The following is a 57,671-nucleotide window of genomic DNA, read 5'->3' as shown; positions in this document are numbered from 1 at the left end:
AGCGAGAATAATGCCAACCGCCTCAATCAGGGACATCTCCAGGCTATCGCCGTGAGCGGTTACCGCCCGTTGCTGGAACTGGAAGGGAAGTTACTGCTGGCAGCCAAACTGCAGGAAGGTCTCCGTCAAGCTATCGTGGAAACGATGGACGAAGGATGCCCCGAAAGTTATCTCCATCTGTTCTCGGTGATCTGCGACAACGGCCTGCAACGATTTGCCTCCGTGAAACGCGGCATTGCAGTCTGTACGGGTATCGGAGAACAAGACAGCAGCGAGCGTATCACCAACAAATATGTGGAACTGATCCGCCGTTTTCTGAACGACCGGGAAGAAGCACGCAAAGCCCTCCAAAGCAAAGATACGGTCGAACTTTATCTGGCTCTATGGAGTATCGGATTCTATAATACGGAAGAAATCCAGGCACTCGTTCCGGGAATAATTAAAGACGGTGCCAAATATCAGGTGCAGACCTTACTTTACTTTTTACGCTGTACGCAATACTCCGGCATGAACCACCGTATCAGTAAAGATGCTTTTGAAAAATGGTATAACGAACCGTCGGTGGTGGCGGCTATCCTACCGTTGTATCTATCCGGGCTCTATCTTAGCCGGTACGGAGGACATAAGGACGCCCCGTCACTCCATGATTATTTTGATAGCAAAGAAGAAGCGATCCGTCATTATGACTATCTGAAGAACGTCTATCAGTCCATCTCTGCCAAAGAGATTTATTCTCCATACGTATTCCCCTGGGAAAGTGCAGAGCTCACCCGTTCGGAAATCGTTCTCAAGATGGCGTATATCACCTGGATGACCAACGACTCTGCATTGAAAGACGATCTTTGCACCTCTCTGCCTTCTTTGGATACCTATATGCGGGCAGGCTATATCGGTGTCGTATTAAATCCCCCGACCAGCCATTTACAGGAAGAATATGTGCTGCAATCACTGGGCGACCGTTCGCAGGACGTTCGTGACGAAGCCTACAAAGTCTTGTCCGAGATGACCTTGTCGCCCGAACAGAATCAGAAAGTAGAAGAGTTGCTGCGCTTCAAATATAGTGAGATGCGTATCAACGCCATCAATCTATTGATGAAACAGCCGAAAGAACAATTGTCCGGCAGTATCCGCCGCTTACTAACAGACAAGGTTGCTGAACGCCGCCTGGCCGGATTGGATATGATGAAGACTATTCACAATATAGAATTCCTGCAAGATACCTATCAGGAACTAATCCCTGCCGTCAAAGAAATTCAGAAACCGAACGCGAAAGAAAAAGTGTTGATAGAATCTCTGATCGGCGACGGAACGGAAAAGAACACCGCACAGCACTATACCAAAGATAACGGCTTCGGTCTGTACGACCCGGCTCTTGAAGTCAATCTGCCGGAGATTACCCAGGATAAAGGATTCAACGTGAAAAAAGCATTCGAATTCATTTGTTTCGGAAGGGCTAAACTTGTATTTAAAAAACTAAGCAAATACATCGAAATCTATAAGAATGAAGAGTTCAAGAATGGGTACGGAGAAGCACGCCTGGTAGGCAACAGTGTCCTGATAAACTGGAGTAACTACGGAGGATTGAGCGGACTCGGTTTCCCGGAACTGTGGAAGGCCTTCTACGAAGAAGAAATCGGAAGCTATGACAAATTACTGATGATGAGTTTCATGCTTGCATCGACAGGTGCCCCAAAAGACGATGACGACTACGATGAAGAGGATGAAGAAGACATCAAGGCAGACCAAAAATCAAGCAACACTTTCGAGCCGCTTGTTAACCGGATGTATGCCGGCATCACTTACCGCGGATTGCAGAAGGAACTCCGCAAGATGCCGTACTACGAACAGATGAGTGATATTATCGAAGCATTGTCATACGAGTATAAAGACGAAGCAGTCTACCAACGATTGGCTGTCAATATGCTGCTCCAACTGTTGCCTTTGCTGAATACTAAAAACATTTTCCGCCAGTACACCAACAAGCATGCATGGCTTCGGGACAAACTGGAATATGGAGAAAAGGAGATCGTTTACCCGATACACAACAACAAGTTCGTGAATTTCTGGCTTGAAATGCCTCAAAAGCCCATGAGTGATGATCTGTTTATCCGCTACTTCACGGTGCGCTATCAACTTTACAAGCTCACCAACTACATGGAACACACCCCCGAACTGGAAGAAACAGATTCTTACCTTCATGCCACGGACTTCGCCCGTGCATGGATGCTCGGAATCATCCCGACAGAAGAAGTATACCGCGAAATGATGGGACGCATCAGCTCGCCCGCCCAGATCAAGGCAATTACCACGGTATTGAACGACAACGTTCGTTTCAATAAGGAAAAAGAAAGATACGCCGACATCAAAAACGTCGATTTCTCTCTCTTCCGTTCTCTTGCACAGAAGATAGTAGACCGGATTCTTGAAATCGAACTGAAACGGGGAGACTCCGAGACACAAGTCACCAACCTTGCAGAGGAATTAAGTTATATTTATGGAGCGGACACATTTATCCACATTCTGCAAGCATTCGGCAAAGATACGTTCATACGCGACAGCTACAACTGGGGCAGTACCAAACGAGGTGTATTGAGTAGCTTGCTCCATGCTTGCCATCCCCTACCGACAGATACCAGCGAAAATCTGAAGAAACTGGCGAAGCAAGCCGAAATCAGTGACGAACGACTGGTAGAAGCCGCCATGTTCGCTCCGCAATGGATTGAACTGACCGAAAAGGCAATAGGCTGGAAAGGACTGACAAGTGCCGCCTATTATTTCCACGCCCATACCAATGAAACATGTGACGACAAGAAAAAAGCAATCATCGCCCGCTACACCCCTATCGACGTGGAAGACTTGCGGGAAGGTGCTTTTGATATCGACTGGTTCAGGGATGCATTTAAGACAATTGGCAAACGACGCTTCGAAGTGGTCTACAATGCCGCCAAATATATCTCATGCAGCAATAGCCATACCCGTGCCCGCAAGTTTGCCGATGCCACCAACGGTGCAGTGAAGGCGGCAGATGTAAAGAAAGAAATAGTTGCCAAACGCAACAAAGACTTATTGATGAGCTACGGCCTCATCCCATTGGGACGGAAACCGGACAAAGAACTGCTGGATCGTTATCAATACCTGCAAAAGTTCCTGAAAGAGAGTAAGGAGTTCGGTGCTCAAAGGCAGGAAAGCGAAAAGAAAGCGGTAAACATCGCCCTGCAAAATCTGGCGCGTAACTCCGGCTACGGAGACGTTACCCGTCTGACCTGGAGCATGGAAACGGAACTAATCAAAGAACTTCTCCCCTACCTGTCTCCCAAAGAGATAGACGGCGTAGAAGTGTATGTGCAAATCAATGAGGAAGGCAAATCGGAGATTAAACAAATCAAAGACGGCAAAGAGCTCAACAGTATGCCTGCCAAACTGAAAAAGCATCCGTATATAGAAGAACTGAAAGCGGTACACAAAAAGCTGAAAGACCAGTATACCCGCTCCCGCGTGATGCTGGAACAGGCGATGGAAGACTGTACCCGTTTTGAAGAAAACGAATTGCGCAAGTTGATGCAGAACCCTGTCATCTGGCCATTGTTGAGACATCTTGTCTTTATCTGTAACGGACAGACGGGCTTCTACACCGACGGATTGCTGGTGACTGTGAATGCCGTTTGCCTACCGTTAAAACCGAAAGACGAGTTACGCATCGCCCATCCCACAGACTTGTACGCAAGCGGTGACTGGCACGCTTATCAGAAATTCCTGTTCGACAAAGCAATCCGCCAGCCTTTCAAACAGGTGTTCCGTGAGCTCTATGTTCCGACTCCGGAAGAAGTGGAAGCCACTCAATCCCGCCGTTACGCCGGCAATCAGATCCAACCGCAGAAAACGGTTGCCGTACTGAAAGGCCGTCGCTGGGTAGCCGACTACGAAGACGGTCTCCAAAAGATCTATTACAAAGAGAACATCATCGCCACCATCTATGCGATGGCAGACTGGTTCTCTCCTGCCGACATCGAAGCTCCGACGTTAGAATATGTCTGCTTCCACAACCGCAAGGACTACAAGCTGATGAAAATCTCGGAGATTCCTCCTGTCATCTTCTCGGAAGTGATGAGAGACGTAGACTTGGCAGTAAGTATAGCCCATGCCGGAAGCGTCGATCCGGAAACCAGCCACTCTACCATCGAGATGCGCAGCGTGCTGGTGGAACTGACAATGCCGTTGTTCCATTTCAAGAACGTGACGATAAAAGGAAGTTTCGCTCACATCGAAGGCAAACTGGGTAAGTACAATATCCATCTGGGCAGCGGCGTGATCCATCAGGAAGGCGGCGCGCAGATTGCCGTTCTTCCGGTACATTCGCAAAATCGCGGACGCCTGTTCCTGCCTTTTGTAGATGAAGATCCGAAGACAGCCGAGATACTGACTAAGATTATCTTCTTTGCAGAAGACGATAAGATAAAAGACCCGAGCATCCTGAACCAAATTAAATAGAAAAGAGATGGCAGAGAATTTAATCATCGGCACAGGAAATAAGGAAGAGAAATACCGGGAGTTACTTCCGCAACTACACGCTCTGGTAAGTACGGAAACGGATCTCATAGCTAACCTTGCCAACGTTGCAGCGGCGCTCAAACAGACTTTCGGTTTCTTTTGGGTAGGCTTTTACCTTGTGAAAGAGGATGAACTCGTACTGGGTCCGTTTCAGGGTCCCATTGCCTGCACCCGCATCCGCCTCGGCAGAGGAGTTTGCGGCACAGCCTGGAAAGAGGCCCGGACACTGATTGTTCCTGACGTAGAACAGTTTCCCGGACACATTGCCTGTAGTTCGGACTCGAAATCGGAAATAGTAGTACCGATCCTCCAACAGGGTGAAGTCATTGGAGTGCTGGATATTGACAGTGATGAACTGGATAGTTTCGACACCATCGACGCACGCTATCTGGAAGAGATTTGTACGTATATTGGATAAGTTGACAACCATGCAAACGTCCTGAAAAAACAGAGGCTCTGATTGAGTGAATCAGAGCCTCTGTTTACTATAAATAGAGCCTCTGTTCGGATCAAACAGAGGCTCTATTTTTTTACCAGTCCATATCTTCTATTTCCCGTTCCCGGTACAGCAGAAGTTGTTTGCGAAGCGAACTCATTTCGCGTCTCATATCTTCCATCTTTTCCAGTAAATGATGAATGGCATCGATACCTTCCATATTGATGGATAAGTCGTAGTACATTCTGCTGTAACGCTCCACGTTCGGGAGTTCCGACAAAAGCAGATAATGTTCGCCGCCTTCGGTATGTACGTTAATCAAACCGCCCTCTTCCAACAGGTCGATGAATGAAGGCTCAATATGACATTTGTGACAGTATTCACTGACAATAATTAATTCGGTCTGCATAGTGCTCATTCATTTTAGTTCATACTCTGTAATTGACGGAACAACTCTTTCTGTTTGTCGGTCAAGTTCGTAGGAATCTTGACGGAATAGGTCACAATCAAGTCACCGAATTGTCCTTCCTTCTTATAAACCGGGAATCCTTTACCTTTCAGTCGGACTTTCGTACCGTTCTGCGTTTCCGGTTTTATCTTCAGTTTCACTTTACCGTCCAGCGTATCGATCACTTTCTCACCTCCCAATACAGCAGAGTAAAGGTCTACTTCCACATCTACGTACAGGTCGTCGCCCAGGCGTTTGAACACCGGGTCTTCGGCTATCACGAACGTAATGTACAAGTCGCCCGCAGGTCCTCCGTTGACACCTTCGGCTCCGTAGCCCTTCAGTTTGATTACCTGTCCGTCGGCTACACCGGCAGGGATGGTGATACGCACTTGTTTACCATTTACGGTCAATATCTGCTTATGCGTTTGAGCAGCATCACGAAGGGAAAGATGAAGTTCGGCATTAAAGTCCTGTCCGCGGAATCCCGCAGAGCCTTGTCCTCTTCCTCCCCGATGTCCGAACATGGATTCGAAGAAATCTGAAAATCCACTGGCATTGCCACCGGAAAATCCCTCTCCATCGGAACTATACCAATAACTTCCGTTACCGTCGGAGAAACCTTGACCTGCACCGCCGAATCCGCCGAAACCTCCCGCACCGCCATAGCCTCCGGCTTGCTGCTGTGCACGTTTCTGCGCTTCGAATTCATCGGCATGTTTCCAATGTTCTCCGTACTCATCATACTTTTTACGTTTCTCTGGATCACTTAGTACTTCATTGGCTTCATTGATTTCCTGAAACTTATCCTTTGCACTCGGGTCATTAGGATTCAAGTCAGGATGATACTTTCGGGCCAACTTACGAAAAGCCTTTTTGATATCATTCTGCGAAGCACTTTTGTCTACTCCAAGAATCTTGTAATAATCTATATAGGCCATGTTTTATGAATTTAATCGTTCATACATCATACGGCAAATAACACGCCAATCACGCTTTTGGATGCAAAAATTAACAAGGATTAATACCTAACACTTAATACTTGATATTCCTCTTTTCCAGCATCTGGAAGTCTTGCTTCTTCATACCCAAATCATCCAGCGGACGGGGTTCGTTGTGGTCGTTCAGATAAACTCTCGGTTTTAGGATGTAGTGCGGAGCCGTTACAGATTGCGAATCATCCCGGTAAGGAGTTTCTATTCCGGCCAAAGACAACATGGTCGGGAAGAAAGAGCTGCTGGAAGAAATATTCTTATCCTTATTATCCACAGCATTTTTCCAATGTTCGGGATAGGTTTCAAGGTAGTTGTCGGACATCCAGATGAGGAACGGCACGTGAAGTTGATAATAAGAAGGTACGGGAGAAGCGTGGAGGAACAAATGGCGGGAATCGTCGAAAATATCCTCACCATGATCGGAAGTGTAGAGCATGGCGGCATCTATCTGCTGTTTTTCCAACATGTGGATAAGGCGTGACAAGAAACCGTCCGTATAACGGATGGAGTTGTCATAGGCATTGACCAGGTTATCCCGGTATTTTCTTTCTGCTTCCATCGGATAATCGGGCGTAAAGAAAGCACTTTCCGACGGGTAACGTTCGCGGTAATTAAAGTGAGAACCGTAGGTGTGGAGCACAATAAATTGTTTCGTCGCACCTTTAGCCAGTTCCTGCTCCACCAATTTCAGAAGTTCGTCGTCAGAAGGATTATAGGAGGAACTGACAGAATCTTCTTTTATAAAATCGTACGTATCGGCTTCCATTCCGAAGAAGTCAATAAACGAATGGTTGTAACGTTGGTTGGAGAAAAAGGCTGTCCGGAAACCTGCCTCTTTGAAAGCGGTGACGATTCCTTTCTGATGATAGATAGAATCATAGTTGCAAGCGGTAGCGTCCGACATCAACATGGGGACACTTTTATGTGTCGTATTCGACTCTGTCAGTACTTTCGGGAAAGCAATCAGACCCGGTTGCCGGGATAAAAGAGGGTTCGTTTCACGTTCGTAACCATACAATTGCCAGTTCAGGGCACGGGAGGTTTCTCCTACGACCATTACGTATACTTCCCGTTTCTCTTTCGGATGCGTAGGCAGGGCATGGAAAGTAAAGTCCTTCGAAGTACGGTGATAATTCTGCGTCAAGGCGGTTCGTTGGAAGGCTAGACCTACGTTATAACACACGTTCAGCGGATATAAATCGGACTTCAACTCATATCCCGGATCCTGCATATATGCTCCGACAAGGCTAAGGAGGGAGATTCCAAAGACTATGGAGGCTCTCTTCCGTTCTCTGCGGATAAATTCTGCCGTGAGTTTCCGCTTGCGTACAATTGAAATGGTCCCTAATATCAAAGCAGGTACATAGAGTACGATGACAGCAATAATGGCAGGTGTGAGGTTATCAAGCAATTCGAGGGCTTCACTCGAATTGGTAGTCACCAAGTTCAAAAACATATCGACAGCGATAATGGACTGGCCGAACAAATAAAGCAATACAATCTGAAAGGCTCCGAAAAACAGGAACAGGAATAAAATCCAAAGCATCTTGCCACAGTTTCTCGACAAAGTCATCAACAGATAATAGCAGCCGAAAGGCAAAAGCACATTACACACCTTTGCCATCAACGGTAAAGGCTCTGTCAAACAGAGCACAAGGTTGGGTACTATCAAGATGAAGAGGAACAGATAAAACAAATGTTCCTGATTCTCTAACCAATTCTTTATATTCTTAAAAAGCTTCATTGATATTAAAAATAAATCCGGTCTGGTGTTTGCCAAACCCTAAATCCAAACGTACATTTACTCTCTTCTTAAACTCCCAACGATAACCGAAACCATAATTAGGCAGAATATGTTTCGGAGTAAACTCGGAGAGTCGTGGAAAAATCGTTCCCGCTCCTGCCCATACTGCCACTCCATTCCGTTTCCAGACGTGTTGCCGGAGTTCTATTTGCGCATCCATTGCTCCTTTGTCCCGATAGCGTCCTTCGTAATATCCGCGCATGGAGTAAGAGCTTCCCAACGTTGCCATCAATCCCCACGGGGTATCGCCATAGGTAAGCAATGTGTGGAATTGTCCTGCCAGCACTCCGCCTTTCCATACCGGCTGATAATAACTGGTAGTCAGTTCTGTACTGCTAAACGCATATTTATTGCCGAGAAAAGCCGGGCTGAATCGCTGGTCTATCCGCAAGTAATAGCCGTGAGATGCATTTGTCAGGAAATCACGTGAATCGTAAAGGAGGGAAAGTCCCAGGCTGGTATTGGTGGTCCGTGCCGCCATTCCTTCCCATAGTTCCGGTTTATCAAAGTTCCGCCCGTCGATATAATCGAATATGGCCATCGGGCCGATGTAGAAGTTCTTTGCCAGCCGGAACATAAAATCGACTTTCACCTGTGCTTGAAAACGTTTATAGTCGCTTTCATTATCAGAGTTGGCTCCATTGTCATATCCCCGTCCCCAATACAGGCTGGGGAAAGAATAGAAATAGAGATTGTAATTCAAGCGGTATTTGTCTTGCGGAAACAGATGGTTCCCACGGATTCCCAACAGATAGAAGCCGACCGTCGACACATCTCCGTAAAGAGAGACATTGGAGGGAGGAAGAAGCGAATCGTTCCGATCGGTGCGATATAATCCGGCTGCCACCAGTCCGAGTCCGAACTTGGTGTCACTGGAATAGTGGGGACCGCCTATCACACTGAAATCAAACTTTTTATTCTTTTTTTCCTTATTGGCGTCATTGAAGTAATCAAGAAACTTTTTAAAGAAGCTGCGCTTTGCCGGAACAGAATCTTCCATGGTTGCAGATACAGAATCCTCCGGCAGTTCAATTTTAGTAGAATGCAGCTGTGCGCCCAACGGGGTTTGTGTCAACAACAAAAGCGCGAATATGATTAGCCTGTTCTGTCTAGTATTCATAATCATAAGAAGTAGAAAACTTTGCGGACAAAGTTAGTTTCAAACTTCTTATTACAACAGAGTTTCAGAGGCTTTTGTTGTCCTGAATTTCCTTTTTAACGTTTCAAAAGTCCTATAAACTCGTCCACATCTTCTTCTGTCGTATCAAAAGAAGTTACCAAGCGGATTTCATCCTTCTCTTCGTTCCAGAAATAAAAGAAATAAGACTCCAGCATCCGGTCGATAACCGGGCGGGGCAGGATGAGGAATAGTTGGTTGCTCTCGGCTTTTTGAGTAAAAGTGACTTCGGGCAGTTTCTCTAATTCCGCACGAAGTTTGGCAGCCATCGCATTGGCGTGGCTGGCATTCTTCAGCCAAAGGTCGTCAGTGAGGTATGCCGTAAACTGGCAAGAGAGGTAACGCATCTTCGAAGCGAGCTGGGCGGATTGCTTACGGATGAAACGGGCTTCCGGTTGCAGGTCTTTATTAAATACAATCACGCACTCTCCCATCATCAGTCCGTTCTTCGTTCCGCCGAAACTAAGAATATCGACTCCACAATCCACCGTCAGTTCTTTAAGGGAAAGATTCAGGGCGGCACAGGCATTGGCTATTCTGGCTCCGTCCATGTGTACATACATACCATTCAGATGGGCAAAGTCAGTCAGGCGTTTCAACTCTTCGGGAGTGTAGATGGTGCCAAGTTCCGTACATTGGGAGATGTAGAGAGCTCTAGGTTGCGAATGGTGTTGGTCGCCGAAACCGTGCAGGTAAGGTTGCATCAATTCCGGGGTAAGTTTACCGTCAGGAGTAGCAATCGGGCGAATCTGACAACCTGTCATTTTCACAGGAGAGCCACACTCATCGACATAGATATGAGCAGTTTCCGCACAAAAGATAGAATGATACGGGCGGGTCATCAGTTGCAATGCTACCACATTGCTGCCTGTTCCGTTGAATACAAACAAAGGGACACAGTTCGGGGTGAAGGTTTCTTTAATCTTCTCTACGGCTTCTTCCGTCCATTTGTCATCGCCATATCCTAAAGAATGGTCTATATTGGCCCGGTTCAAGGCTTCCATTACCAACGGATGCACACCGGAATTATTGTCAGAGGCAAAACTTCTCATTGTTTCTTGCATTTTAATTCGTGGTGCAAAGTAACAGAATTATTTCCGGAAATCAATTGAAAGGAAGATACATTAAAAGGAAAAAGGATAAAAAACGGGAATCTCCGAAGGGCTGACCGGGCTGTCATCCCTCCGGAGATTCTGCTGTTTTCGTTAAAGTGCCAAATTCTTTTAGCCAATATAAACATTCACACAGAGATATACATAGAGTTCTTCATCACACTGATCGAACTCAATCTTGTTCTCTCTTGACAACCACCCTAAAGCGGCACCCAGCTCTTTATCTTTCAACCCGGATTTTCTCTTCAGAAGTCCGTAGCTCCACTTTTCGTTATTGCTAAGCAGTTGCCAAACCTTACCGGCATTTACACCGATTTCATTTCTATTCATTTTTCTAGAGTAATTAAGAGGTTTAATACATTAGGTTAAGATTTCGCCTATAAAGATAACAAAAGGATATTGCATTTGTTTATACGTCTTTACTAAAAAGTTGTTACAGAATTATTTTTAACATAAAAGCGGTGATGTGTCCCGACACAAAGGCGTTATTAGCATATGTTAAATTAGAACTTTTCCTTGCAGACATCTGTTATTACATAAAAATCAATCCTAAACCAATTACAGCTATGGCAAAAAAAATAGCAGAACAACTGATAGATACTTTGGTTAAATCCGGAGTTGAACGCATTTACGCCGTAACAGGCGACAGTCTGAATGAGGTAAACGAAGCAGTCAGAAAAAACGATCAAATAAAATGGATACATGTGCGCCATGAAGAGACAGGAGCGTATGCCGCTGCTGCAGAAGCACAACTGACCGGCCGTCCGGGATGCTGCGCGGGAAGTAGCGGACCGGGACACGTTCATCTTATCAACGGTTTGTATGACGCGCACCGTTCCGGGGCACCGGTAATCGCCATCGCTTCTACGATTCCTACCGGAGAATTCGGTACGGAATATTTTCAGGAGACGAATACAATCAAACTTTTTAACGATTGCAGTTATTATAATGAAGTAGCCACTACTCCCAAACAATTTCCACGTATGCTCCAATCGGCCATACAAACGGCTGTCACCCGTAAAGGGGTGTCCGTCATCGGGCTACCGGGAGACTTGGCAAAGGCTTCTGCCGTTGCTGTCGACTCGTCGGTCCGGAACTATCCTGCCCCACCGGAAGTTTGCCCGTCGGAAGAAGATTTGGCTCAATTAGCCGACTTGTTAAACAAACATACACGTATCACTCTTTTCTGTGGCATCGGTTGCCGGGGAGCTCACGAGGAAGTAATCGCGCTTTCCGAGAAACTGAATGCTCCGGTGGTATATACTTTCAAAGGAAAGATGGAGGTGCAATATGAGAATCCGTATGAAGTGGGTATGACGGGATTGTTGGGAATGCCTTCGGGATATTACAGTATGCATGAAGCTGAAGTGCTTCTCATGCTCGGCACTGACTTTCCATATTCTGCTTTCCTGCCGGATGACATCAAGATAGCCCAGATTGATATAAAGCCCGAACGTCTGGGACGTCGTGCAAAGGTGGATATCGGACTTTGTGGAGACGTCAAACTTAGCATCCAGTCTTTATTGCGTATGCTGAATCCGAAAACGGATGATTCTTTCTTACTGAAACAACTCAAAAGATACGAGGGAGTAAAGAAGGATTTGGCCGCTTACACAGAAGATAAAGGGGACGTAAATAAGATTCATCCCGAATATGTGATGTCTGAAATAGACAAACTAAGTTCGGACGATGCTGTGTTTACGGTAGATACGGGAATGACTTGTGTATGGGGAGCACGTTATCTGCAAGCAACGGGCAAACGCCACATGCTGGGTTCCTTCAATCATGGTTCGATGGCAAATGCGTTGCCGCAAGCTATCGGTGCCGCGTTGGCTTATCCCGATCGTCAGGTAGTTGCGCTTTGCGGAGATGGAGGATTATCGATGACTTTAGGAGACTTGGAAACCGTTGTACAATATAAGTTGCCGATTAAAATCATCGTATTCAACAACCGTTCATTGGGAATGGTGAAGTTGGAAATGGAAGTAGACGGACTGCCGGACTGGCAAACGAACATGTTGAATCCTGACTTCGCCCAAGTGGCCGAAGCAATGGGAATGACCGGATTTAATGTCAGCGATCCGGAAGAAGTGTTGACTACTTTATTGAATGCATTCGAACTGGACGGTCCGGTACTTGTTAATATCATGACCGATCCGAACGCACTGGCCATGCCTCCCAAAATAGAATTCGGGCAAATGGTGGGCTTCGCGCAGTCAATGTATAAGTTGTTAATCAACGGCCGTTCACAAGAAGTGATTGATACGATCAATTCTAACTTTAAACATATACGGGAGGTATTTTAAGTTATTCTATTTTTAATATTTTCATTACCTCTCTCAAAGTATGACTTGCTATTATTGTCTATTACAATAAGGTAAGTCATACCTTTTTATAGTCTATCTTGAGGTGATAATCATTTTATTTTCTTATGTTTGTAATCATCAAAAAGTAAAAACACATGGAAAAGACCGACTCTTCGCCTTTATCCCGACAAGCACTGTACGCTGATAAAAAACAATGGAATCAATTCCTTTCTGTTTTTTTATTGGCAGTGGGCGTTGGTTTTACAGTGGCAGGCATTATCTTCTTTTTTGCCTACAACTGGGATGAATTACCTAAATTTGCAAAGTTAGGAATAGTAGAGGTGTTATTAATAGCTTCTGTCCTGCTCGCTACATTCACCCGTTGGAATAAGCTCGTCAAACAGATTCTCCTGACTGGAGCTACCTTCCTGATAGGTACGCTTTTCGCTGTTTTCGGACAAATCTACCAAACGGGAGCCGATGCTTACGATCTTTTCCTGGGATGGACTCTTTTCATCATTCTCTGGGCGGTTGCTATCCGTTTCGCTCCGTTATGGCTGACGTTCATCGGATTACTTTGCACTACGATATGGTTGTACAATATACAGATAGCCAGTGCCAACTCTTGGGAAATGACTTTGTTGGCCAATGCAGTAACCTGGATATGTGCCTTGGCAACGATCATCACGGAAGGAATGAGCGTAAAAGGTCATTTGAACAGTAACAATCGTTGGTTTGTCAGTCTTCTTTCACTGGCTACCATCATACACACCAGTTTTCTGTTAATGATGGCAATTTGCGAAGAGAACGCTATATTGTCTGTTCCCCTCATAAGCACCGTCCTTCTATTTTCTGCGGGACTTTGGTATGGATGGAAAGTAAAAAGCCTGTTCTATCTGGCTATCATTCCGTTTGCCGCATTAATGATTCTATTGACTACATTCATATCACAAAGCAATCTTAGGGATGTTCAGATATTCTTCTACGGAGGAGTTATTGTCATCACCGGAACAACTTTGCTCATTTACATCATTCTTCATCTAAAAAAGCAATGGTATGGCACAGAAGCATAACCTCACTATTCAAGTCGTATCCATTATCGGAGGAATCCTGACGGCTATTTTCTTTTTGGGATTTCTGGCACTTGCCAGAATCCTCCGCTCCGATCTTTCTTGCCTGATTGCCGGAAGTATATTGATTCTCACTACGCTAACAATCAGCCGCATGGTGGTCCGGTCTTTTCTGGATGCAATGAATATCACTTTATACATAGCCGGATGTGTTTTGATTGGCTTCGGTATAAATGCCAGCATTAATCTCCTCTTCATTACACTTATAGGAATCAGTATTCTCACATTCTTGCTATCAAGAGGGTTTATCCTCCCCTTTCTTTCAGTCATTCTGTTTAATATATCTTTTTTCGGAGAAGCTGCCCATGTCTTTTCTTCATTTTATCCTTTGCAAATAGCCGTAGTCCCTATCCTTGGAGTGTTTCTATTTACCAACATCTTTGAAAACAAGTTGTTTGAGTGTATAGGAACAGAGAATTACCTTTCCAAATACAAACCATTTCATTTCGGATTATTCGTATCCGGTATCGTCTCACTGGGAGGATTATCAATCAATTACCTGATATCAGAAACAAATAGTTGGCTTGTGTCCTGCATACTGTCTGTTTGTATATGGATCGGAATTCTTATCATGGTTCAACGAATCATGCAGGTCATGAAAGTGGATCATCCGGTGAATCAGGTTGGTATCTACATTCTTTGCATTGTTATCTGTCTGCCCACCGTGTTTGCTCCTTATTTATCCGGTAGTTTGTTACTGATTTTAATATGTTTCCATTATGGTTACAAAGCGGAGTGTGCTGCCTCGCTCCTTCTCTTTATCTATGCTGTTTCCAAATACTATTATGATTTGAATTTGAGCCTGCTTACCAAATCCATAACGCTTTTCTTCATCGGAATTGCATGTATTGCAGCCTGGTATTTCTTCACTCAAAAAAGAACAAGACATGAAAAAGTATAGCCGAATATTGATTATCGCAAACCTGATACTGCTATTGGGGTATTTCAACTGGTCGGTTTATCAGAAAGAGCAAACCTTGAAAGACGGACAGTTGGTTTTGTTACAGCTAGCCCCCGTCGATCCTCGCTCTCTTATGCAAGGAGACTATATGAGACTTAACTACAAAGAAGCCTCATCAAATCTGCCAGATGAGCAAACCGACACACACGGTTATGCCATACTCCGAACGGACAGTAATCAGGTAGGAGAAATTGTACGATTACAAAATACGTTGGAACCTGTAAACGACAATGAGCTAGTCATCAAATATAAAATAATAAATAGACGCCTCTTCCTCGGCGCCGAATCTTTCTTCTTTGAAGAAGGACAGGATACTCTTTATCAAAAAGCTGTATATGGCGGACTGAAAGTAGATGATAAAGGACAAAGTTTACTCGTGGGATTGTATGATGAGGACTTTCATCTTATTCAATCCGATAAATAAAGACTAATAAGAAAACCCGGACTTTCGCAAGCCCGGGTTTTCTATATTCTCAAAACGTCTCCTTAATCTATAGGGAAATAAGGGACTAGCAAATTGGTTTCTAGTGCAAATAAGGAGACGTTATGAAATAAAGAAAAGGGATACCTGTGGGAAATAAGGGAGGTATCCCTTTCTATAAGAAGAACAGAATTGGAAGGATTGACTTTCACAAGCCAAATCCTTCACTCTGTTTCTTCTCGGCGTATTCTTCACACAAGGTGAAGAAGGGTTTTCTTTTTATAGTTACTTAGTTAGCTCCATCAGCTTTCATTACTATCGGACATTTAACTTCTGTAACAGCTCCCCATGTATCTGTAATCTTCACTAAGGCATAACCTTCAACTTTAGATGCAATGGATAGGGTAGTAGCTTTCAATTGTACAGTTAATTCACCTTCAAACGCAACGGGAGTAGAAGTTGCCCCGGCTATTTCAGCATATTTGGCAATCTCTGAACTTAGTTCTATAGTAACATCTGTAACTCTACTATCTCTACTTGTCTTAGCAATTGTTACGGCAACGTCTTTTACATCTTTAACAGTAAAATCAGCAGGTTTAATCTTGAATAATTTTTCAGATTCCTTTATTGACAATACTTTAGCTTTACTAGCAGCAATATCAGGATGTGAACCTTCTTTGATTGCAGATCTTACAGTTAAGTTAAACTCTTTAGAAATTGTAGCCAAACGTTTATTTCCAAACGGCTGGTATGCAATGGTCATACGACGCGTTGAATATACACCATCATTCTTAGTTGATTTGTACAACGGAACTGCAATTACAGAGTTTGTTTTGTTAACTAACCAATTTGCACCCATTTCCGGATTATCATCAGTACCAAAGTTAGGAGCTTTCTCATCAAAAGATATATGTCCCTTATCTTCAGCGCTCATTTCATCAAAGAGTGCATACAAGTCTTGATTTACAACTGCATTAGATTTATCAGGGGTACCATAAGCAATAGCAGTTTCAGAACTTGTGAAATAAGCACTTAACGGTGTAAATGCAAATATACCTGCATTCTTAACTTCCACTTTCACATTTACCTTCTTAATTACTTCATCTCCCAATGTTGGTTGATAGTCCGGATTAATAATTTCCAAAACAGCATTATGCATTACAGCTGCAACCATAGTCGGATTAAATTGGAAGGCAATCTTATATCCTGTAACTTTACCTTTATTATCTGTTATAGTAACAGGTTGCGCACCAACAAGATCAATAGAACCACTTTCATAAGCATACTCATTGCCATTAACAGAAATCTTATCTCCAGCGGCAAATCCAATGCTCTTCAATCTTACAGTAGGTTTCTTCTTGCCAGTAAACTCTTTGTTCAGAATAGCGAATAAATCATCGGTTGAGTTAACAACAAGATCAGAGGTATTATTTGAAGGATCTGTGGCATCTGCACCCTTAGTCAGATTCCAAACAACAGCATCAGCGATAGTAATATCAGCACCCGTGTCATAAGTAAAGTTCACTGTAAAGGTTTTAGCATTACCTCCTTCAACTTTTGTACCGTCTGTTTTCAAGTAATTAACTTTCACTTCAATAGTACCTTGTTTTGTAGGTGAGGAAATAGTATTTGTAGCTTCGTCAAATACAGCACCAATAGCTTCCAAATCAGCCTTTTCAATAGAATAATAATGAGCTGCAACTTTGGACAATTCAGCAGCAAACAATTCATCAAGTTTTGCAGATGATGTATAAACCACATCTACTTCTTTATTAGTAATATCCAAAGCCTCATTTTTAGCAATAACCTTCACATCATAATTTGATATGATGTTATTTCCCCAAGCATCTTTAGCACGTAAAGCATAAGCTATCGCTTTATTATTCAAGTTATTATCGGCTGCTTTATCAGCAATCAAAGAAACTGTAAGATCATAAATTCCCTGATTCCATTTCTTTTCGCCATCCGCACGGGTGGTTAAAGGATTTTCAGAAAGATTCTTTTCTTTTGATAGAACTGTATAACAAACCTCCCCATGAGAATTAATCAATTCAACAGGATATTCAGAGAAGTCAACACTAACCGGATTGATTAATGCATGCATTACAGAGCTATTTGCACCAACTAAAGTAGTAGCTTTTTCTGTAGAACCATAAGTTACATTATGGAACTTAACAGTAGTACCTTTAGCCAATATACCATAATACATTGTTACCTCACTCATACCTTCACTAATTTTTCCATCAGCAATTGACACAACAGTCATGCTTGACAATTTATCAGCTGTTGGCAATATAATAGTTTTATCAGTATAAGTTCCATCTTCATTGAGTGCACCGACATGAAGTTCCCATGCTGGTCTGTCCGCTGCTTCAACAACATATACACTTGTTTGGGCATAATCTCCACGTACTAATTTGCCCTTAGTTCCATCTTCATTTACAGCATTGATATCCCAATAACACCAATAACCATCTTCGTCAATGAAAGGAGATACTCCGTCTGTACCTGCAGCCTGAGAACCTTTTACAAATTTGCCGGCGGCATCATCATAATAATACCAGTATCCATCTTCAATATAAGGAGACTTGCCATTTGTTCCTTCCGTGACTTCGCCGCGGTCGCCTTGTGCTTTATCTCCTTTTACGAAACCGCCCTTTCCATCATTAGCCTTATCATCCCAAAAATACCAATAGCCTTTATCACCATTAGTTCCATCCGCGATGTAAGGTGAATGTCCGTCTGTGGCTTTTGCATACCATCCGGTACCTTTTTTATCAATCAACCATTCTCCGGTCTCCGGATCAATAGTCACTTTCGATCCCGGAGTTCCCTGTCCACCAGCTACTCCCGGAGCACCTGTATCACCCTTGTCACCCTTATCACCTTTAGCACCATTTATGATACTATAAGATTTTCCATCGTTAAATGTTACCTTGAATCCACCAGTAACAGGTTCTACACTCTTCACCCAATTACCAGCATCTACAAATTTCTGCAGATCAGCGATGCTAGCCTTATTAGCATCAATCTGTGTTTGCAGATTGTCAATGTCATCATCGTAGTCTTTACAGCCTACATAGGTGACAGTAGAAAGTGCCAGCGCCCCGAAGAACATCACTTTTACAAATTTTCTTTTCATAACTACTTAAAAATTACATTAATAATATATTATTAAACACTAAGTTTCAATAATAGCATGCCCGTTACTTTGTAGGTAACGGAAGAACCTTTGTCCTGCTCTTCGGGAGTAGTCAATACTGAAAAACGATACGATATGCTACGAAACATTTTTACCCCTGCTTTTGAAAGCAAGTAGCGGGGAGGGGAAATCTTGTGCAAAATTTAGAAGTTAACAAAGCCCTAATACAAAGAATCCGCGTGTTTTATCTGTCCTATTCCTTTTTTGAGTGGTTTATTAGAAAAAATGTATGATTTCGTTTGGTTGTTTTAAGAAATATGCTCATATTTGCACCGGTATTTATTCCCGTTACCTACAAAGTAACAGACTATTTATCAAGCGATTAATCCACTAATAGTACGCTTCACAAAATCAACTACCTGTCTATTAGCTTCATCAATTTTCTTATTCCTGAAAGGCTTCAGATACGTTTCAGTCACAGTGATGGAAGAATGTCCCATTGCTTCGGAAATAATACCCGGATGAATCTCACAATAATAAGGGCTCACCCGCAATTTCTTGGGGGTAACTATTTGTAGCTTTCTTTAAAGTGATTACTTTTGTAATATGACAGAAGCAGCATTAATATCTTTAGCTCAAATAGTACTACCAAGCGAAGTCCTTTCCTCGTTTGATATAACTAAGGTAGAAAGTACCGATACCGAGATTAACATTCATCTTGATGAAAAGATGTACGATACTTTACGTAATGATGTTCACTTTGAATCCAAAGGTTTTATTCCTGCGGTTTCCATCACCGATTTCCCCATCCGCGACCACAAAGTAATCCTTTTGCTCCGACGCCGTAAATGGGTTGATATTCGTACCGGCAAGAGTTTTATTCTACCTCTTAAAATAGCCGCCGAAGGCACCCGCTACTCCAAGGAGTTTGCGGCTTTTTTAAAAGAAACGTATGGACACATCCCCGGTGACCTGCCGTACGCTTGATGATTTCTATCATATTGACGCATCTACCTTTGAGAAGCAATACAAGGATGTGCTAAGCGGTTATCGTAATTGGGAAGAGTTGAGCCATGCGGAAGAGTGGCTTGTCTTTCCTGAGAACATTGGCCCTAATCTGGCTATTGACGAGACTTCCCTGTCGAATGGCGACCTTTATACAATAGTAACCAACAGGGACAGGCATGGTCGTGAGATGTGCCTTGTCGCCATTGTTGCAGGGACGAAGTCAGAGACGGTCATAGCGGCTTTACGCCATATTCCCGAACACCTGTTGGACAGTGTAGAAGAAGTGACACTTGATTTATCGGACTCAATGCGTAAAATAGTCCGCTCCTGTTTCCGCAAGGCATCTCGTGTAATAGACCGGTTCCACATCCAGAAATTAGCTTGCGATGCAGTGCAGGAAATGCGTATCAAACTCCGCTGGGACGCAATCCAGGAAGCCAATGATGAGATGGAAGAAGCAAAGCAGAAAGGGGAATCATATGTGCCTATGAGATATGAAAATGGAGATTCAAAGAAAGAACTGTTGGCAAGAAGCCGCTATCTGCTGTTTAAATCCTCCGAAAAATGGACCCCAGCACAAAAACAAAGAGCCAAAATTCTTTTTAAGGAATATCCGGAATTGGGACAGGCGTATGGATTATGTCATTCACTCAGAATGATTCTTGCCAAAAATACAATCAAAGATGCGGCAAGATTGAGTATGGCTAAATGGTATAATAAAGTGGAAGAGGCAGGCTTTCATGCTTTCAATGTAATTGCAGCAACCTTCTATGAACATTATGATGATATTCTTAACTTTTATAATAAAAGATCCTCTAATGCGGCGGCTGAATCCTTTAATGCGAAAATCAAACAATTCAGAACCGCATTAAGAGGAGTAGTGGATGAGAAATTCTTCCTCTTTAGACTGGCTAAGATTTATGCATACCCCCAATGATTATCGGGTGAGCCATAATAAGCTGTCGTAGCCCAGGTATGGCGGGCGGTATAAGAGCTCAATCTATCACCCAATCCCAATAATTCGCCCAGCAACATCAACTGACGATTGAATGTGCGCAATGCCAACTGATATTCACGATAAGCCTCTGGAGTCCCTTCACGACTCTTTAACAAAGAAAACAGATAAGGAGAAGAACTGTCACGGTTCATATATCTCTTTACCAGAATCATCGCTTCTGCAGTTAGAGTCACCGACAAGGTGCGGCCTGTCTTACGTCTGCGATATGTAATCACATTGTCACGTAAATCACTTTTACGCAAATAGGCGAGATCGACAAAAGGCAAACCGCGCAATAAAAACATAAGGATAAATAATTCCTGTGCCTTGCGTAATGACGGAGAACCGACAAAAGCCTGTGATAACCTGGCAAATACTTTCTTTATATCCTCCTCACCTAACGCACGTTTATGATCGGCACGAGTACCTGTATAAACAGAACGGAACAAGTGAGGAACATAAGGTGCCTTACGAAGATCGACAGCACGATTATAAACTGCACGAAACGTGCGCAAATAAGTGGAGACGGTATTCCAACTACATCCACGACTACGAAGATGCACTTCGAACCCTTTTAACCACTCCGGACTCACCTCATAGAAGGTGAAATCCTCTTTCCCACAATAAGCAATGATGGCATTGAGACTGCTACGGTATACATGGGCAGTACCAAAGTTTCCCTCCATCTGTAGCCCACGGGCTACTTGCTTCATAAATGTTACTACTTTCAACATCTCTCGATTTATTAATAAATTAGACAATAAATATAAGGGTATTCCAACAATCGAACAAATTGAAGGCAGAGATGTTGCAGGAATGCAAAAAAAGAACCACCTTCCCTTATTAGGGAAAGTGGTTCTTATCTTCTTTATATATTCTTAAGCGAAAGCTGGAATTACATCATTCCGCCCATGCCTCCCATTCCGGGAGCGCCCATCGGCATTTCGGGCTTATCTTCCTTCTTTTCTACAATTACACATTCAGTAGTCAGGAACATACCAGCGATAGAAGCTGCATTTTCCAAAGCTACACGAGCAACCTTAGCAGGGTCTACTACACCGGCAGCATGCAAATTTTCGTAAATGTCCAGACGAGCGTTGTAACCAAAGTCACCCTTGCCTTCACGTACTTTCTGAACAACTACCGCACCTTCTTTACCAGCGTTAGCAACGATCTGACGAAGTGGTTCTTCGATAGCACGTTTGATGATTTCAACACCGGTTGTTTCGTCAGCATTGTCACCCTTCATGCCGTCAATAGCATCAATTGCACGGATATAAGCTACGCCACCACCCGGGATGATACCTTCTTCAATTGCAGCACGAGTTGCACGCAAAGCATCATCTACACGGTCTTTCTTTTCTTTCATTTCCACTTCTGAAGCAGCACCTACATAGAGAACAGCTACACCACCTGACAATTTAGCCAGACGTTCCTGCAATTTCTCGCGGTCATAGTCAGACTTAGTTGCCACGATTTGTGCTTTGATCTGTTCGCAACGTTCTTTGATGCTGTCTTTGTTACCTGCACCGTTTACAACAGTTGTATAGTCTTTAGTAACTGTAACTTTGTCAGCAGTACCCAACATTTCGATAGTAGCTTGTTCCAGTTTCAAACCTTTTTCTTCGCTGATAACAACACCACCTGTCAGGATAGCGATATCTTCCAACATTTCTTTACGACGATCGCCGAAGCCCGGAGCCTTCACAGCACAGATCTTCAATTGAGAACGCAGACGGTTTACTACCAATGTAGTCAACGCTTCGCTATCTACATCTTCTGCAATTACCAACAAAGGACGACCTGTTTGTACAGCCGGTTCGAGGATAGGCAAGAAATCTTTCAGGTTAGAAATCTTCTTGTCATAGATCAGGATGTAAGGTTTCTCCATCTCACATTCCATTTTTTCTGTATTTGTCACGAAGTAAGCTGACAAATAACCACGGTCGAACTGCATACCTTCTACTACACCGATAGTAGTGTCTGTACCTTTTGCTTCTTCGATAGTGATTACACCGTCTTTAGAAACTTTACGCATAGCGTCAGCAATCAATTTACCGATTACCGGGTCGTTGTTTGCAGATACGGTTGCCACTTGTTCGATCTTGTCATAGTTGTCACCTACAGTTTCAGCCTGATCCTTGATTGATTCTACCACTTTGGCAACAGCCTTGTCGATACCACGTTTGATATCCATCGGGCTAGCACCGGCAGTTACGTTCTTCAAACCTTCAGCTACGATAGCTTGTGCAAGAACGGTTGCAGTAGTTGTACCGTCACCGGCATCGTCACCTGTCTTAGAAGCAACTTCTTTTACCAACTGTGCACCAGTGTTCTGGTAAGCATCTGCCAATTCGATTTCTTTTGCTACTGTCACACCGTCTTTTGTGATGTGCGGAGCACCGAATTTCTTCTCAATGATAACGTTACGTCCTTTCGGGCCCAGAGTTACTTTTACTGCATTTGCCAAAGCATCGACACCTTTTTTCAATTGGTCACGGGCATCGATATTGAATAATATTTCTTTTGCCATCTCTTTATTTACTATTTAAAGATTTACTATTTACTATTATTAATTAACCCAAAACAGCGAGAACATCGCTCTGACGCATAATCAGATATTTAGTACCTTCAACGTCAAGTTCTGTTCCGGCATATTTACCATAAAGAACTGTATCGCCTACTTTCAATACCATTTCTTCGTCTTTCGTACCGTGACCTACTGCCACAACTTCACCCTTCAAAGGTTTTTCTTTTGCTGTATCAGGAATAATGATACCACCAATTGTTTTTTCTTCTGCAGGTGCAGGGAGGATAAGCACTCTGTCTGCTAATGGTTTAATGTTCATAGTTACTTGTTATATTTTAGTTATACATTTAATTGTAGATGTTATCCACCGTCTTTCAGGCGGAACGCTAAAGTCATTGCGAAAAGCGTGCCAAAGTAAATAAATGATTCTTTGTCAGAAATAGACTGACAAAATGACTGACAACTTGCACTGTATGGCAAAAAAGTATATTTGTCACCTACTTTTTAAACAAAACAAAAGGATTATTCCTTATAATGATGTATATTCGTAAACGAACCATCAAATGCACTGTATAAATAATATGAATAGAATAGCATCCGGCCTCATCATTGCCTCTTGCGTCTTCTACTCCTGCACTTCGCGTACAGGGGAGATTTCTCCTGTACATGAACAACAACAGACAGATTCGCTGTCGCAAGATACAATAACTCAATCCGAGGTTAAACCTGTTGAAAAGAAACTCACAGCAGAGCAAATACAAATCACCAAAGATTTATTGTATGACCAATATACATTGGAGGACACCTATCCTTATAAAGACACTACCCGGCAGTTTCAATGGGACAAAATCAAAGAACGGCTGGCTTTGCTTGAAAATATACAATTGCAGCCTTCCACTTGGGCAATTCTCCAAAATTACAAAAATAGGAATGGAGAAGCACCGCTTGTGAAGAATTTCAAAAGAAACGCTTACGGACGGGTGGCGGATACTCTCGGCATAGAACGTTACCAATCCGTTCCGCTTTATTTGTTGACCGACACATTAGTGCCCGAACGCTACGGCCAGGATGGAGAACTAACCCGTTTTATCGAAGATGGGGAAAAATTCATAAAAGCAGAACCAATGTTTACCGGAGATGAATGGATGATTCCTAAAAAGTATGTCAAAGTAATCGGAGATACGATTGTTTTTAACAAAGCTGTTTTCGTAGACCGCCACAATCAGAATATCGCTGCTCTCGAACGTAGCGGAGAAGGGCAATGGGTGGTTCGCAGCATGAATCCTTCCACTACGGGACGCCACCTGCCGCCGTATGCACAGGAAACTCCTTTAGGAATGTTTGTATTACAGGAAAAGAAAGTGAAGATGGTATTTCTAAAAGATGGTTCGAAAGAGACAGGAGGTTATGCTCCTTATGCAAGTCGTTTCACGGATGGAGCCTATATTCACGGAGTACCGGTCAATGCTCCCCGCAAGACACAGATAGAATATAGTCCGTCGTTAGGAACGACACCGCGTTCGCACATGTGCGTACGAAATGCAACTTCCCATGCCAAATTCATTTATGATTGGGCGCCTGTAAATGAAACTATTATTTTTGTATTGGAATAAACGTTGAACAAACATACACCACTATTCCCGAATCGCTACTACCTATCGTCCAAAGTATAACTAGAAAAGTTCTTTTCTATAAGGTGAGAACTTGCTTTTCTCTTGGGGAAAAGTTACTTTCCCCTTACCTCAAACTATAACCGCAAGTTCCGGTTATAAAACTGAAAGCTTCAGTTATGTAATCAAAACTTCCAGTTATATAATCAGAACCTTCGGTTATAGTTTACCTTATGCCCTGAACTAGTTTTCTCCCTATGCAAAAGAAGTTTGCATAGGAGGGGAAAGAACTTTTCTATACGTACTTGAGGGGAAAGATAAAGAGGTCTGAACTTTTCAGTCCAGACCTCCCAGTATAGAAAAGGATTTCTCCATCCCGTATTACCTTAATCAATTATGTGTGAAACTCTCTTTTATTTATCTTCAGTCTTACCCAACCCATACCTTGCTCTTGTTATATTCTGAACAAGTTCTCTCTGCACACTTTCCAATGCGTTTATTTCTTTCTGCAACAACTCCAAAGCGGAACCTTTCTGCAATAAATAAGACCGTTCAGCATATTTTATATAAGAAGTCGGAATTTCCTGCTTTTTTTCTTTATAATGGGCAATCACATACCGCAAAGCTTCTGCCCGATATTTGCTGATCGCTTTCCGTTCGGCATAATACAAATCTTTATAAGGATTTTCTTCACTTCTCAATTTCTTCCAGAATGCAGAAAAAGCAGTCGATACAGCATCCTTCTCCTCTTTGGTTACTGCTTCTTTCTGCTTCTTTGTCAGATCCTTATATTCCTTATATGTATTTAGAAACTTATCCAATTCATCTTTACTGGCTTTGTGCGCCAGTCGGTAAGTTTCCAAAGAAGCAGGCCGTTCATATTCGACAACTGTTTGTAGATAAGGCAAGTCGTTCCAGCTTATATATTTATTGTTTGCTTCACAATAATCTGCATAAGCCGCCGCAAGCTGCCAACTATATTCTTTTGTCTTTTGATTCAAATCCTCATTGATAGCGGACAAGTTCTTTTCCATCTCTTGCAAGTCCTGCGCTGACACCGTTTGCATACTTCCCCATCCGGAAAGAAACAAACAAAGAATACTCCATAATATAGTTTTCATAATTAGATAATTTAAATTTTCTCCAAAGTTATTATTTCTCTACAGAATTCCAAACGATATTACAGATTTGCTATATATTTCCACAATGGAGCAGCATTCAGCGCTTGCATAATTTCGTTCTTATCAAGCAGGCTTCTCACCTCTTCCAATGTAAGCAGATGTACACTGATATCTTCAGTAGCTTCCAGATGCTGATGGTCTATCAGTTCCACGTCTGTAGCAAGAAAGCAATAAGTCAGATTGGTATGAGTGCTCGGATTAGCGGAAATCACCATATATTCCTGCCAGTTTCCTTTTCCGTAACCTGTTTCCTCCCACAATTCACGCTGGGCGGATACTAACGGTGAAGCGTCTTCCTTCTCACAGACACCGGCACAAAGTTCATAACAAGTTCGTTCAATTCCCGGACGGTACTGGCGGACAAAAACAAATTTACCATCTTTTGTAATGGCAATCGTATTTACCCAGTCGGGATACTCAAGGATATAATATTCGGGGATATGGTTACCGTTGGGAAGCAACATATCTTCGCAACGCACAGTCAGCCACGGACGACGAAATAGATATTTACTACTCACCGTTTTCCAGGCTCTATTCTTTTCTTCCATAAGGTCTGTTTTTTCTTCCGGCAAAAATACAAATTTCCCCCGGGTTATCCTACCTTTCGGTTGCTTGTTTTTATTCGTCTGTGTCGATACAAGTGATCTCTATCCCTTGTATCTGCTCCAGGTATTTTTTTGTAGAGCTTACCAAAGAACTTCCCATGTAGAATAAAAACAGCAGGCTGATAATAACCATCAATGCGCCAATCATGGCAAAACGACTACGTTGTTCGAAAATACTGCTATTCATAACTCTGCCTCCTCTTAGTTTTTTTGTCCACTACAAAGATAACACGCGAGGGCTACAAAAAAGTTACAAGAATGTTTCAAAAAACTTAAATATTGAAATTCTGTTCGTATCTTTGCACCAACTAACTAACAACCTTTTTATTGCAATATGGCATTTACGAATAATATTATGATTGTCCGGCATAAATTGCTGGCAGACCTCGTTAAACTCTGGAAAAACGACGAATTAGTGGAAAAGATAGATCGGCTCCCGATTGAATTGAGTCCACGAAAATCAAAACCCCTAGGACGGTGTTGCGTACATAAAGAACGCGCAGTGTGGAGGTACAAGACTTTTCCTCTGATGGGATTGGATATGACAGACGAACACGACGAAGTTACCCCGCTTTCCGAATATGCGCGATTGGCATTGAGCCGCCCCGAACCGGACAAGGAAAATATCATGTGCGTCATCGACGAGGCCTGTTCTTCCTGTGTACAGATCAATTATGAAATAACCAACCTTTGTCGCGGATGCGTGGCACGTAGCTGTTACATGAACTGCCCCAAAGATGCGATACGTTTCAAGAAAAACGGTCAGGCAATGATTGACCATGACACATGTGTCAGTTGCGGTATTTGTCACAAGAGTTGTCCTTATCACGCTATTGTATATATTCCCGTGCCTTGTGAAGAGGCTTGCCCGGTAAAAGCTATCAGCAAAGATGAACACGGCATAGAACACATTGATGAAAGCAAGTGTATCTACTGCGGAAAATGCATGAATGCATGTCCGTTCGGTGCTATCTTCGAAATCTCGCAAACATTCGATGTATTGCAACGCATCCGTAAAGGAGAAAAGATGGTTGCCATCGTTGCTCCGTCTATTCTGGGACAGTTTAAGACTTCTATCGGACAAGTGTACGGTGCTTTCAAAGAAATAGGATTTACGGATGTGATCGAAGTGGCCGAAGGTGCTATGGCAACCACCAGCAATGAAGCACACGAGTTACTGGAGAAATTGGAAGAGGGACAGAAGTTTATGACAACTTCCTGTTGCCCTTCTTATATCGAGCTGGTAGAGAAACATATTCCGGATATGAAACCATACGTTTCTACCACCGGATCACCGATGTACTACGCCGCACGGATTGCCAAAGAGAAGCATCCGGATGCTAAGGTTGTATTTGTCGGCCCTTGTGTGGCTAAACGCAAAGAAGTACGTCGCGACGAAGCAGTGGATTATATTCTGACGTTTGAAGAAATCGGTTCGATTCTCGACGGGTTGGGTATTGAACTGGAACAGGTACAGGAGTTCTCTGTATTACATACGTCTGTTCGCGAAGCACATGGATTTGCACAGGCAGGTGGTGTGATGGGAGCTGTCAAAGCTTATCTGAAAGAGGAAGCGGATAAAATCAATGCAATACAAGTGTCGGACATCAATAAAAAGAATATCGCTCTGTTGCGTGCCTGCGCCAAGACAGGAAAGGCTGCGGGGCAGTTTATTGAAGTAATGGCATGCGAAGGTGGATGTATCACCGGGCCAAGTACGCATAATGATATTGTTTCGGGACGTCGCCAATTGGCACAAGAGCTGCTCAAACGAAAAGAGAGCTATGAAACAATGGACCGATAAACTACGGCAGGAAAGAACACTTAGCCCGGAAGAGCTCCGGCAACTGTTGACCGAATGTGACGCAGAAACCCTGCGTTACATCAATAAACAGGCGCAGGAAGTCGCTCTCCGCCACTTCGGAAATAAGATTTATATCCGCGGACTGATTGAAATCAGTAACTGCTGCCGGAACAACTGTTATTACTGTGGTATCCGAAAAGGGAATCCGAATATCGAACGTTACCGGTTAAGCCGAGAGAGTATACTGAACTGTTGCAAACAGGGCTATGAACTGGGATTCCGCACCTTTGTATTACAAGGAGGAGAAGATCCTGCACTAACAAACGATCAGATAGAAATGACTGTTGCCCGTATCAGACAGGAGTATCCGGATTGTGCTATTACGCTGTCACTCGGTGAAAAATCACGTGAGGCATACGAACGTTTCTTCCGTGCCGGAGCCAACCGTTATCTGTTACGTCACGAAACTTATAATGAGTTGCATTACCGGCAACTGCATCCAGCGGAAATGTCCGGCAAACGACGCCTGCAATGTTTAGCGGATTTGAAAGAGATCGGTTATCAGACAGGAACCGGAATTATGGTCGGCAGTCCGGGACAAACAGTAGAGCATATCATTGAGGATCTATTGTTTATAGAAAAGCTACGCCCGGAAATGATTGGCATCGGGCCTTTCCTGCCCCATCATGATACACCTTTTGCCGAATATCCCAGCGGAACGGCGGAACAGACGATTCTTCTATTATCCATTTTCCGCCTGATGCATCCGTCCGCATTGATTCCGGCAACAACAGCCCTTGCCACTCTCATTCCTGATGGCAGGGAACGGGGTATTTTAGCAGGTGCGAATGTGGTTATGCCTAACTTGTCTCCTCGAGAGGAACGGAGAAAATATGAATTATATAATGACAAAGCTTCACTCGGAGCGGAATCTGCCGAAGGGCTGGCTGCCTTACAAAAGCAATTGAAGACCATCGGCTACGAGATTTCTACCGAAAGAGGCGACTTTAAGTACACTACAGAGAATATATGATATACCAAAAAGATTCATCAAAAGCAGAAGAGTTTATCCATCATGAGGAGATTCTGGATACGCTGGAATATGCGCAGAACAATAAGGATAACCGTGTCCTGATTGAACAACTGATTGAAAAAGCGGCTTTGTGCAAGGGACTGACGCACCGGGAAGCGGCTATTCTGCTGGAATGTAACCAACCTGACCTGATAGAACGTATCTTTCATCTCGCCAAAGAAATCAAACAGAAGTTTTATGGCAACCGTATCGTCATGTTCGCACCGCTTTATTTGTCGAACTATTGCGTAAATGGTTGCGTATATTGTCCGTATCATGCTAAAAACAAGACGATTGTACGCAAGAAACTGACGCAGGAGGAAATTCGCAGGGAAGTGATTGCTTTGCAGGACATGGGACATAAGCGGCTCGCTCTTGAAGCGGGTGAGCATCCGTCACTAAATCCGATAGAATACATTCTTGAATCTATTCAGACGATTTACAGTATCAAACATAAAAATGGAGCGATCCGCCGGGTAAACGTAAATATCGCAGCTACTACAGTAGAAAATTATCGCCAATTAAAAGAAGCAGGTATCGGTACGTATATCTTATTCCAGGAGACTTATCACAAGGACAACTACGAAGCACTTCATCCCACCGGTCCGAAAAGCAATTATGCCTATCACACCGAAGCGATGGACCGTGCCATGGAAGGGGGAATCGATGATGTAGGTATTGGTGTGCTTTTCGGTTTGAATACTTATCGGTATGATTTTATCGGATTGTTAATGCATGCCGAACATCTGGAAGCCAAATTCGGTGTAGGGCCGCATACAATCAGTGTGCCGCGTATCTGTTCGGCGGATGACATTAATGCGGGAGATTTTCCGAATTCAATTTCCGATGAGATATTCAGTAAGATTGTAGCTGTTATCCGAATTGCCGTTCCTTATACCGGAATGATTATTTCCACACGTGAATCACAAGAATCACGCAAGAAGGTACTCGAATTGGGTATCTCACAAATCAGCGGCGGCTCACGTACCAGTGTAGGCGGATATGCTGAAACGGAATTACCCGATCATAATTCCGCGCAATTTGACGTAAGCGATACCCGGACATTAGACGAAGTGGTCAACTGGTTGCTCGAACTCGGATATATCCCCAGCTTCTGTACTGCCTGTTACCGGGAAGGACGGACAGGCGACCGTTTCATGTCATTAGTGAAATCCGGTCAGATAGCAAACTGTTGCGGACCGAATGCCCTGATGACTCTGAAAGAGTATCTGGAAGATTATGCTTCAGAAGATACGCGACAGAAAGGATTGGAACTGATTCTAAAAGAAACGGAACGAATCCCCAATCCCAAAATCAGGGAAATAGCTATCCGGAATCTCAAAGCAATAGCTGCAGGACAAAGAGACTTTAGATTTTAATGATTAACAAGTTAGCAATTAGTGATTAAACAAATCATTAACTACTAACTGCCAATCGTTAATCACTAATCACTAATAAACTAATCACTAACAAACATGGGTTTAACAGATACTCCAAATGCTAACAGACTTCATATCACCCTTTTCGGTAGACGGAACAGCGGTAAATCTTCTCTTATCAATGCGTTGACAGGACAGGACACCGCGCTCGTTTCAAATACTCCTGGAACGACTACCGACCTTGTGTCTAAAGCAATGGAGATTCAAGGTATTGGTCCTTGTCTTTTTATAGATACTCCGGGGTTCGATGACGAAGGAGAGCTTGGTGAACTGCGTATCAGTCGGACTTTAAAGGCTATTGAGAAAACAGATATTGCATTGTTACTATGTGAAGATACTACCTTTTCTCATGAAAAAGAGATACTGGCGCTATTGAAAGAGAAGAATATCCCTGTCATTCCGGTATTGAATAAAATAGATATACGAGAGAATAGCGATCGTTCAGCTACATATATTGAGGAACAATGCAAAATACGTCCATTGCTTATCAGTGCCAAAGAAAAGATAGGAATCGAACTGATCCGGCAAGCCATCCTCGAAAAATTACCTTCGGACTTCGGTCAACAAAGTATCACCGGGGAACTTGTTACAGAAAATGACCTTGTACTTTTAGTAATGCCGCAGGATATCCAAGCTCCCAAGGGCAGACTGATCTTACCGCAAGTGCAGACTATCCGTGAATTGTTGGATAAAAAATGCCTCGTAATGACTTGCACCACTGATAAGTTTTCTGCAACCCTACAAGCCCTTGCCCGTCCTCCGAAGTTAATCATCACCGATTCACAAGTTTTCAAAGCGATTTATGAACAGAAACCAAAGGAAAGTGAACTGACTTCTTTTTCTGTACTTTTCGCAGGATATAAAGGTGATATTCACTATTATGTAGAAAGTGCAGCTGTCATCGAAAGACTGACGGAATCGTCACGTGTACTGATAGCGGAAGCTTGTACGCACGCTCCCCTTTCAGAAGATATAGGAAGAGTGAAACTTCCTCGTTTGTTACGGAAACGGATTGGAGAGAATCTGCAAATTGATATGGTAGCAGGAACCGACCTTCCACAAGATCTGACTCCTTACTCTTTAGTTATCCATTGCGGAGCATGTATGTTTAACCGTAAATACGTACTTAGTCGCATCGAACGTGCGCGGGAGCAGCACATTCCTATGACGAACTATGGAGTAGCAATTGCTTTCCTCAATGGAATACTAGATCAAATAAAATACTAAAAAGAAATCTTCTCTTTTTTATTTTGAAGCGCCCCCCAAAAAGTCCTTTATCTAACTTTTGGGGGGCACTTCATTTTTATGTTAAGACGAACTCTTTATATTAACTAATTATGATGACATACTTAGTTCTAATATCTCCGCTTATTTCTTCACAATAGCAATCAGTTCGTCTGCTGAAACAAGGTTCTGTTCTCCAGTCTCCATATTCTTCAACATCACTTTGCCTTCGTTCATTTCATTCTCACCGACAATAGCTACAAACGGAATATTCTTCGCATTGGCATAACTCATTTGTTTCTTCATCTTGGCTGCATCCGGGAAGATCTCGGCACGAATATTGGCAGCACGTACCTTAGCCAGAATTCCCATTGAGTATGCAGCTTCCTTTTCACCGAAGTTGATAAACAGAAGTTCTGTTCCGTTTACAGCTTCTTTCGGGTAAAGTTCGAGCTGGTTCAGGACATCAAAGATACGGTCTGCACCAAAAGAGATACCCACTCCGGACACTCCTGCCATACCGAATACTCCGGTCAGATTATCATAACGACCACCACCAGTGATACTGCCAATCTGTACATCCAGTGCTTTCACTTCAAAGATAGCTCCTGTATAATAGTTCAGTCCGCGAGCTAAAGTAAGATCAAGCTCTATTTCATTCTTCAAGCCCATTGTTTCCAATGTATTCAGAATAAATTCACTCTCTTCCACTCCCTTCAGCCCTACTTCACTGGCTGATAACACATTCTTCAATGTTGCCAATTTCTCCGCATTCGTACCACTAAGAAGGATGATCGGCTGCAACTTGGCAATAGCCCCATCACTGATTCCCTTCTCTTTCAGTTCGGCATTTACATTATCCAGACCAATTTTATCCAGTTTGTCAATTGCTACGGTAATATCTACAATCTTATCCGATTCGCCTATAATTTCAGCAATACCGGAAAGAATCTTACGGTTGTTAATCTTAATACATACACGAATATTGAAACGACTAAAAACGGTATCGACAATCTGCATCAATTCCACTTCGTTCAATAACGAATCGCTTCCTACAACATCGGCATCACATTGATAAAATTCGCGATAACGTCCTTTCTGCGGGCGGTCGGCACGCCATACCGGTTGAATCTGATAGCGTTTGAACGGAAAAGTGATCTCATCACGATGCATCACTACATAACGGGCAAAAGGCACTGTCAAGTCGTAACGCAAACCTTTCTCACAGAATTTGCTTGCCAGTTTGGCAGCATTACGGCTTAACAATTCTTCGTCAGTAATCCCGGAAAAGTAATCTCCAGAGTTCTGAATCTTAAAGAGTAGTTTATCTCCCTCATCGCCGTACTTTCCCATCAGTGTAGAAAGCATCTCCATCGAAGGAGTCTCTATCTGCTGGAAACCATACAGATGGTATACGTCACGAATCGTATTGAATATATAATTACGCTTCGCCATTTCTACCGGCGAAAAGTCACGAGTTCCTTTAGGAATACTTGGTTTTGCTGCCATAATATTACTGTTTATAATTTTAATTGCGCAAATTTACTGCAAATTTCCGAGCAATACTTACATATATTTGAAAAAATCACCCGTATTGTGTCCATCCCCTATCAATATCGTAAAGAAACACTCAAGTAAGACCCTAAACAATACAAAAAATCCTCCATAGTCTTCGAAAAGACTGCGGAGGATCTTTTTATATTCTATGGAGAGAAGTTAATAAACGTACTTTTCTCCCTTTTTCATTTCTTAGTCTCTTCTACCCATGAAGATCATGATGTAGTATACCAATGTAGCCAGTGAGCCTAATGCAGCAACTACATACGTATAAGCAGCAGAACGAAGAGCATCCTCAGCCTGTGCATGATTGTACGAATTAGTAATGCCGGATGAACTCAACCATACCAACGCACGTTTACTTGCATTGATTTCCACCGGCAGCGTGATAAAGCTGAACAGTGTAGTCATAGCAAACAGGATAATACCTGCCAGCAATAACTGCGGGAAACTCTCTATCAGCAAGATACCACCCAACAATACCCACGTCATAATGGAAGAGGCAAAGTTTACCACCGGAACCAGCGCACTACGCATTTTCAGCGGAGCATACATGCGTGCATGTTGTACAGCGTGTCCACATTCATGAGCTGCTACGGCAGCTGCCATTATACTGTTACTTTCATACACCCCTTCACTCAAATTCACCGTTTTGTTAGTAGGATTGTAGTGGTCGGTCAACCGTCCCGGCGTATGCGTAACCTGTACGTCATAAATTCCATTGTCATGCAACATTTTTAAAGCAACGTCGCGTCCTGTCATTCCGTTTCCTGTAGGAATCTTAGAGTACTTCTTGAATTTGTTTTGCAAATTCATCTGTACCAACCAACTTACAACAGCGATTCCTATAAATAATACCCAATAAGACATCATATACTTTTCAATTTTAATTATTACTCTATATCTTTATAAACAAATTGTTTGCCAAAAATAAGGGGAAACGTTCAATGTCAGAATAGTTTCCCCTTGCTTTTATGAAGAATTAGCTAAAAATTAGTCAATTGTCAGTTCTACCACATAGTCAATATCTTTCGGAACCTCGGCGAATTCGAGCAAAACACCGGCTTTCGTCTTTGCGAAACGAACCGGAGACTGGTCTTTAAACAAGACTGCCTTCTTGACCTTCTTATCTGTCAACGGCAGGAACAAAGCCGCATCTTTCAGGTCAAGAATATGCACATAGAGCTTATTTCCTTTTTGTGTTGTCACTCCCCAATCGTGTGGAGCAACTGCACCGCTTCGTGTTCCATAAATCGTTTCACCATATTGTTTCATCCACTCTCCCATCTCTGCCAAGCGTTGTACAGCTACCGCAGGAAGCTCTCCATCGGGTTGAGGACCGATATTCATCAAAAGATTGGCATTCTTACCGGCTGCCTTCACCAGATAGTGAATCAATGTCTTTGTAGATTTATAATTCTGGTCGGTAATTTTATATCCCCACATACCATTCATTGTTTCGCAAGTTTCCAACGGCAAGCGGCTCACCTCCTGTCCGGAAAGTCCCGAAGCATTTTCACCGGGCAGATCGCGTTCGAAAATCTGAATATCTTCCCCGTCAAAAGGCGTTTGATGATGATTGTTACCCACCAGACACCCCGGTTGGAGTTTGTGAATCAAAGCATACTGCTCCGGTAATTCCCAGTTAAAAGTTTTGGGCTGATCCCACCATCCGTCAAACCAAATAGCCCCTATCGGACCGTAATTCGTCAGCAATTCTGTCAACTGGTTATTCATGAATTGATAATAACTTTTCCAATCTCCTTTCGAGTTCAAGCGACCTGTGCCCTGTCCTGTACGTCCCCAAGGATAGTCCTCACGCGCCCAGTCAAGATGTGAATAATAAAAATGGAGCTTGATGCCCTGCTTGGCACAGGCTGCTGCCAATTCTTTCACAATATCTCTTTTAAAAGGAGTAGCTTTGACTACGTTATAATCCGAATACTTAGTGTCAAACATAGAAAAACCTTCGTGATGACGGGTAGTGAAACAGATATATTTCGCTCCTGAAGCTTTAATAGCTGCCACCCATTTGTCCGCATCAAACTTGGAAGGATAAAATCCGCCTGCCAGTTTGGCATACTCTTTATAATTCAGATTATTGTTTGTCATAGTCCACTCACCGGTAGCGAGCATAGCGTATAGCCCCCAATGAAGAAAAATACCAAACTTATTGTCCTGAAATTCCTGCCGTGCTTTCAAATTCTCTTCGGTAGGCTGATAGGAAGATTGCGCAAATACTCCCAAGTTCATTACGAACAACAAAAGGAAAGCTATAAAACGTGTTTTCATAAGGCATACATTATTTTTGTGTGTTTAGGATAGACTATACAAAGGATTGAACAAGAAAGGCGGAGTTTTTCTTCAATCTCCGCCTTTCCTCCATATAATAAATCAATTGTTATTCTTCAGTATAACGTTCGATGGTCTGTGCTCTGTCCGGTCCTACAGATACAATCTTGATTTCTACACCAAGCTGTTCTTCCAGGAAAGTCAGGTAAGCATTGAATTCTTCCGGGAATTCATCTTCGCTCTGCATCTTGGTCATATCTGTCTGCCAACCCGGAAGCTCTGCATATACAGGTTCTACGCCTTCTGTGATGTCATACGGGAAGTAGTCGATCTCTTCACCGTTCACTTTGTAAGCAACGCACGCTTTGATTGTTTCGAAAGTATCGAGTACATCGCTCTTCATCATAATCAATTTGGTAACTCCGTTTATCATAACGGAATACTTCAACGCTACCAGGTCGATCCATCCGCAACGACGTTTACGACCGGTTACAGAACCGAATTCATGTCCCAACGTACACATCTTGTCGCCTGTTTCGTCAAACAGTTCTGATGGGAACGGACCTGCTCCTACACGAGTACAGTATGCCTTGAAGATACCATATACTTCACCGATACGGTTAGGTGCCACTCCAAGTCCGGTGCAGGCTCCCGCACATACGGTATTGGAAGAAGTCACAAACGGATATGAACCGAAATCAATATCAAGCATAGTACCCTGCGCTCCTTCACAAAGCACGCTCTTACCATCCTTCAACAGGTTATTCACTTCATGTTCGCTATCTACGAAATGGAATTGTTTCAGGTATTCGATACCTTCCAACCATGCTTTTTCCAGTTCAGTAAGATCGTATTCATAATTCAAGCTCTTCAGAATTTGTTCGTGACGAGCTTTCGCAGCAGCATACTTCTGGTCGAAGTTATGAAGAATATCACCTACACGAACACCGTTACGGCTCACTTTATCCGTGTAAGTAGGGCCGATACCCTTACCAGTAGTTCCTACTTTAGCATCACCTTTGGCTGCTTCGTATGCAGCATCCAGAATACGGTGTGTCGGAAGAATAAGATGAGCTTTCTTTGAAATGTGCAAACGTTCTTTCAGCGGATGACCCGATGCTTCAAGTGCTTCTGCCTCTGCTTTAAACAATGCCGGATCAAGTACCACACCGTTACCGATGATGTTTACCTTGTTTCCTTGAAAAATACCGGAAGGAATAGAGCGAAGCACATATTTCTGTCCTTCAAACTCAAGCGTGTGACCGGCATTCGGGCCGCCCTGAAAACGAGCAACCACATCATACTTAGGTGTTAAAACGTCGACTACTTTTCCTTTACCTTCGTCGCCCCATTGTAATCCTAATAGAACATCTACTTTCATTTTTCTTTTTTATTGTTGTTATTTACTTTTTTCCGTTTGTTAGCTCTGTCGCACTTACTACATACTCCATATATATATAAGGAGTAATGCGAAAGCTGGAAGCGGCTCAATTTCGTATTTTCAATGGCTTGCTGCAGTTCCTCGTTCTGAAACTCGGTCACTTTACCACATTGAGTACATATCTGATGATGATGTGTCTCGCGATTATATGATTTTTCGTATTGGGAGGAAGTACCGAACTGATGCTTAATGACCAGCCGTGCATTGATAAGAAGAATAATGGTGTTGTAGAGAGTTGCCCGGCTCACCCGGAAATTCTCCTGGTCCATCATCCGTGAATAAAGCATGTCAATATCGAAATGACCGTCGATAGAATAAATAGTATCGAGTATGGCGTAGCGTTCAGGAGTCTTTCGATGCCCGTTCGCCGTGAGATATTCCGTGAATATCTGCCTTACTGTATCTTTCACGTTTTGAGTTTCCATCATCAGCCAAAATTAGCGCGAACAAAGTTAAGCCTTTTTTGCGGAAAGCAAATGATAAAGAGAAGTTTTTTTAGTTCATCACAGAGTTAGACAGTTTTTTTATAAATTAAATGGAGGCTATCATTCGTTTTGTAGATTGGCTTATATAATAAACGAATAACAAGACGGTTTATTTTTTAGACGCGTCATCCGTGTTATCCGCGTCTAAAAAATTAAACCGTTATTTAATAAAAGGACTTACTCCATGAAAATAAGATTAGTCTACAGCAAGCTCCTCTTTCACCATATTGTAGAGCATCTGCTCTCCTTCCAAGGTAGAATCAGCCATACCTTCCACCAGGCGGCATACTTGAAAAGCATGTTCCTCACTATGCTGCATATATTTGCGGATAACCAGCAAAGCTGCGTTACGAATATGATAGCTGTCGGAATGTACCGCACAAATCGCCTGGTCGAGCAATTCGCCGGAGGCACGTTCGGTCATATCCCCTTTCTTCATCAGAAGACGGGCGGCAGTCAGGAAACCACAAGTCTGCACATACTCCTGTTCGTCGGCAATCCAGTGAAAGGATTTGGCCGGAGCATACGGTAAATGCTGGAAGAGATTCATACAAGTCAGTTCTGCTATTTCGATATTCCGGATGCTTTCCACCCAAATATCGGCTATCTCGGGATAAAACGTTTCGATCGGCTGAAGCATTCCCGCCAGAATCTTACACTCGCGAATTTCCTCTTTCCATAAAGCCTGCGCCAGGTCATGATTCTTTTCGTAACCTTCGGCAATCATCTTGATACGAGGCAGTTCCACTCCGAAATTGAGTTTATAAACCAGCCCTTTCTCGCGCATACTTTGGGACACAGCCCCGTTCATAGAGAGACGGAGCTGTGTCTTGATATCTTTCAATTGTTCTTTAATATCCATTTCAGATCAGTTGTTTATGGAAGGCAGCGGAGAATAATCAGTGCTGTAACGCAACATTTGTTCTACATAACCTTCATCATAAGAAACTGTGACATCCGTAACGTTTCCGTTTTCATCTGTCACCAGTTCGTATTTCGGATTCACAAAACCTTTATAAGGAGCCAGATTCAACTTCTTATAACGTTCCAGAACTTCTGCATGTAAAGCCGGATCTACTTTTACGGCATAGTTTTCTACCAATGAACGGGCACCTTCAAAGTCGCCTGTCGATTTGATTCGCTGAATTTCAGCCAACAATTCGCCGAAAAGCTCGCGCACTTTCTGATAGTCATTGATAACCACATAAGTCTTTCCGTCTTTCTTCACCAATTCCACCACTTTATCGGCAGCCCCCTTCTCAAATACCCAACGGGCTATCAACTGGCGGTTACGCATGTGAGCTTCTTCCACAGTATTTCCCGGTTCGATACGTACCAACTGCGTCATCAGACCGTTCATCAGATAAGTATAATATTGAGCTTTATAAGCATCGGGAGAAGAGAGAAGTCCCAGTTCCACCAGCTTGGGGTCAGCCACATAATACAATCCGAACAAATCGGCACGCGCCTCTTCGATGGTAGAGCCGTATGCTTTCAAAGCATCAGGATCTACACCCGGAAGTAACTTACCGGAACCGTGTCCCAAACATTCGTGCAAGTCCGTATGCAGCTCATCCGTTAAATCAGAATACGCATCGATCAGTTGTATTTCCGCATCGCTATAAACAAATTCTTCGTTGAATCCGTTTCCGTGAGCGGCTTTATTATAAGCATCTGTTATATTTCCGATTGTCACCGATTTAGAACCGTGGTGAGCACGAATCCAGTTTGCATTCGGCAGATTGATACCGATAGCCGTTGCCGGGTAAAGATCACCTGCAAGGATAGCGGCAGTAATCACTTTAGCCGATACCCCTTTTACCTTTTCTTTCTTGAAAGATTTATCTACCGGAGAATGATCTTCAAACCACTGCGCATTGCTACTGATTATCTCTGTGCGGTGCGTTGATTCCAAATCTTTGAAATTCACCAAAGACTCCCAGCTCGCTTTCATACCCAACGGGTCACCGTAACTTTCAGTAAATCCATTCACAAAGTCGATTCGTGAATCAAGGTCTTTCACCCAAAGAATGGCATATTCATCGAAATCTTTCAGATTGCCTGTTTCATAGAATTGAATCAGCTTGGTGATAACGGCCTTTTGTGCCTCATTCTCTGCTACACCTTCCGCTTTCTTCAGCCAATAAACAATCTTCTCTATTGCCTGTGTATAGAGTCCGCCTACTTTCCAAACTTTCTCCTCCAACTTTCCGTTTTCTTTGACCAGCCGACTGTTCAGCCCGTAAGAAACCGGTGTTTCGTCTTTCGGATCTTTCAGGGCGCTATAAAAACTCTCTGCCTCTTTCTGCGTCACTCCGTCATAATAGTTACAAGCAGAAGTCAACACAAGATCTTCGCCATCTGCCTGGTTTACCCGTTTCGGCATAATAGTCGGATCGAAAATCACCGGAAACAGTTCGGCACAAAGTTGTTCGGCAGTCTGCCCTTTCGCCAACGGCAGCAACTGGGCATCTATACCGAGTACAGCCTGTTTCAAGAACTCCTGCGAGAAGTTGGGCACAAATTTCTCCGTACCATAGTGGTGATGAATACCATTGGAGAACCATACCCTTTTCAGATACACCTCCATATTTTTAAAATCAGGCGTTGTTTTATCTCCCTGATAGTTTGTATATACTGCTTCGAGCATCCGACGGATTCTCAAATTATATTTTCCATTCTGGTCAAACAGAATATCCCTTCCTTCCAGAGCAGCCTCTGTCAGGTAATAAATCAGTTCCTTCTGTTTCAGCGTCAGTTCCTCAAATCCGGGAACTTTATAACGCAATATCTGTAAATCAGCAAATTGTTCCACTGTATAATCAAATTTGTCTGCTTCAGCAGTTGTTGTTTTACTTCCTCCGCACGATGTTAAAAGCGTAGCGGCCACTGTCATTAAAATCAGATGTTTTTTCATAATGCTAGCATTGATTAATTAAAATGAGAAAAGGAATTATCTCCAAAATCTTTCATTTAGAGGTAATTCCTTTTGACTAATTTCGGAACGCGCAATTATTTCTTATTTTCGAGATGTTTTTTGCGATATCCATTAGGAGTCTCACCTACGTTTTTGTAAAATGCAGCGTAAAAAGATTGACGATTTGCAAAGCCAACCATGGCACTAATTTCTTCCACATTTTTGTCGGCATAACGTTTGTCAGTCAATAAATGCAAAGCATCTTTTACTCTGTATTCATTCAACAGGCAAGAATAGTTCATGCCAAAGCGTGAGTTTACTACTGCAGAAAGGTAACGAGTATTCGTCTTCAATTCTTTCGCCAAGTCCTTAGCTGAATAGTCAGGATCCTTGTACTTCTTCTGTACAACGATGATATTCAGGATCTTGTCATACAACTCGTCTGCCAATTCCGGTCTAATCAAAGACCTGTATGCAGCCTTCTTTTCTTTCTTTTCCCTCAAATTGTAGGGACGTTTTTTCGGAGTTTCTTCCGTTTTTTTGTTCTCTAAATCGCTCATTGAATTAACTGGTTAGGGTTTGTTCATTTGTTAATAATTGCTCATTTGCAACGTAACATGTTACAAATGTCTTACTTTTTTTTTAAACACACAATTATTTTGTGCATTTTTTTTCTAAATAAACAATCAAAAACCTTGAAAAAGAAGGAATGAGTCCGAATAATAAGAAACTTTAACTTATTTATAATTCATATCAGAAACAGAAATCTACACATGATGAAAAATTGCCAAAGAAAAATGTACCTTTGCAGCATGGATGTGCGACAAGAGGTCTCACAAGTAATTGTTCAGCATCATGTCTGAACCTATTGTTCCGTCAATAGTAGCCTAAAGAGGCGTGCGTGACTGGTAACGGTCGGGTGCGGAGCCCTCTTGAGAACGACGTTCCAACCTAAACATCATAGGCGAAGAATGGCAAGGCTGACCGATAGGAGTAACGCAGGTGAATCGCTGCACCATCGTTACAAAGAATTGGCTTACGGATGTTTAGGAGCCATGCCAAAAGGCAAGCAGTCAGGATAGTACGTTGTTATGTCGTACTACACGGATGTTGCACTGCCGGTGGATGGGCGGACTCTAAGTCGGTCGTCAGTTACTTGTGCGAAACTTGGTAAGCCCGTATTTCTCCCATCAGCCAATAGCAAATGGGTAAGCCAATCGTAAGAGCGGCCGAACGGGGTGCGGGTAAAGGATTGTGGAGAAAGCGAATATCATGATGTAATGTTGTGGATAAGGGTTTCAACGTCACCCTACGCGAAAGCGGGCAGACTTCCACAGGGTAATTCTTTGTGAAACGAATTGTAGAACTTCAAGTATGGAGAAACAGCAAAGGAGCGAGGCGCAAGCCAAGTGTGCATCTTCAGCCGAACGCAAAACAGTGTGGAAAGGAATAGATTTCGCACGATGCGAGCGTAGGGTAAGGAAGCTACAAGTCCGAATAGCAAAGGCTCAGAAAGAAGGAAGATACAACAAGGTGACAGCCTTGCAACATCTTCTTGTCACCTCCTTTGAAGCCAAGGGATTGGCGGTAAAGAAAGTGACGTCCAATAAAGGAAAACGTACGGCAGGAGCGGACCATGTACTATGGGACACCGATGCCAAGAAAATAAACGCAGTGAGTTCTTTGAAACGGAGAGGGTACAAAGCCCTTCCACTGAAAAGGGTTAACATACCAAAGAAGAACGGAAAGATGAGACCGCTCGGGATTCCGACCATGAAGGACAGAGCCATGCAAGCTCTTTATCTGATGGCTCTAGAACCCATTGCGGAGACAACCGCTGATGCCAACTCTTATGGATTTAGAAAGTTCAGAAGTGCGGCAGATGCTATGGATGCCCTGCACAGATGGTTAAGCAAAGATTGCTCTCCCCAATGGATATTGGAGGGAGACATTAAAGGATGCTTCGACCACATCAGTCACCAATGGCTTCTCGATAACGTACGAATCGACAAGCACATCTTAGAGAAATGGCTGAAAAGTGGTGTCGTATTCAATAAGTTGCTACAACCCACCGTGGAGGGTACTCCGCAGGGTGGCATCATCTCACCGACACTTGCCAACATGACACTCGACGGCATGGAAAGAATGTTGAAAGAGAAGTATAAGGTGAGCTACATCGATGGAAAACTTTATCATCCGAAAGTGAATTGCGTGCGTTATGCTGATGATTTCATCATCACGGCAGACAAACGAGAAATACTGGAAGAGACAAAATGTATGTTGATTGAGTTTCTTGGGAAACGTGGTCTCACGCTATCCGAAGAAAAGACACTGATAACACACATCAGCGAGGGTTTTGACTTTTTAGGGTTCAATGTTCGGAAGTACAACGGCACATTGTTAATCAAACCATCCCCTAAGAGTCAGAAACGGTTCACAGAGAAACTGCACGAAGTCGTGTTCAAAAAGAACAAGGCTGTAGCACAGCAGAAGCTGATAGAAGACCTCAACCCTGTATTGAGGGGATGGGGAAACTACTACAGTAGTGTGGTATCGAAAACTACGTTTAGCAAGATAGACCATATATTAACCAACCAGTTAAAGCGGTGGTCCTATCGAAGGCATACGAACAAGTCGAGAGAATGGATAAAGAACAAATACTTTATCAAGGTCGGCAATCGGGACTGGATTTTCGGCTTCAAGTACAAAGATTGTGAAAAAGGTGCTATCTTTACACTTATGAAGCTGGCTGACATACCGATTAGACGACATGTAAAGGTGAAATGTGAAGCCAATCCATACGACCCGACTTGGGATGCCTACTTCTTGAAGCGGATGCAGAAACGCAACCGCTCACGTACGTCCCGAAAGGGAACTTTATCGGAAACAGTTGCCTGTAAAGGCGCGGATGAGCCGATTTAATTTTATGAGAATTAAATTTTGAATTATCGGAGCTGTATGCGGGGAAACTCGCACGTACAGTTCTTAATGGGGAATGCGGCGGTAACGCCGCAAACCTACATAACAAATCAGCATCAATGAGAGAGACTTTAAAGACATATTTCGGGTACGATAATTTCCGTCCTCTGCAAGAAGAAATCATCCGACACATCCTGAACAAACAGGATGCATTGGTATTAATGCCCACTGGTGGGGGGAAATCAATCTGTTACCAACTTCCCGCACTGCTTTGCGAAGGTACTGCCGTTGTCGTTTCTCCCCTCATCTCATTGATGAAAGATCAGGTAGAAGCATTGCTGGCAAACGGCATCGCTGCCGGAGCGCTGAACAGCAGTAATGACGAAACAGAAAACGCTAATCTGCGCCGCGCATGCATTGAAGGTCGCCTGAAGCTGCTTTACATTTCACCGGAAAAACTTTTAGCTGAAAAGGACTATTTGTTGCGGGATATGAACATCTCTCTGTTTGCTATTGATGAAGCTCATTGTATTTCGCAATGGGGACATGATTTCCGTCCGGAATACACACAAATGGGAGTGCTCCACCAACAATTTCCGCAAATACCAATTGTCGCACTAACTGCCACCGCGGATAAAATCACGCGTGAAGACATCGTACGGCAATTGCATCTGAACCATCCGCGTACCTTCATTTCCTCGTTCGACCGTCCCAACATCAGCCTGACTGTGAAACGTGGATTTCAAGCGAAGGAAAAGAACAAGGCTATCTTAGAATTTATCCACCGCCACGGGGAAGAAAGCGGGATTATTTACTGCATGAGTCGAAGTAAGACGGAAACCGTCGCACAGATGTTACAGAAGCAGGGTATCCGCTGCGGTGTTTATCACGCCGGGTTATCCACTCAACACCGGGACGAAACACAGAATGATTTTATTAACGACCGCATACAGGTGGTATGTGCCACCATTGCTTTTGGAATGGGGATTGATAAATCAAATGTCCGCTGGGTGATACATTATAACCTGCCTAAAAGTATAGAAAGCTTTTATCAGGAAATAGGACGTGCCGGACGTGACGGGCTTCCCAGCAATACTGTCCTGTTTTATTCATTAGGCGACTTAATATTACTAACTAAATTCGCTTCGGAAAGTAATCAGCAAAATATCAATCTGGAAAAGCTCCAACGTATGCAGCAATACGCAGAGGCCGATATTTGCCGACGAAGAATCTTATTAAGCTACTTCGGAGAAACAACAACAGAGGATTGCGGTAACTGCGATGTTTGTAAAAATCCCCCTCAACGATTCGACGGTACAGTCATCGTGCAAAAAGCATTAAGTGCCATCGCACGCACAGAACAACAAATCAGCACAGGAGTGTTGATTGATATTCTTCGTGGAAACTATTCTGCGGAAGTAACCGGAAAAGGGTATCAGGAACTTAAAACGTTCGGTGCCGGACGCGACATTCCTCCTCGTGACTGGCAAGACTATCTGCTTCAAATGCTGCAACTCGGCTACTTTGAAATAGCTTATAATGAGAATAATCATCTCAAAATAACGTCAAGCGGAAGTGATGTTCTCTTCGGAAGGACACAAGCGGCATTGGTAGTTATCCAGCATGAGGAAGCAGTTACCCGAAAAGGAAAAAAGAAAAAAGTGGTTATCGCCAAAGAACTCCCCTTCGGCGCGGCAGGCGGCGAAAGCCAAGATTTGTTCGAAGCATTGCGAGGATTAAGAAAACAACTTGCCGATCAGGAAGCTTTGCCCGCCTATATCGTCTTGTCAGACAAAGTGTTGCATCTGCTTTGCATCTCACGTCCCACCACCATCGAAGAGTTTGGAGAAATCAGTGGTATCGGCGAACACAAGAAAAAGAAATATGGAAAGGATTTCGTAAATCTGATTAGACAGTTCGTAGAATAAAAGAAATTCTTGAATAGTATATATTAACGAGTCACCTGACTAATGATTATTCGTTCCACTAGGGTTATCTTTCCGTTCCACAGTTGTTTCCCTTTAGTTCCACATAGGTAGAACTAAAGGGAAACAACTGTGGAACGAACTAATGCCTATAACAAAAGACGCTCACTTATGTAAACCGGAAAGATATAGTTGGCTTATTGATAACTTCACTTGCATTGCCGCAATTGCTCGTGCAAATCAGCCGGAGGCACTCCCAATGAAATAGCTTTTTCAAAGTCAGCTTTTGCCAGCCCTTTCTTCTTCTGTGCCAGGTAGATATTTCCACGCAACAGATAAGCATCAGCCGAGGCAGCATCCAACCGGATGGCTTCCTCCAAATCGACCAATGCCAAATCTTCATGTTTCATCTCACGTTCCACATCGGCACGGGCAATATAGAGCGTCGCATCTTCAGGAGTGGCCGCAAGCATCTTATTCAATATTTCAAGAGCTTCCCGGAATTTTCCTTCTTTCTGCTCCAAAGTAGCCAGTCCCAGCCGTCCGCTATAGCTCTGCGGATCGAGTTCCAATAAACGATTATAATCTATTCTCGCAGCCGGATAATCGCGGCGGAGCACATAAATATAAGCACGCATCAACAAAGCTTCTTTGTTCTGCTTATCCTCGTCCAACACCTGGCAATAATCCGTATAAGCACGGTCTGTTTTTCCCATTTCCATATAAATGGCGGCACGGTCGAGCAAAATAGGGACTGCCAAAGGAGCAAAGTTCAGTGCAAAAGAATAAGATTCCAATGCTTTATCAAACTCGCCCAAACGACGCTGAACCAATCCCAAGTTAGAAAAAAGCAGTGCATTCTTTGCGTTTTTCGGTTCCAACTTCAAAGCCTGAAGCAAAAGTTCCTCTGCCTGGGGAAGACTGTCTTTTTCGATACACTCAATGGCTCTCTCGGACAATTGTTGATAGGTTTGCGCAAAGGTAACAGCCGGAAAACAAAAAAGCAAAGCTATAATTATTCTTACCATGGTTCAGGTCTTTTTATAGTGAATGAATTAATCCAATGGATATGCGTCAAAAGCAAACAGTTCGGTCGACAAATAACGCTCTCCCGTATCAGGTAACAACGCTACTATTTTTTTGTTCTTAAATTCCGGGCGTTGTGACAGTTGACGGGCGGCATACACAGCTGCTCCCGAAGAAATACCCGCCAACAGACCTTCTGTTGCCGCTAACTCACGTCCTGCACGAATCGCTTCATCATCTGGCACGCCTATTACTTCATCCACCACCGAAGCATCATAAAGCTTCGGGATAAAATTCGCTCCAATACCTTGAATACGATGCGAAGCCGCCTCTCCGCCTGCCAACACTGGAGACGATGCAGGTTCCACAGCAACAATATAAATATTCGGATTATGTTTCTTCAAAGCACGGGCTACCCCGCAGACTGTTCCCCCGGTACCAACTCCGGCTACAAAAACGGCCACTTCACCGTCTGTATCCCTCCAAATTTCTTCACCCGTTGTCCGTTCATGAACAGCAGCATTGGCGGGATTTTCAAATTGTTGCAAAATCACCGAACCGGGAATACTATCACGCAACTCCTGCGCTTTGGCAATGGAAGCTGCCATCCCTCCCAGTCCATCTGTCAATACAATCTGCGCACCCAACGCTTTCAACAGATTCCGCCGTTCCAGACTCATCGTTTCGGGCATGGTCAATATCAGGTGATACCCTTTAATAGTAGCCACCATTGCCAACCCTACACCTGTATTTCCGCTTGTCGGCTCAATAATCGTTGCACCGGGTTTCAATGCTCCACGAGCTTCCGCATCTTCAATCATCGAAAGAGCGACTCTGTCTTTTACACTTCCCGCCGGATTAAAAGCCTCCAGTTTGGCAATAATATTTTGTTCCAGACCATACTTTCCACTATAACCGGAAAGTTCCATCAAAGGGGTATTCCCCACTAAATCTGTTAGTTTCTTTGCAATCTTTGCCATCTTATTACTTCATTTTTGTCACAGACACGACAAAGATATGGAAAAAAAGGTATGTTTTACATCACATCATGAGAAAGATAAGGAAAAGTATAGTAACTTTGTATCCGTTCAATCTTTTTAAGTTTACATATATGAAAAAGAGAATTATACAATTTCTCACGACCTATTTTTTATTTGTTCTTTTATTCGTTCTTCAGAAACCAATCTTCATGGTTTACTACCATGACTTATATACTAATGTATCTTTGGGTGACTATTTCCGCGTCATGTGGCACGGATTACCACTGGATTTATCTCTTGCGGGCTACCTGACCGCTATCCCCGGCATCCTGCTCATTGCTTCCGCCTGGACAAATTCATCCATACTCCGCCGCATCCGGCAAGGATATTTCGGAGTAATAGCCTTTGTCATGGCCTGTCTTTTTATCATCGACTTGGGATTGTATGGCTTTTGGGGATTCCGTCTGGACGCCACTCCTATTTTCTATTTTTTCTCTTCTCCCAAAGATGCCATGGCAAGTGTCAGTTTTTGGTTCGTACTACTTGGTATTCTGGCTATATTGATCTATGCAGCAATTCTATACTGTATTTTCTATTGCGTCCTTATCCGGGAGAAAAAGCCTCTGAAAATACCTTATCGACGCCAGAATGTATCGCTTGCACTGCTTTTGCTGACAGCGGCACTCTTCATCCCTATCCGGGGCGGATTCAGCGTATCCACCATGAATTTAAGCAAGGTGTATTTCAGTCAGGATCAACGCATGAATCATGCAGCCATTAATCCGGCATTCAGCTTCATGTATTCTGCCACCCATCAGAATAATTTCGATAAGCAGTATCGCTTCATGGACCCGAAAATAGCCGACGAATTATTTGCAGAGATGGTAGACAAACCCGTCGCAGTAACCGACAGCATCCCTCAATTATTGAATACACAACGCCCGAACATTATTTTCATTATCCTTGAGAGTTTCTCCACACACTTGATGGAAACTTTCGGAGGACAACCCAATGTGGCTGTCAACATGGATAAATTCGCAAAAGAAGGCGTATTATTCAGCAACTTCTACGGCAGCAGTTTCCGCACAGACCGCGGACTGGCATCTATCATCAGCGGATATCCCGGACAGCCGAGTACCAGCATCATGAAATATCCCGAAAAGACGGACAAACTTCCTTCCATCCCCCGTAGCTTGAAAAATGCAGGATACAGCCTCGAATACTACTATGGAGGAGATGCCGATTTCACCAATATGCGCTCTTACCTGGTATCTTCCGGTATCGAGAAGATTATTTCCGATAAAGATTTCCCTCTGTCCGAACGTACCGGAAAATGGGGAGCACAAGATCACGTTTTGTTCCAACGCCTGATGAAAGACCTGAAAGAAGAAAAACAAGAAGAGCCATTCCTGAAACTGGTTCAGACATCAAGCAGCCACGAACCATTCGAAGTTCCGTTCCACAGGCTGGATGATAAAGTCCTCAACTCCTTTGCGTATGCCGACAGTTGTGTGGGAGATTTCGTGAAACAGTATCAGGAAACACCGTTATGGAAAAACACACTGTTTGTACTCGTTCCCGATCATCAGGGTGCATACCCATACCCGATAGAAAATCCGTTGGACGGACAAACCATTCCGCTGATTTTAATCGGAGGTGCAATAAAACAACCTCTGGTAGTAGATACCTATGCTTCGCAAATTGACATTGCCGCCACTTTGCTCGCTCAATTAGGATTGCCGCACGATGAATTTACTTTCAGCAAGAATATCCTGAATCCGGGCTCTCCTCATTTCGCATACTTTACCCGGCCGGATTATTTCGGAATGATTACTGCCGACAACCAATTGGTATACAATCTGGACGCCAACACCGTGCAACTGGACGAAGGCACCGCCAAAGGAGCTAATCTGGAAAAAGGAAAAGCGTTCTTACAGAAGCTCTACGATGATCTTGCCAAACGCTAATTATTAAGAAATATGGAATATTTATAAGGTAATATAGGACATTTACTATTCTTTATTGTATATTTGCGACGTTAAAAATAGATCAATAAAGCCGGATGATACATAGCGAAATCGTGCAATTCCTTTCGGAGATAGATACAAATATCTTCTTATTTTTCAATGGTATACACTCCCCTTTCTGGGATTATTTCATGAGTTCCTTTACGGGTAAAATAATCTGGGTTCCCATGTATGCCACCATATTATACATATTATTAAGAAATTTCCATTGGAAGGTAGTCGTATGTTATGTGGCAGCTATCGCGCTCACGATAACCTTTGCCGACCAAATGTGCAGCAGTATCATCCGCCCGGTAGTGGCACGCCTGCGTCCCGCCAATCCGGACAACCCTATTGTGGATATGGTATATATCGTAAACGGGTATCGTGGAGGAAGTTATGGTTTCCCATCGTGCCATGCGGCCAATTCATTGGGGCTTGCCATGTTTGTAGTATTTCTGTTCCGTAAACGTTGGCTAAGTATTTTCATCGTAACTTGGGCAATCCTTAACTGCTATACACGTATATACTTGGGGGTACATTATCCCGGTGATTTACTCGTAGGAGGTATTATCGGAGGATTCGGCGGTTGGTTATTCTGTACTATCGCTCACAAAATAGCCATTTATTTGGAACCTTCCACCCGCACGAAGAGAAAAGATATAAAACAATGGTCAGTCACTATTTATGCAGGATTGCTGACAGTGCTCGGTATCATTATATATTCCATAATTAAAAGTTGGTAAGGTTCACCACAGATTGCACAGATTCACACAGATTTCAAATGATAAAAAAGATATTCCATAAAAAGAATGAAGAGTAAGTGGAGTTATCAAACAAAATCTGAATATTAAAAATCACCCACGTTATAGATAGCTATAACGTGGGTGAAATTATTTATAAAGGGCTGTTATACAGCTCCATCAGCAATCTGTGTGAATCGGTGTAATCTGTGGTAGAATATCAAGCTTTCTTGATATAATCAACAATCCACTGTCCTACTTCTTTCGTTCCGTATTTAGCACCGTCAGCCACCTGAATTTCCGGTGTACGTACATTCTCATCCAAAGAAGCGTCTACTGCTTTACGAATCAGCGCACCCTCTTCTTTGCAATCGAAATACTCAAATAACATAGCTACGGAAAGAATTTGTGCCAACGGATTAGCAATATTCAATCCTTTAGCCTGCGGCCATGAACCGTGAATCGGTTCAAACACCGGAGTACTCTCGCCTGTGGAAGCAGAAGGAAGCAAGCCCATAGAACCACTGATTACAGAACCTTCGTCAGTCAGAATATCACCGAAGGTGTTTTCCGTTACCATCACATCGAAGAAAGCAGGTTCCTGAATCATTTTCATTGCAGCATTGTCCACAAACATATAATCTGTTGTCACTTCCGGATAGTTCGGAGCCATTTCCTGTGCAATCTGACGCCATAGACGGGAAGAAGCCAACACATTTGCCTTATCTACCACCGTCAGATGTTTTCTGCGCTTCATCGCATATTCAAAAGCCACTTTCAAGATACGTTCGATTTCCGGGCGAGTATAATAGTTGGTATCATACGCCTTGTCATTATCCTGATACTTTTCACCGAAATACATACCTCCGGTCAACTCACGGATACAGATAAAATCTGCGTTCTCTACCAGTTCCGCACGCAACGGAGATTTGTGAATCAGGCATTTGAATGTCTGCACCGGACGGATATTGGCAAAAAGTCCCAGTTTCTTACGCATCGCCAACAAACCTTGTTCCGGACGTACCTTAGCAGTAGGGTCGTTATCAAATTTCGGATCGCCTACGGCAGAGAATAAAACAGCATCTGCATCTTTACAAACCTGATAGGTTGCTTCCGGAAACGGATCGCCTACTTTATCAATCGCATCAGCTCCACAGATTGCATATTCGTAACTTACTTTGTGGCCAAACTTCTCGCAAACGGCACTCATCACATCTACACCTTGCACAGAGATCTCCGGTCCGATGCCGTCGCCTGCTAATACAGCAATTTTAAAATCCATAATCGTTTATTCTTCTATTTATATATTCTTATAAAAAACATTCTTTGGGCAAGTTATCTCTCACTTGCTCTTCTCGTATTCATCTTCGATGAGGTTCAACATCTTCATAGTAGCTTTGATGGCAGCTTCCGTCTGATCGGCATCAAGTCCGCGGGTACGGAACACCTGCTCGTCATAACTCCATGTGATTACTGTCTGCACAAATGCATCCGTACGCCCACCGGGAGGGATTGTCACTGCATAATTGGTCAGCATCGGGAATTTGCGTCCCAATGTCACCTTATATATCTTACGCAATGCACGAACAAAAGCATCATACTGGCCATCACCGCCTGAACTCTCTTCGTACTCTTTTCCGTTGATTTCTATCTTCAACGTAGCCATCGGTTTCAATCCATGAGCCAGATTCACAAAATAGCTCTTCAGTTTGACCTTCTCACCAATCGCTCCATGCTTCAACACATCAGAAACGATGTACGGCAAATCTTCCTGTGTCACCAATTCTTTCTTGTCGCCCAGTTCGATGATACGCTCCGTCACCTTGCGCATAGCATCTTCATCCAGCTCCAGTCCGAGGTCTTCGAGATTTTTGCGGATATTGGCTTTGCCACTTGTCTTGCCCAACGCATATTCACGTTTACGACCAAAGCGCTCGGGAAGCAAATCATTACAGTAAAGATTATTTTTGTTATCGCCGTCGGCATGCACACCTGCCACTTGCGTAAAGACATTCTCACCTACAATCGGTTTGTTGGCAGGTATCATAATACCCGAATAAGACTCCACTACCCGGCTGACATCATTCAAACGGCTCTCGTCGATATTGGTCGCCGCATTGAAATGATCTTTCAGGATGGCTTGCACACTTGCGAGAGGAGCATTTCCAGCCCGTTCGCCCAGTCCGTTGATGGTGGTATGCAGTCCTTTTACACCGCTTAATACGGCTGCAAGAACGTTGCTCACTGCCAAATCATAGTCATTGTGCGCATGGAAATCAAGATGAGTATTCGGATAACGTTTCTTCATCTTCCGCATATACTCTATCACTTGCAAGGGATTCAAGATACCCAACGTGTCAGGCAACATATAACGCTTGACACTCGTCTCTTGCAATCCATCCATCAACTGGAATACATATTCGGGAGAATCCTTGATACCGTTACTCCAATCTTCCAGATAAACATTGACGGTTATATCCTGTTCGTCGGCATAATGCACCACATTAATGATATCTGCCAGATGTTCTTCCGGTGTCTTTTTCAGTTGTTGCGTACAATGCTTCAGTGAACCTTTGCAAAGAAGATTAATCACGCGGCAACCGGTACGCTGAATCCAATCGACAGAAGTATGCCCGTCAACAAAGCCGAGCACTTCCACTTTATGGAGCAGATTACGACGGGCCGCCCAGTCGCAAATCATCTTCACGGCTTCAAACTCACCGTCCGACACACGCGCCGAAGCAACCTCCACCCGGTCTACCTTCAAATCTTCTAACAGCAAACGGGCGATCATTAGTTTCTCATGAGGCACGAAAGATACTCCGCTGGTTTGTTCACCATCACGGAGCGTTGTGTCCATGATTTCTATTTTCACGCCTTCTTTTCCCATTCTTCTATTTTATCTTTATTGCTTAACAAGAAATCGATATCATCCAATCCGTTCATCAAACAAAGTTTCTTGTAAGCATTGATTTCAAAATGTTCACTTTTACCTGTCGCCTTGTTGGTGATGGTCTGTTCGGGAAGATTCACTTCCACTTCCATCTTCGGGTCTGCTTCTATTGAATCGAACAATTCTTGCAGAAACTCCTCGGTTACAACCACCGGAAGCACAAAGTTGTTCAACTCATTATTCTTATGAATATCGGCAAAAAAACTGGATACCACCACACGGAAACCATAGCCGGCAATTGCCCAGGCTGCGTGTTCACGGCTGGAACCCGAACCGAAGTTCTTACCTGCCACCAATATCTGTCCGCTGTAAGTAGGATTGTTCAACACAAAATCCTTATTCAAAGAACCGTCTGCATTGTAACGCCAGTCACGAAAAAGGTTATCACCGAAGAATTTTTCTTCACGAGTGGTTGCTTTCAAGAAACGTGCCGGAATAATCTGGTCGGTATCTACGTTTTCTAAAGGAAGAGGTACACAAGTACTTGTGATTATATTAAATTTTGTCTTAGCCATCTTTTTATTTACGATTTAACGATTTACTATTTACGATTGAAATTACATCAGTTCTCTCGGATCGGTAATCACACCTGTCACCGCAGCAGCAGCAGCCACCAGAGGACTAGCTAACAAGGTGCGTGCACCAGGTCCCTGACGTCCTTCGAAGTTACGGTTGCTGGTAGATACCGAATATTTCCCGGCAGGAATCTTATCATCGTTCATTGCCAGACAAGCAGAACATCCCGGCTGACGAATAGCAAATCCGGCTTCCGTCAAAATCTTGTCGATTCCTTCCTTACGGATCTGTGCGTCTACCATCCATGAACCCGGAACCAGCCATGCAATTACATTTTCCGCTTTCTTGCGACCTTTCACGATGGAAGCAAATGCACGGAAATCTTCGATACGACCGTTTGTACAAGCGCCGAGGAATACATAATCAATCTTTTTGCCCAACAAAGATTCTCCCGGTTGAAATCCCATGTAGTCCATTGATTTCTTGAATGAAACCTGTGCAGCTTCGCTCATTCCTTCCATCGTAGGAATGTGCTGTGTGATGCCCATACCCATACCCGGATTCGTTCCGTAAGTAATCATCGGCTCAATATCAGCAGCTTCGAAACGAACTTCCTTGTCGAATACGGCATCGTCATCACTCTTCAATGTCTTCCAATATGCCAAAGCCTTGTCCCATGCTTCACCTTGCGGAGCACTTTCACGTCCCTTGATATATTCAAAAGTCACTTCGTCTGGAGCAACCATCCCCCCACGTGCACCCATTTCGATAGAAAGGTTACAGAGGGTAAGACGTCCCTCCATTGTCAGATTGCGGATAGCCGAACCTGCATATTCTACGAAGTAACCGGTAGCACCGCTGGTAGTCATCTTAGACATCATATACAGAGCTACATCTTTTGCAGTCACCCCTTTGCTCAGTTCACCGTCTACCGTGATACGCATTGTTTTCGGTCTTGACTGAAGAATACATTGCGAAGCCAATACCATTTCCACTTCACTTGTTCCGATACCGAAAGCGATTGCTCCCATCGCACCATGAGTAGAAGTGTGAGAGTCACCGCAGACAATCGTCATTCCCGGCAAAGTCAAACCACGTTCGGGACCTACCACATGGATAATTCCATTCTTCGGATGCATCATACCGTAGTGTGTCAAACCAAAATCCTTCGCATTCTTAGTCAATGTGTCGACCTGCGTTTTAGAAATCGGATCTTCAATCTCCTTATCCTGATCGTGTGTCGGTGTGTTATGGTCGGGCATACAAAATACCTTTTCCGGACGCAACACTCCGATTCCACGTTCACGCAATCCGGCAAAAGCTTGCGGACTAGTCACTTCGTGACAATATAAGCGATCAATATAAAGCTGTGTAGGACCATCTTCCACAGTAGTCACCACGTGGGCATCCCATATCTTATCAAATAATGTATTCATCTGTTTATTTACTATTTTACTAATTACTATTTACTATTTTAGTCAATCTCTACAATGCCGATACGACTGTCAGTCTCTTTTTTATGATTTGAATTTGTTGATACAGTCAATATAAGCTTCTACGGAAGCGGCAATAATATCTGTATTAGCTCCAAAACCATAATAAATCTGGTTATCGTATTCTACCTGCATGTGTACTTTACCTACATCATCACTTCCCTTGCTGATAGCCTGAATAGTAAACTCTTTCAAAGTCATGTGGCGTTCTACAATCTTCTTCAATGCCTTGATAGCTGCATCTACCGGACCGTTACCGCTGGCACAAGCCTCAAACTTCTCACCGGCAATGTTCAATCCCAAACTAGCTACCGAACGAACGCCGACACCACTCGTCACCTGCAAATAATCCAGTTTGATGCGATGATTCTGGCTACGGTCTGCGCCTGCCAATACTAAAATATCGTCATCATTAATATCTTTTTTCTTATCAGCCAACTTCAAGAACTCATCATATACCTTATCTAACTTTTCCTGCTCCAGGTCAACTCCCAAAATAGAAAGACGATTTTTCAATGCGGCACGTCCGCTACGGGCTGTCAATACGATAGAGTTATCATCAATACCCACATCATGCGGATCAATAATCTCGTACGTCTGTACATTCTTCAACACACCGTCCTGATGAATACCTGAAGAATGTGCGAAAGCATTACGTCCAACGATCGCTTTATTCGGCTGTACCGGCATATTCATCAGGCTGGATACCATGCGGCTGGTCGGATAAATCTTCTGTGTATTGATATTGGTCTGAATATCTATTTCGTGGTGACTCTTGATAATCATGGCGATTTCTTCGAGGGCAGTATTTCCTGCACGTTCGCCGATACCGTTGATGGTAACTTCCACCTGACGTGCGCCGTTCAAAACACCGGCTATCGTATTGGCAGTAGCCATACCCAAGTCGTTGTGACAGTGAGTAGAGAGTATCGCATTATCGATGCCGTCTACATGGTCGATCAGGTATTTTATTTTAGCACCATATTCTGAAGGCAAGCAATAACCCGTTGTATCAGGAATATTCACTACGGTAGCTCCTGCTTTGATAACAGCTTCCACCACACGTGCCAGATATTCGTTATCCGTACGGCCAGCGTCTTCTGCATAAAACTCTACATCGTCCACAAAACGGCGGGCGTATTTCACGGCAGCTACCGCACGTTCGATAATCTCCTCACGATTCGAATTGAATTTATATTTAATGTGCGAATCAGAAGTACCGATACCGGTATGAATACGTTTATGTTTAGCAAATTTCAGTGCATCTACAGCAACATCAATATCTTTTTGAACTGCACGTGTCAAAGCACAGATAGTAGGCCAAGTCACCGCTTTTGAAATCTCAATCACTGAATTAAAATCTCCCGGGCTCGAAATGGGGAATCCGGCTTCAATCACGTCTACTCCCAACGCTTCCAATGCCTTTGCTACCTGAATCTTCTCTACTGTATTCAACTGGCATCCCGGAACCTGTTCACCATCTCTAAGAGTGGTATCAAAAATAAATAACCTATTGTCCATATTCAATGTATATTATATAATTATTAGCATTAAAAAAAGCCTTTCACACTTGGAAGTGAGAAAGGCTTTCGTATATTTTCATTTATACACATTTACGCGCAGCACTCACTTCCACTAACCTTTGATAGTAGAATAATAATACCGCATAGTAGAATATGTATAAACATCTGGTTCATTTCTTGTCTCTTTTATAGTTTGACGGTGCAAAGGTATGGATTATTTCTTTACCACCAAATAATACGTTACTTTTTTATAGAAAAAAATATCATTTCATAAGTTAAAGCCGATTTTTACCAAAAATATATCACGAATACAGGTCTATATTTCACTAAAAGAAAAGAGGGAGCAGAATGTTTTTCAGCATTCTCTCCCTCTTCTTCTTTATTGTTCTAAATCAATAGATTACTTCTTATCGCAACATTCTTTCTTTTCTGCGCAATCTGCTTTTTTGTCGCAAGCAGTAGCACAAGAATCTTTAGCCTGGCAGCAAGAATCAGATTCAACAACAGCTTCTACAGTTTCTACGGTTGTTTCTTCACCTTCAGAAGCAGCGTTAGTAGTTTTGTTACCAGCACAAGACATCATTGCAAAAGAAAATGTTACTGCTACAGCAGCCAAAAATAATTTAGTTTTCATACCTTTCAAATTTGCTTTAAACGTTTAATAAAATAATTGTCGGTCGCAAATATAACACTTTTTTTGCAAAGTACCAAACAACAGAAAGCCCCTTGATTCGCTGTTGAATCAAGGGGCTTCTCTAAAAACGGCGGCTACCTACTCTCCCACTGTTACGCAGTACCATCGGCGTGACGAGGCTTAACTTCTCTGTTCGGAATGGGAAGAGGTGGAACCCTCGTGCTATAACCACCTGAATAAGGTTATGACATGATGAAAAGTAAAATCTCAAGTTCATTACTAGTATGTTTCTGTTCTCTGTTTCCAGTTTC

The 57,671-nt window shown here is 43.2% G+C and carries 45 protein-coding genes, 1 rRNA gene and 4 pseudogenes (1 of these 50 running past the window's edge); 18 read left to right on the top strand and 32 right to left on the bottom strand.

What is annotated here, in order from left to right:
- On the top strand, window positions 1–4,488 hold the 3' portion of the coding sequence (locus HMPREF9009_RS22660; RefSeq protein ID WP_049703451.1) for a DUF4132 domain-containing protein. 573 nt of this gene lie to the left of the window's left edge; only the last 4,488 of its 5,061 coding nucleotides appear in the window; the start codon falls outside the window, past its left edge; it ends in the stop codon at window positions 4,486–4,488.
- Window positions 4,489–4,495: 7 nt separating this feature from the next.
- Complete coding sequence (locus HMPREF9009_RS22655) at window positions 4,496–4,966, top strand: GAF domain-containing protein (protein WP_022275904.1); 471 nt, start codon at window positions 4,496–4,498, stop codon at window positions 4,964–4,966.
- 112 nt (window positions 4,967–5,078) lie between these two features.
- Here the strand turns inward: HMPREF9009_RS22655 and HMPREF9009_RS22650 are convergent, their stop codons facing one another.
- From HMPREF9009_RS22650 to HMPREF9009_RS22620, 6 genes are all read right to left on the bottom strand, one after another.
- Complete coding sequence (locus HMPREF9009_RS22650; RefSeq protein ID WP_008025905.1) at window positions 5,079–5,393, bottom strand: chaperone modulator CbpM; 315 nt, start codon at window positions 5,391–5,393, stop codon at window positions 5,079–5,081.
- Between the two features lie 14 nt (window positions 5,394–5,407).
- Window positions 5,408–6,373 (bottom strand): DnaJ C-terminal domain-containing protein, encoded by a 966-nt coding sequence (locus tag HMPREF9009_RS22645; RefSeq protein ID WP_007748510.1) that lies wholly within the window; start codon window positions 6,371–6,373, stop codon window positions 5,408–5,410.
- A 94-nt stretch (window positions 6,374–6,467) separates the two neighbouring features.
- A complete protein-coding gene (locus tag HMPREF9009_RS22640) occupies window positions 6,468–8,171 on the bottom strand; it encodes a phosphoethanolamine transferase (RefSeq protein WP_049703450.1) in 1,704 nt (567 codons plus the stop codon).
- A complete protein-coding gene (locus HMPREF9009_RS22635; RefSeq protein ID WP_049703449.1) occupies window positions 8,158–9,357 on the bottom strand; it encodes a BamA/TamA family outer membrane protein in 1,200 nt (399 codons plus the stop codon). The genes HMPREF9009_RS22640 and HMPREF9009_RS22635 overlap by 14 nt, the downstream gene beginning before the upstream one ends.
- Window positions 9,358–9,446: 89 nt before the next feature.
- The gene (locus HMPREF9009_RS22630) at window positions 9,447–10,460 is read right to left on the bottom strand and encodes a threonine aldolase family protein (RefSeq protein WP_049703448.1); all 1,014 of its coding nucleotides are present in this window, start codon (window positions 10,458–10,460) and stop codon (window positions 9,447–9,449) included.
- A gap of 171 nt (window positions 10,461–10,631) precedes the next feature.
- Window positions 10,632–10,850 (bottom strand): winged helix-turn-helix domain-containing protein, encoded by a 219-nt coding sequence (locus HMPREF9009_RS22620; RefSeq protein ID WP_004313999.1) that lies wholly within the window; start codon window positions 10,848–10,850, stop codon window positions 10,632–10,634.
- A 134-nt stretch (window positions 10,851–10,984) separates the two neighbouring features.
- Here HMPREF9009_RS22620 and HMPREF9009_RS26455 point away from each other — a divergent pair.
- Window positions 10,985–11,983 (top strand): annotated as a pseudogene (locus tag HMPREF9009_RS26455) (thiamine pyrophosphate-binding protein); the annotation flags it as partial.
- A 235-nt stretch (window positions 11,984–12,218) separates the two neighbouring features.
- Here the strand turns inward: HMPREF9009_RS26455 and HMPREF9009_RS26450 are convergent.
- Window positions 12,219–12,287 (bottom strand): annotated as a pseudogene (locus HMPREF9009_RS26450) (hypothetical protein); the annotation flags it as partial.
- On the opposite strand from HMPREF9009_RS26450, the gene HMPREF9009_RS26445 reads away from it, so the two are divergent.
- From HMPREF9009_RS26445 to HMPREF9009_RS22600, 4 genes are all read left to right on the top strand, one after another.
- Entirely contained in the window at window positions 12,287–12,826 is a 540-nt protein-coding gene (locus HMPREF9009_RS26445; protein WP_284515549.1) for a thiamine pyrophosphate-dependent enzyme, read from the top strand. The pseudogene HMPREF9009_RS26450 and the gene HMPREF9009_RS26445 overlap by 1 nt on opposite strands.
- A 155-nt stretch (window positions 12,827–12,981) precedes the next feature.
- Window positions 12,982–13,899 (top strand): DUF2157 domain-containing protein, encoded by a 918-nt coding sequence (locus HMPREF9009_RS22610; protein WP_049703446.1) that lies wholly within the window; start codon window positions 12,982–12,984, stop codon window positions 13,897–13,899.
- Window positions 13,883–14,857 (top strand): DUF4401 domain-containing protein, encoded by a 975-nt coding sequence (locus tag HMPREF9009_RS22605; RefSeq protein ID WP_049703445.1) that lies wholly within the window; start codon window positions 13,883–13,885, stop codon window positions 14,855–14,857. Before HMPREF9009_RS22610 ends, HMPREF9009_RS22605 begins: the two co-directional genes overlap by 17 nt.
- Window positions 14,844–15,341, top strand: coding sequence for a GDYXXLXY domain-containing protein (locus HMPREF9009_RS22600; RefSeq protein WP_049703444.1), 498 nt, complete (start codon window positions 14,844–14,846; stop codon window positions 15,339–15,341). The genes HMPREF9009_RS22605 and HMPREF9009_RS22600 overlap by 14 nt, the downstream gene beginning before the upstream one ends.
- 286 nt (window positions 15,342–15,627) lie before the next feature.
- On the opposite strand, the gene HMPREF9009_RS22595 is transcribed toward HMPREF9009_RS22600, so the two are convergent.
- Window positions 15,628–18,480 carry a PL29 family lyase N-terminal domain-containing protein gene (locus HMPREF9009_RS22595; protein ID WP_004314004.1) on the bottom strand — a complete coding sequence of 951 codons (2,853 nt, stop codon included), beginning with the start codon at window positions 18,478–18,480 and terminating at the stop codon, window positions 15,628–15,630.
- Window positions 18,481–18,854: 374 nt separating this feature from the next.
- Window positions 18,855–19,019 (bottom strand): annotated as a pseudogene (locus HMPREF9009_RS22590) (recombinase); the annotation flags it as partial.
- 67 nt (window positions 19,020–19,086) lie between these two features.
- On the opposite strand from HMPREF9009_RS22590, the gene HMPREF9009_RS22585 reads away from it, so the two are divergent.
- On the top strand, window positions 19,087–19,467 hold the full coding sequence (locus HMPREF9009_RS22585) for an ISAon1 family transposase N-terminal region protein (RefSeq protein ID WP_049701282.1): 381 nt from the start codon (window positions 19,087–19,089) through the stop codon (window positions 19,465–19,467).
- Window positions 19,433–20,425, top strand: a complete 993-nt coding sequence (locus tag HMPREF9009_RS22580) for an ISAon1 family transposase (protein WP_182425236.1) — start codon at window positions 19,433–19,435, stop codon at window positions 20,423–20,425. The genes HMPREF9009_RS22585 and HMPREF9009_RS22580 overlap by 35 nt, the downstream gene beginning before the upstream one ends.
- A gap of 14 nt (window positions 20,426–20,439) precedes the next feature.
- Here the strand turns inward: HMPREF9009_RS22580 and HMPREF9009_RS22575 are convergent.
- The 3 genes and pseudogenes from HMPREF9009_RS22575 to HMPREF9009_RS22565 all read right to left on the bottom strand — a co-directional run.
- Window positions 20,440–21,219, bottom strand: a pseudogene (locus tag HMPREF9009_RS22575) (tyrosine-type recombinase/integrase); the annotation flags it as partial.
- Window positions 21,220–21,380: 161 nt separating this feature from the next.
- Window positions 21,381–23,018: a chaperonin GroEL gene (gene groL, locus HMPREF9009_RS22570; protein ID WP_004314006.1), complete on the bottom strand. Its 1,638-nt coding sequence runs from the start codon at window positions 23,016–23,018 to the stop codon at window positions 21,381–21,383.
- A gap of 43 nt (window positions 23,019–23,061) precedes the next feature.
- A complete protein-coding gene (locus HMPREF9009_RS22565; RefSeq protein WP_004314007.1) occupies window positions 23,062–23,334 on the bottom strand; it encodes a co-chaperone GroES in 273 nt (90 codons plus the stop codon).
- Window positions 23,335–23,578: 244 nt separating this feature from the next.
- Between HMPREF9009_RS22565 and HMPREF9009_RS22560 the strand changes: the two genes are divergently transcribed.
- Window positions 23,579–24,628 (top strand): L,D-transpeptidase, encoded by a 1,050-nt coding sequence (locus HMPREF9009_RS22560; RefSeq protein ID WP_049703443.1) that lies wholly within the window; start codon window positions 23,579–23,581, stop codon window positions 24,626–24,628.
- A gap of 410 nt (window positions 24,629–25,038) precedes the next feature.
- Here HMPREF9009_RS22560 and HMPREF9009_RS22555 read toward each other — a convergent pair whose 3' ends face one another.
- From HMPREF9009_RS22555 to HMPREF9009_RS26050, 3 genes are all read right to left on the bottom strand, one after another.
- Window positions 25,039–25,746, bottom strand: coding sequence for a DUF5039 family protein (locus HMPREF9009_RS22555; protein WP_004314009.1), 708 nt, complete (start codon window positions 25,744–25,746; stop codon window positions 25,039–25,041).
- Between the two features lie 59 nt (window positions 25,747–25,805).
- Window positions 25,806–26,354, bottom strand: coding sequence for an NUDIX hydrolase (locus HMPREF9009_RS22550; protein WP_004314010.1), 549 nt, complete (start codon window positions 26,352–26,354; stop codon window positions 25,806–25,808).
- Between the two features lie 70 nt (window positions 26,355–26,424).
- On the bottom strand, window positions 26,425–26,598 hold the full coding sequence (locus HMPREF9009_RS26050) for a hypothetical protein (protein WP_008015767.1): 174 nt from the start codon (window positions 26,596–26,598) through the stop codon (window positions 26,425–26,427).
- 147 nt (window positions 26,599–26,745) lie between these two features.
- Here HMPREF9009_RS26050 and HMPREF9009_RS22545 point away from each other — a divergent pair, with 147 nt between their 5' ends.
- The 4 genes from HMPREF9009_RS22545 to hydF all read left to right on the top strand — a co-directional run bounded on the left by HMPREF9009_RS22545 (window position 26,746) and on the right by hydF (window position 31,953).
- Complete coding sequence (locus HMPREF9009_RS22545; protein WP_004314012.1) at window positions 26,746–28,215, top strand: 4Fe-4S dicluster domain-containing protein; 1,470 nt, start codon at window positions 26,746–26,748, stop codon at window positions 28,213–28,215.
- Window positions 28,196–29,248 carry a [FeFe] hydrogenase H-cluster radical SAM maturase HydE gene (hydE, locus tag HMPREF9009_RS22540; protein WP_049703442.1) on the top strand — a complete coding sequence of 351 codons (1,053 nt, stop codon included), beginning with the start codon at window positions 28,196–28,198 and terminating at the stop codon, window positions 29,246–29,248. The genes HMPREF9009_RS22545 and hydE overlap by 20 nt, the downstream gene beginning before the upstream one ends.
- Entirely contained in the window at window positions 29,245–30,666 is a 1,422-nt protein-coding gene (hydG, locus tag HMPREF9009_RS22535; protein WP_049703441.1) for a [FeFe] hydrogenase H-cluster radical SAM maturase HydG, read from the top strand. The genes hydE and hydG overlap by 4 nt, the downstream gene beginning before the upstream one ends.
- 96 nt (window positions 30,667–30,762) lie before the next feature.
- The gene (hydF, locus tag HMPREF9009_RS22530) at window positions 30,763–31,953 is read left to right on the top strand and encodes a [FeFe] hydrogenase H-cluster maturation GTPase HydF (protein ID WP_049703440.1); all 1,191 of its coding nucleotides are present in this window, start codon (window positions 30,763–30,765) and stop codon (window positions 31,951–31,953) included.
- Between the two features lie 141 nt (window positions 31,954–32,094).
- On the opposite strand, the gene hisS is transcribed toward hydF, so the two are convergent.
- From hisS to HMPREF9009_RS22490, 8 genes are all read right to left on the bottom strand, one after another.
- Window positions 32,095–33,459: a histidine--tRNA ligase gene (hisS, locus tag HMPREF9009_RS22525; RefSeq protein ID WP_049703439.1), complete on the bottom strand. Its 1,365-nt coding sequence runs from the start codon at window positions 33,457–33,459 to the stop codon at window positions 32,095–32,097.
- A 240-nt stretch (window positions 33,460–33,699) separates the two neighbouring features.
- The gene (locus HMPREF9009_RS22520; RefSeq protein WP_008025873.1) at window positions 33,700–34,380 is read right to left on the bottom strand and encodes a zinc metallopeptidase; all 681 of its coding nucleotides are present in this window, start codon (window positions 34,378–34,380) and stop codon (window positions 33,700–33,702) included.
- 120 nt (window positions 34,381–34,500) lie between these two features.
- Window positions 34,501–35,799, bottom strand: coding sequence for an alpha-L-fucosidase (locus HMPREF9009_RS22515; RefSeq protein ID WP_049703438.1), 1,299 nt, complete (start codon window positions 35,797–35,799; stop codon window positions 34,501–34,503).
- Between the two features lie 109 nt (window positions 35,800–35,908).
- Window positions 35,909–37,180 carry an adenylosuccinate synthase gene (locus HMPREF9009_RS22510; protein ID WP_004301093.1) on the bottom strand — a complete coding sequence of 424 codons (1,272 nt, stop codon included), beginning with the start codon at window positions 37,178–37,180 and terminating at the stop codon, window positions 35,909–35,911.
- Window positions 37,177–37,665, bottom strand: coding sequence for a Fur family transcriptional regulator (locus tag HMPREF9009_RS22505; protein ID WP_008025868.1), 489 nt, complete (start codon window positions 37,663–37,665; stop codon window positions 37,177–37,179). Before HMPREF9009_RS22505 ends, HMPREF9009_RS22510 begins: the two co-directional genes overlap by 4 nt.
- Window positions 37,666–37,921: 256 nt before the next feature.
- Window positions 37,922–38,587 (bottom strand): DNA alkylation repair protein, encoded by a 666-nt coding sequence (locus HMPREF9009_RS22500; protein WP_049703437.1) that lies wholly within the window; start codon window positions 38,585–38,587, stop codon window positions 37,922–37,924.
- Window positions 38,588–38,593: 6 nt separating this feature from the next.
- Window positions 38,594–40,642, bottom strand: coding sequence for a dipeptidyl-peptidase 3 family protein (locus HMPREF9009_RS22495; protein WP_049703436.1), 2,049 nt, complete (start codon window positions 40,640–40,642; stop codon window positions 38,594–38,596).
- 95 nt (window positions 40,643–40,737) lie between these two features.
- Window positions 40,738–41,202 carry a helix-turn-helix domain-containing protein gene (locus HMPREF9009_RS22490; protein ID WP_004301101.1) on the bottom strand — a complete coding sequence of 155 codons (465 nt, stop codon included), beginning with the start codon at window positions 41,200–41,202 and terminating at the stop codon, window positions 40,738–40,740.
- An 814-nt stretch (window positions 41,203–42,016) separates the two neighbouring features.
- Here HMPREF9009_RS22490 and ltrA point away from each other — a divergent pair.
- Together ltrA and recQ are read left to right on the top strand one after the other, a co-directional pair.
- A complete protein-coding gene (gene ltrA, locus HMPREF9009_RS22485) occupies window positions 42,017–43,564 on the top strand; it encodes a group II intron reverse transcriptase/maturase (RefSeq protein ID WP_083444141.1) in 1,548 nt (515 codons plus the stop codon).
- Between the two features lie 116 nt (window positions 43,565–43,680).
- Entirely contained in the window at window positions 43,681–45,489 is a 1,809-nt protein-coding gene (recQ, locus tag HMPREF9009_RS22480) for a DNA helicase RecQ (RefSeq protein ID WP_008025863.1), read from the top strand.
- Window positions 45,490–45,695: 206 nt separating this feature from the next.
- On the opposite strand, the gene HMPREF9009_RS22475 is transcribed toward recQ, so the two are convergent.
- On the bottom strand, window positions 45,696–46,514 hold the full coding sequence (locus HMPREF9009_RS22475; protein WP_004311786.1) for a tetratricopeptide repeat protein: 819 nt from the start codon (window positions 46,512–46,514) through the stop codon (window positions 45,696–45,698).
- A 27-nt stretch (window positions 46,515–46,541) separates the two neighbouring features.
- Window positions 46,542–47,492, bottom strand: a complete 951-nt coding sequence (gene cysK, locus HMPREF9009_RS22470) for a cysteine synthase A (protein WP_004311787.1) — start codon at window positions 47,490–47,492, stop codon at window positions 46,542–46,544.
- Between the two features lie 131 nt (window positions 47,493–47,623).
- Between cysK and HMPREF9009_RS22465 the strand changes: the two genes are divergently transcribed.
- Together HMPREF9009_RS22465 and HMPREF9009_RS22460 are read left to right on the top strand one after the other, a co-directional pair.
- A complete protein-coding gene (locus HMPREF9009_RS22465; protein WP_083444247.1) occupies window positions 47,624–49,459 on the top strand; it encodes an LTA synthase family protein in 1,836 nt (611 codons plus the stop codon).
- 95 nt (window positions 49,460–49,554) lie between these two features.
- Window positions 49,555–50,244 (top strand): phosphatase PAP2 family protein, encoded by a 690-nt coding sequence (locus tag HMPREF9009_RS22460; RefSeq protein WP_049703435.1) that lies wholly within the window; start codon window positions 49,555–49,557, stop codon window positions 50,242–50,244.
- Between the two features lie 217 nt (window positions 50,245–50,461).
- Here the strand turns inward: HMPREF9009_RS22460 and leuB are convergent, their stop codons facing one another.
- The 7 genes from leuB to rrf all read right to left on the bottom strand — a co-directional run bounded on the left by leuB (window position 50,462) and on the right by rrf (window position 57,596).
- On the bottom strand, window positions 50,462–51,523 hold the full coding sequence (gene leuB, locus HMPREF9009_RS22455; protein WP_004311790.1) for a 3-isopropylmalate dehydrogenase: 1,062 nt from the start codon (window positions 51,521–51,523) through the stop codon (window positions 50,462–50,464).
- Between the two features lie 60 nt (window positions 51,524–51,583).
- Window positions 51,584–53,131 (bottom strand): alpha-isopropylmalate synthase regulatory domain-containing protein, encoded by a 1,548-nt coding sequence (locus tag HMPREF9009_RS22450; protein ID WP_004315473.1) that lies wholly within the window; start codon window positions 53,129–53,131, stop codon window positions 51,584–51,586.
- Complete coding sequence (leuD, locus tag HMPREF9009_RS22445) at window positions 53,113–53,709, bottom strand: 3-isopropylmalate dehydratase small subunit (RefSeq protein WP_004307192.1); 597 nt, start codon at window positions 53,707–53,709, stop codon at window positions 53,113–53,115. The genes HMPREF9009_RS22450 and leuD overlap by 19 nt, the downstream gene beginning before the upstream one ends.
- Window positions 53,710–53,751: 42 nt before the next feature.
- Window positions 53,752–55,146, bottom strand: coding sequence for a 3-isopropylmalate dehydratase large subunit (gene leuC, locus HMPREF9009_RS22440; protein WP_009040720.1), 1,395 nt, complete (start codon window positions 55,144–55,146; stop codon window positions 53,752–53,754).
- Between the two features lie 81 nt (window positions 55,147–55,227).
- Window positions 55,228–56,724, bottom strand: coding sequence for a 2-isopropylmalate synthase (locus HMPREF9009_RS22435; RefSeq protein WP_004315472.1), 1,497 nt, complete (start codon window positions 56,722–56,724; stop codon window positions 55,228–55,230).
- Between the two features lie 402 nt (window positions 56,725–57,126).
- Window positions 57,127–57,360 (bottom strand): hypothetical protein, encoded by a 234-nt coding sequence (locus tag HMPREF9009_RS22430; protein WP_004311794.1) that lies wholly within the window; start codon window positions 57,358–57,360, stop codon window positions 57,127–57,129.
- Window positions 57,361–57,485: 125 nt separating this feature from the next.
- Window positions 57,486–57,596 (bottom strand): 5S ribosomal RNA (gene rrf, locus HMPREF9009_RS22425).
- Window positions 57,597–57,671 lie beyond the last annotated feature (75 nt).

The organism is Bacteroides sp. 3_1_13 (assembly GCF_001185845.1).
GTDB lineage: Bacteria > Bacteroidota > Bacteroidia > Bacteroidales > Bacteroidaceae > Bacteroides > Bacteroides xylanisolvens.
This window is presented reverse-complemented; position numbering and strand designations above follow the sequence as displayed.

What these genes read in the sequence shown, in the direction of transcription:
- HMPREF9009_RS22585 (WP_049701282.1), top strand. Translation starts at nt 19,087, where the DNA reads ATGACAGAAGCAGCATTAATATCTTTAGCTCAAATAGTACTACCAAGC.
- HMPREF9009_RS22555 (WP_004314009.1), bottom strand. Translation starts at nt 25,746, where the DNA reads ATGAAAACTATATTATGGAGTATTCTTTGTTTGTTTCTTTCCGGATGG.
- HMPREF9009_RS22545 (WP_004314012.1), top strand. Translation starts at nt 26,746, where the DNA reads ATGGCATTTACGAATAATATTATGATTGTCCGGCATAAATTGCTGGCA.
- HMPREF9009_RS22635 (WP_049703449.1), bottom strand. Translation starts at nt 9,357, where the DNA reads ATGATTATGAATACTAGACAGAACAGGCTAATCATATTCGCGCTTTTG.
- HMPREF9009_RS22605 (WP_049703445.1), top strand. Translation starts at nt 13,883, where the DNA reads ATGGCACAGAAGCATAACCTCACTATTCAAGTCGTATCCATTATCGGA.
- recQ (WP_008025863.1), top strand. Translation starts at nt 43,681, where the DNA reads ATGAGAGAGACTTTAAAGACATATTTCGGGTACGATAATTTCCGTCCT.
- HMPREF9009_RS22600 (WP_049703444.1), top strand. Translation starts at nt 14,844, where the DNA reads ATGAAAAAGTATAGCCGAATATTGATTATCGCAAACCTGATACTGCTA.
- HMPREF9009_RS22500 (WP_049703437.1), bottom strand. Translation starts at nt 38,587, where the DNA reads ATGGATATTAAAGAACAATTGAAAGATATCAAGACACAGCTCCGTCTC.
- HMPREF9009_RS22505 (WP_008025868.1), bottom strand. Translation starts at nt 37,665, where the DNA reads ATGGAAACTCAAAACGTGAAAGATACAGTAAGGCAGATATTCACGGAA.
- HMPREF9009_RS22450 (WP_004315473.1), bottom strand. Translation starts at nt 53,131, where the DNA reads ATGGGAAAAGAAGGCGTGAAAATAGAAATCATGGACACAACGCTCCGT.
- HMPREF9009_RS22515 (WP_049703438.1), bottom strand. Translation starts at nt 35,799, where the DNA reads ATGAAAACACGTTTTATAGCTTTCCTTTTGTTGTTCGTAATGAACTTG.
- leuC (WP_009040720.1), bottom strand. Translation starts at nt 55,146, where the DNA reads ATGAATACATTATTTGATAAGATATGGGATGCCCACGTGGTGACTACT.
- HMPREF9009_RS22640 (WP_049703450.1), bottom strand. Translation starts at nt 8,171, where the DNA reads ATGAAGCTTTTTAAGAATATAAAGAATTGGTTAGAGAATCAGGAACAT.
- HMPREF9009_RS22520 (WP_008025873.1), bottom strand. Translation starts at nt 34,380, where the DNA reads ATGATGTCTTATTGGGTATTATTTATAGGAATCGCTGTTGTAAGTTGG.
- HMPREF9009_RS22435 (WP_004315472.1), bottom strand. Translation starts at nt 56,724, where the DNA reads ATGGACAATAGGTTATTTATTTTTGATACCACTCTTAGAGATGGTGAA.
- cysK (WP_004311787.1), bottom strand. Translation starts at nt 47,492, where the DNA reads ATGGCAAAGATTGCAAAGAAACTAACAGATTTAGTGGGGAATACCCCT.
- hydG (WP_049703441.1), top strand. Translation starts at nt 29,245, where the DNA reads ATGATATACCAAAAAGATTCATCAAAAGCAGAAGAGTTTATCCATCAT.
- leuB (WP_004311790.1), bottom strand. Translation starts at nt 51,523, where the DNA reads ATGGATTTTAAAATTGCTGTATTAGCAGGCGACGGCATCGGACCGGAG.
- groL (WP_004314006.1), bottom strand. Translation starts at nt 23,018, where the DNA reads ATGGCAAAAGAAATATTATTCAATATCGATGCCCGTGACCAATTGAAA.
- HMPREF9009_RS22565 (WP_004314007.1), bottom strand. Translation starts at nt 23,334, where the DNA reads ATGAACATTAAACCATTAGCAGACAGAGTGCTTATCCTCCCTGCACCT.
- leuD (WP_004307192.1), bottom strand. Translation starts at nt 53,709, where the DNA reads ATGGCTAAGACAAAATTTAATATAATCACAAGTACTTGTGTACCTCTT.
- HMPREF9009_RS22460 (WP_049703435.1), top strand. Translation starts at nt 49,555, where the DNA reads ATGATACATAGCGAAATCGTGCAATTCCTTTCGGAGATAGATACAAAT.
- HMPREF9009_RS22630 (WP_049703448.1), bottom strand. Translation starts at nt 10,460, where the DNA reads ATGAGAAGTTTTGCCTCTGACAATAATTCCGGTGTGCATCCGTTGGTA.
- HMPREF9009_RS22465 (WP_083444247.1), top strand. Translation starts at nt 47,624, where the DNA reads ATGAAAAAGAGAATTATACAATTTCTCACGACCTATTTTTTATTTGTT.
- HMPREF9009_RS22550 (WP_004314010.1), bottom strand. Translation starts at nt 26,354, where the DNA reads ATGGAAGAAAAGAATAGAGCCTGGAAAACGGTGAGTAGTAAATATCTA.
- HMPREF9009_RS22430 (WP_004311794.1), bottom strand. Translation starts at nt 57,360, where the DNA reads ATGAAAACTAAATTATTTTTGGCTGCTGTAGCAGTAACATTTTCTTTT.
- HMPREF9009_RS22650 (WP_008025905.1), bottom strand. Translation starts at nt 5,393, where the DNA reads ATGCAGACCGAATTAATTATTGTCAGTGAATACTGTCACAAATGTCAT.
- HMPREF9009_RS22560 (WP_049703443.1), top strand. Translation starts at nt 23,579, where the DNA reads ATGCACTGTATAAATAATATGAATAGAATAGCATCCGGCCTCATCATT.
- HMPREF9009_RS22475 (WP_004311786.1), bottom strand. Translation starts at nt 46,514, where the DNA reads ATGGTAAGAATAATTATAGCTTTGCTTTTTTGTTTTCCGGCTGTTACC.
- hydE (WP_049703442.1), top strand. Translation starts at nt 28,196, where the DNA reads ATGAAACAATGGACCGATAAACTACGGCAGGAAAGAACACTTAGCCCG.
- hydF (WP_049703440.1), top strand. Translation starts at nt 30,763, where the DNA reads ATGGGTTTAACAGATACTCCAAATGCTAACAGACTTCATATCACCCTT.
- HMPREF9009_RS22580 (WP_182425236.1), top strand. Translation starts at nt 19,433, where the DNA reads ATGGACACATCCCCGGTGACCTGCCGTACGCTTGATGATTTCTATCAT.
- HMPREF9009_RS22620 (WP_004313999.1), bottom strand. Translation starts at nt 10,850, where the DNA reads ATGAATAGAAATGAAATCGGTGTAAATGCCGGTAAGGTTTGGCAACTG.
- HMPREF9009_RS22495 (WP_049703436.1), bottom strand. Translation starts at nt 40,642, where the DNA reads ATGAAAAAACATCTGATTTTAATGACAGTGGCCGCTACGCTTTTAACA.
- HMPREF9009_RS22645 (WP_007748510.1), bottom strand. Translation starts at nt 6,373, where the DNA reads ATGGCCTATATAGATTATTACAAGATTCTTGGAGTAGACAAAAGTGCT.
- hisS (WP_049703439.1), bottom strand. Translation starts at nt 33,459, where the DNA reads ATGGCAGCAAAACCAAGTATTCCTAAAGGAACTCGTGACTTTTCGCCG.
- HMPREF9009_RS22595 (WP_004314004.1), bottom strand. Translation starts at nt 18,480, where the DNA reads ATGAAAAGAAAATTTGTAAAAGTGATGTTCTTCGGGGCGCTGGCACTT.
- ltrA (WP_083444141.1), top strand. Translation starts at nt 42,017, where the DNA reads ATGGAGAAACAGCAAAGGAGCGAGGCGCAAGCCAAGTGTGCATCTTCA.
- HMPREF9009_RS22510 (WP_004301093.1), bottom strand. Translation starts at nt 37,180, where the DNA reads ATGAAAGTAGATGTTCTATTAGGATTACAATGGGGCGACGAAGGTAAA.
- HMPREF9009_RS26445 (WP_284515549.1), top strand. Translation starts at nt 12,287, where the DNA reads ATGCTGGGTTCCTTCAATCATGGTTCGATGGCAAATGCGTTGCCGCAA.
- HMPREF9009_RS26050 (WP_008015767.1), bottom strand. Translation starts at nt 26,598, where the DNA reads ATGAATAGCAGTATTTTCGAACAACGTAGTCGTTTTGCCATGATTGGC.
- HMPREF9009_RS22610 (WP_049703446.1), top strand. Translation starts at nt 12,982, where the DNA reads ATGGAAAAGACCGACTCTTCGCCTTTATCCCGACAAGCACTGTACGCT.
- HMPREF9009_RS22490 (WP_004301101.1), bottom strand. Translation starts at nt 41,202, where the DNA reads ATGAGCGATTTAGAGAACAAAAAAACGGAAGAAACTCCGAAAAAACGT.
- HMPREF9009_RS22655 (WP_022275904.1), top strand. Translation starts at nt 4,496, where the DNA reads ATGGCAGAGAATTTAATCATCGGCACAGGAAATAAGGAAGAGAAATAC.